Genomic DNA, 55430 nt, shown 5'->3' on the forward strand with positions numbered 1-55430 from the left:
GGAAGGGTGTGGGAGAGTAGGACACCGCCGGACCACACCAGAAGGGTCGAGCCCCCGCACCACACGGTGCGGGGGCTCCCCACCTTAACCACCCACCCCCCGAAGAACACGCCACCACCCCACAGCGGGTCGCCCAGTAGGACCCAGGCCCCGGCCGGCGGATGCGATGATCACGGGTCGGGCTTGCGTTTGAGCAGCACGAAGGCCCGCACGGACACCGCGCAGAGCAGCACGCCGAGAAGGACCATCCCCCAGTCCCCTTCGAGCAGTTTGACGATCACCATCGCCGCCGTGACGACGGCGGCGATGGCCGGCAGGATCCTCACCGCAGCACCCACTTCCTGGCTGTTCCGCTGTCATCGACACGGCCGGGCCGTTCGCGGGTGCCGGCGTCGTCGTCGCCCGCTCGTGCCACCGGTGCCCGGGTCCGTGGCGCCGGCCTGCGCGGCACCACAGGTGCTGCTGAGCACGGTGGCGTCCCGCCTCGGGAAGCCGACAGGGCAGGGTCTGTGCCTCCTGCGGCGACCACGCCCCCTGCCTGGCCCGCCTGCCGATCGCAGGTCTCCATCATGAGGTGTCCACCGGGCCACAGCCGGAGCGGAGCCTCGGCGACCCCGCGGCGAGGGACGTCCAGGCCGTCGCTTCCGTCGTTCGGAGTCCGCATTGCGGCCCCGTCCCCGGCGGGAACCCGACCGGCAGCACGCAAACGGACGACGAGCGCGCCTCGTGCTCGCGCGTCGTGGGGAAGACGGTCATGAGGAGCCCCTTTCCGGTCGGGGTGGCACCCTCGGCTCCTACGGTCGGAGCGCGACGTCGTCAGCAGGAAGCGCCCGCATCGATCCAGCCGTGATCGGACCCACCTCCTCCCGACTCGTCGCGGTGGAGTCATCCTATGCCGCCGGACTCCTCAGCAGGAGAAGAAGCCGGCCTCGGTGCGGAGGGCTGTCCTCAGTGGTCCTCCGGCGTGACGGCGTCGTCGGTGCCATGCAGGTGGGCGCGCTGCCCGTCGTGGTCGTAGATGGTGAGGATCTCCACCGGTCCATGATGGGCCTCCAGGGCGTGCGGGACCATGGTCGAGAACTGGGCCGCGTGGCCCGCCTCGACGAGCACGGTCCGATCCCCCAGGCGCAGGCGCACGGTGCCGGACAGCACGGTGAACCACTCCCGGCCGGGATGCACCGCCAGCTGCTCTGTTGCGGCCGCCCGATCCGGACTGATGCGCATCTTGGCGACCGTCATGCCGTGCAGGGCGTCCTCCCGGGACAGCAGCCAGGTCGTCATGCCCGGCGTGTGGCCGGGCTCGGGCCGGATCACCACGTCTTCGTCACCGGGGGACTCCACCAGTTCGTCCAGCGTGGTGCCCAGGGCCCGGGCGATGGGCACCAGCTGGTCCAGGGCGATCCGACGGTGCCCGGTCTCGATGCGGCTCAAGGTGGAAGGGCTGAGGTAGCAGCGGGCAGCCAAAGCGTCCAAGGACCAGCCGCGGGCCAGTCGCAGGCCCCGGATGCGCTGGCGGATGACCGTGTCGAGCCCGAGTTCTTGCTCCATACGCAAGATCATATGCCTGAACCGCATGACTGGCCTACCGTGGAGGCATGACCCACCGTTCCCGCACCCCCTTCGATCCCGGTCAGCACGACCACCACCGGCACGAGGAGGACCTGGCGCAGCTGCTGGAGCTGGATGCCGAGATGTCCGGCGCCTCCTGGGAGGAGGTGACCACGTGGGCGACCCAGGACGTGGGGGACGGCCCGCGCACGATCGTCGACCTGGGTGCCGGAACGGGCGCCGGCGGCGTGGTCCTGGCCCGGCGTTTTCCGGCGGCGCAGGTGGTGGCGGTCGACCGGTCGGCGGTGATGCTCGAGCGCGTGCAGGCCACGGCCCGCGAGCAGGGGCTGGACGGTCGGGTGCACGTCGTCCACGCGGACCTGGATGTGACGTGGCCCGCCGTCGGGGAGGTGGATCTCGTGTGGGCCTCCTCCTTCCTGCACGAGGTCGCCGACCCCGGCGCGGTCCTGGGGGCGATCCGTGCCGCGCTGCGGCCCGGCGGGCTGCTGGTGGTCGTCGAGATGGATGCTCTGCCCCGCTTCCTGCCCGAGGACCTCGGGATCGGCCGCCCCGGGCTGGAGTCCCGGTGCCACCAGGCCCTGGCCTCCGCGGGGTGGAACGCCCACCCGGACTGGCGGCCCCTCCTGGAGCAGACCGGGTTCGAGGTCCTCGGCCCGCGGACCGTCAGCGCCGAAGCGCACCCGGCGCCGCTGTCCACTGCTCGCTGTGCCCAGGCCTGGCTCTCCCACATGCGCCCCTGCCTCCGGGGCCGGCTGGCCGCCGAGGACCTCGACGTCCTGGACCGACTCCTGGCGGAGGACCGACCCGAAGCCCTGCTGACCCGCCGGGATCTGAGCATCCGTGGCAGCCGCACCGCCTGGGCGGCCCGGCGCCCTTGAGCTGCCCCCGTACTCCCTCACCGGTCCGACACACCAAGGAGCTCCTCCATGAACACCCCTGCCCATGACGTCGTGGTCGTCGGAGGCGGCGCGGCCGGACTGAGCGCAGCCGTCGCGCTGGCCCGCTCGCTCCGGTCGGTGGTCGTCGTCGACGCCGGCGAGCCCCGCAATGCCCCCGCCCACGGCGCCCACAACGTCCTGGCCCGGGAAGGCATCCCGCCGCTGGAACTGCTGGCCGCCGGCCGGCAGGAGGCCCGGCACTACGGCGCGCAGGTGCGTCAGGACCGCGCTCTCGCCGCGCGCCGGATCGACGGCGGGTTCGAGGTCGACCTCGACGCGGGCGGGAACATCCGGGCACGGCGCCTGCTCCTGGCCACGGGACTGGTCGATGAGCTGCCCGAGATCCCCGGCGTCCGCCGGTTCTGGGGAACCAGCGTGCTGCACTGCCCCTACTGCCACGGATGGGAGGTCCGCGGACAGCGCATCGGCGTGCTCGGCGCCGGTCCCATGAGCATCCACCAGGCCCTGCTGTTCCGGCAGCTCAGCGAGTACGTCACGCTCGTGCGCCACACGATGCCCGATCCGGGCGAGGCGGCGTGGGAGCAGCTCGCCGCCCTGGACATCCCCGTCGTGGACTCCGCCGCGGAGAAGCTGCGCAGCATCGACGGGGTCCTGCGGGCGGTCGTCCTCGACGACGGGCGCGAGATCCCCGTCGACGCCGTGGCCGTCGCCCCACGGTTCGCCGCCCGGACCGAGCTGTACGAACAGCTCGGCGGAACGGCCACCGAGCATCCCCTCGGAGCCTTCATCGCCACCGACGCCATGGGCCGCACGGGGATCCCCGGCGTGTCGGCCGCGGGCAACACCAGTGACCTCGCAGCGATGGTCTCCGTCGCCACCGGAGCCGGGGTCGTGGCGGCCGCCGCCCTCAACGCCGACCTCGTCACCGAGGACGCCGACGCCGCGGTCCGGACCAGGTGGTGAGCGCCCCTGGAGTCCTGACCGGTCTCCGTCTCCCGCCCGGGCCGGACGTCCGTCCGGCCCGGATCAGTACGGCGGCGGGGCGGGGACGACGCCGAGGGCCGGCGGTGACCGCCGTGGCGCAGGAAGAGTCGCTCGGTGCTTATCAGCGTGCTTATCGGGCCGTAAAATGATCGCACTTGCAAATACCACGCATCGCCCACTACTCCCGGGAGCGCACCATGAACCGCAACTTCTCCGCCGGCGCCGCGATCACGCTCGTCCTGGGGCTGATCCTGGTCTTCGCCACGAGCGGCAACACCATCACCCTCGGTTCCTTCGCCCTGAGCCTGAGCGCGGTGGGGTGGATCCTCACCGCGGTCGGGGCGATCCTGCTCGTGATCTCCCTGATCCCGCGCCGCACCACCAGCCAGACCCGCCACGTCGATCCCGCCGGCCGGGAGTCGGTGACCGAGCGCGACGCCCAGCTCTGATCCCGGACCGGTCCACCGGTCGAGAGCCTCGCGGGCCCCGGCGTCCCGCCGGGGCCCGCGCCTGTCAGGGCCGATCTGCCGTCACCGGCCGGGTCCCTACACCGGGGTCGTACGATGCAGGGAGAGCTCCCCCACCACCGATGAAGCGAGGTCCCACCATGTCCGTTCCCGCGAAGGACACCGACTCCGGCCAGCGCAGGACCGCTCTGGTCGTGGGTGCCAGCGGCATCGCCGGTTCCGCGATTGTCGAGCAGCTGACGGCCGCGCCCGGGTGGGAGGTCCTGGCGCTGTCGCGCACCCCGGTGCCGGGCAGCCCGGCCCGGCACGTGGCCGCCGACCTGCGCTCGGCCGAGAGCGTGGCCGCCGCGCTGGCCGGGGAACGGCCCACGCACGTGTTCTTCACGGCCTGGTCCCGGCAGGCCACCGAGGCCGAGAACATCGAGGTCAACGCCTCGATGCTCCGCAACCTCCTGGCCGCCCTGGACCACGCCCCGGTGGAGCACGTGGGGCTGATGACGGGGCTGAAGCACTACCTGGGCCCGTTCGAGGCCTACGGGAAGGGGGAGATGCCCGACACTCCCTTCCGGGAGGAGGAGCCGCGGCTGGACGTGGCCAACTTCTACTACGCCCAGGAGGACGAGCTGTGGGCCGCCGCGGGGCGGCAGGGCTTCCGGTGGTCGGTGCACCGGGCGCACACGGTGATCGGCCACGCCGTGGGCAACGCGATGAACATGGGCCTGACCCTGGCGGTGCAGGCGGCGATCTGCCGGGCGACCGGCCGGCCCTTCGTCTTCCCGGGATCGCAGACCCAGTGGAACAGTCTCACGGACATGACCGACGGGGCGCTGCTGGCCGAGCACATGGTCTGGGCCGCCACCACCGCCACGGCCGGGAACGAGGCCTACAACGTGGTCAACGGCGACGTCTTCCGGTGGCGGCGGATGTGGCCGGCGCTGGCGGGCTTCTTCGGTCTGGAGTGGGAGGGCTACCAGGGGGCGCCGCGGCCGCTTCAGGAGCAGATGGCCGGCGCGGAGGAGGTCTGGGCCCGGATCGTGGCCGAGCACGGGCTGGTGGAACCGGACCTGTCCCGGGTGGCCTCCTGGTGGCACACCGACGCCGACCTGGGCCGGCCGATCGAGGTGCTCGCCGACATGAGCAAGAGCCGGCTGGCGGGCTTCACCGGCTACCGGCGCACCGACGACTGCTTCACGGCCCTGTTCGAGCGCTACCGGGCCGAGCGCATCATCCCCTGACCTCCGGCTCGGACGGCCGGCGGTCAGCCCGGATCGGTTCCTGCCCGGGCTGACCGCTCCGCTCAGCGGCCGGAGCGGGGGACGGGGGCCGTGGTCCCCACGGTCTCCTCGGTCGCTGCCCCGGCTCCGGCGTCCTCCGGTGACGTGCCGGGCGGGGTCGTCCTGCCGGGGGCTTCCCCGGGTGCGGCGGGCCGGGAGGTCGCCGTGTTGGTGGGAGCGACGGCGAGCACGACCAGGGCGGCAGAGAGGACGGCGAGACCGGTCCAGCCCACGGCCGTCAACCGTTCTCCCACCACGACGACCGCCAGCAGCGCCGCGACGGCCGGTTCGGTCAGAGTGAGGGTGGTCGCCGTGCTCGGGCGCACCCGGGCGAGGCCGATGCCGAACAGGTAGTAGCCCAGGAACATCGGCACCAGGGCCATGTAGGTGGCCACGGCGAACGACTGTGCCGAGGCCACCAGGGGGGCGCCCGCGGCCACCAGGACGGGGATCAACAGGGCACCGCCTGCGCCGAAGACCGCGCCCATCGACGCCGCCCGCCCCACCGCGTGGGCCATCAGCCGGTGGACGACCCAGGAGTACAGCGCGTAGGTGGCCCCGGCCACCAGGCCCAGCCCGACGCCGACGGCAGTGTCCGCGGCAGAGGTCGTCGCCGCGCCGGTCCTGGACAGGCACAGCAGGGTGCTGCCGGAGATGCCGAGGAACGCGGCCAGCATCCACCACCGACTCAGCGGCTTGCGCTCCAGGAGCAGTTCCAGCACCCCCGAGGCCAGTGGTGCCGAGGCCAGGGAGACGACCGTGCCGATGGCGACACCGGCCAGGTGCATCGAGGAGTAGAAGGCCAGCGGGTAGACCGCCACGGCCACGGCCCCCGCCGCGACCAGCCGTGCGTGGGCCCGCAGCGCGCCGCGTGCTCGGCGCAGGGCGGGCAGGGCGATCGCCGCCTGGAGCAGTCCGCCCACCCCCAGGGCGGCGGCGCCGATCGCCAGGGGGCCGGCCCCGGGGGCGAAGGTCGCCGCCGTGCCGGTGGTGCCCCACAGGAAGGAGGTGATCAGGATCGCGGTGATCCCGCCGGTCGCGCCCCTCACCGGGCGAGGTCCAGGTCGGCCAGCAGGCCGGCGGCGATCGCGCGGGCACGGTGCAGGCGAGTGGGCTCGCCCTCCAGGCCGGCCCGGGACATCGCTCCCTCCAGCAGGAAGCTGAAGTGCTCGGCCAGCCGGCGGGCCGTGGCCGCATCCGTCAGGGCGCTCAGGTGCTCGGCCAGCAGCTCTTCGACCTGCTCCTTGTGCCGGCGCACCGCGGCCCGCCCGGGGTCGCCGGCGGGCAGCTCGGCGGCAGCGTTGAGCAGCCCGCACCCACGGAAGCCGTGGTCGTAGGCGGCCCCGGCGTGATCGAGATAGGCGTCGAACACCGCCAGGACGCGCTCCGGGGCCGTCGTCGCCTCCGCCAGGCGCGCCCGGTACAGGCCCATCCACTCCTCGTGCCGGGCGGCGAGGTAGGCCTCGACCAGCGCGGCCTTGGACGCGAAGTTGTTGTACAGGCTCATCTTCGCCACTCCGGCCGAGGCGGTGATCGCATCGATGCCGGTGGCGGCGATGCCCTCGGCGTAGAAGCGCTGCGCGGCGGCCTCCAGGATGCGGGTGCGCGCCGATCCGTGGCGCTGCTCCGAGCGGTGCAAATGTGTTGTCATGCGGCCCCCTTCTAGGTAGACCAGTCTACCTATCGGGTGTAAGTCGGCAAAGCTTCCGGAGTGCCCCGGAGATGGCGTGGTCGAGCCGCTCACTCCTCGCCGGCTCGCAGCGCCGCCTCGTCCCGCGCCGTGTCCTCCTCCGTCCAGGGTGCGTGCGTCCGGTGCTCCAGGTGCCAGTGGACCGAGTCCGCCACACCGCGATCCGGAGGGCGGGGGTGCCACCCCAGGACGTCCTGCGCCGCGTGCACGTCGGCCAGGAGGTGCTGCGGGTGGGCCGCCGTGAGGAACAGGTCCGGGGGCAGCAGGGCGTCGGGTGCACGGACCAGCTCGAGCTCCGCCGCGGCCGCGGCGGCGATCTGCTCGATCCACCTCCCGATCGTCGGCGTCGTGGGCTCGGCGAGATTGAAGCACCGGCCCCGGGCTCGGGGTTCCCCGAGGGCGCGGACGACGGCCGCGGCGACGTCCGCGACGTGCGCCCTGCTCCACAGCAGGTTGCCGGCCCCGACCGGGATCCGGTGCCGACCGGCGGCCAGCCGGCGCAGGACGAAGCCCTCCCGGCACCGGGGGTCGTGCGGACCGTAGACCATGGGCAGTCTCAGCACGGTCGCGTTCCGGCGCGCCCACACGTCCTCCACGTCCAGCTTCTCGTAGTCGGCCGGCACGCCGGGAGGTGGGTCCTGCCCGTAGACCCTGCGTGTCCTGCGCAGGGGAGCGGACTCGGCGAGGGGGACGTCCGCGACCGCGCGGCCGCTCAGGAGCCCCTCGTAGGCCGCGTAGACGTCCTGGCTGGACAGCACGACGGCGGGCACCCCGGGGAGCACGTCGCAGGCGAGCTCGGCGTCGCGGCGGGTCAGGGCGTAGCTGTCGAGCACCGCATCCGGGCCGAACCGTTCCAGGGCGCGTCGGTGTGCGGGCAGATCCAGCCGGTCACCGTGGAGGTGCGTCGCCGCCTCCAGTCCGGGCGGTTCGGCGCGTCCCCGGTGGAAGAGCGCCACCTGGTCGCCGCGCCGCAGCAGGTGCTCGGCGACGGCCCGGCCGATGAACGACGTACCGCCCAGGACGAGCACCTTCATGTCCGCTCCTTCGGGATCCGTGTCCTCCGGGCCCGCGCTCGCCGCGTCGGTCCCGGCCCTGACGCCGGTGGTTGCCCACGTGCTCGGGCCCACGAGGACATGCTCGGTGCCGGGATCGTCGGGGCACAAGGCCCGGACGGGAGCGGGCGACGGCGCGCACGGCCGCACGGGCGTCCCGCGCCGTCGGCCGTGCGGGTTCACCGCCGTCTGGTGACGAGCAGCCGCTGCAGGATGACGAACGCCAGCAGCAGGGCGCCGATGACGATCCTGGTCCACCAGGAGCTGAGGGTGCCTTCGAAGGTGATGATGGTCTGGATCAGCCCGAGGATGAGCACGCCGAGCACGGAGCCGAGGACGAAGCCGCTGCCCCCGGTGAGGAGAGTCCCGCCGATGACCACGACGGCGATCGCGTCGAGTTCCATCCCGACACCGGTGAGCGAGTAGCCGGACCGGGAGCCCACCGCGAACAGGAAGCCGGCGATCCCGGCGCAGGTGCCGCTGATGACGTAGATGAGCACCTTGGTGCGGGCCACCGGCAGCCCCATGAGGACGGCGGAGTGCTCGCCCCCGCCGATGGCGTAGACCGTGCGGCCGAACCGGGTGTGGTGCAGGACGTAGAACCCGACCGCGACGACCAGCAGCGAGATGATCACGCTGGGGGTCAGCGACCAGTTCTGCCCCAGGGGGATGCGGGTGCTGGAGAGCCAGACGAAGGCCGGGTCGGTGATGGGGATGGACGGGAGGCTGATCACGTACGACAGGCCCCGGGCGAGGAACATCGCCGCCAGCGTCGCGATGAAGGGCTGGACGTCGAAGACGTGGACCATGGTGCCGACGACCAGCCCGATCACGGAGCCCACCACGATGATCAGCGGGATCACGACGCCGGCCGACCAGCCCGACTGCAGCAGCGAGGCGCCCATGACGCCGGTGAGGGCGACCACCGCACCGACGGACAGGTCGATCCCCCCGGCGATGATGACGAACGTCAGGCCGACGGCCAGGACGACGAGGTGCGCGTTGTTGATGAACAGGTTCGAGATCACCCGCCCGGACAGGAAGTTCTCGTAGCGGCTCCCCCCGACGGCGAACATCAGCGCCAGGACGGCGAGGGTGCCGACGACGGGCAGGAACCGGCGGTCGAGCCGGGCCCGGGTCCCGGACAGCGTCGTCGTCAGGTGCTGGACCGGGCGGGAGCCGGCGCCCTTGCCGGGCCTGGTTCCCTTGGCGGGCTTCACGAGCTGGGCTGCGGGCATCACGCCGACACCTCCACGGGGTTCGGGTCCACGGCCGCGCGGCGCAGTGCCCGCGGGCGGCGGGCGGCGAGCTTCCTGCGTGCGATCGGGGACTGCATGAGGACGACGGCGATCACCACGATCGCCTTGAACAGCGGGGTGACGGAGGGCGAGACCCCGAGCGTGGTCACCGTCAGGGTGAGGGTCTGAATGATGAAGACCCCGATGAGCGTCCCGCTCAGGGAGTACTTCCCGCCCGCGAGCGAGGTGCCGCCGATCACGACGGCGAGGATCGCGTCCAGCTCGATGAACAGGCCGGCGTTGTTGGCGTCCGCCGCCATGACGTTGGAGCTGATCATCAGCCCGGCGAGGCCCGCGAACAGTGCCGTCAGCGTGTAGACGGTCCAAGTGATGCTCCGGGACCGCAGGCCGGCGAGGCGGCTGGCCTCCGGGTTGATCCCGACCGACTCGATGAGCATGCCCAGGGCCGTCCGGCGGGTCAGCAGCGCGACCAGGGCGAAGATGCCGCCGGCGATGAGGATCGACACCGGCAGCCCGAGCCAGTAGCCCGCCCCGATCACCTTGTAGGCGGGGCTGGTGATCGTGGTGATCTGACCCTCGGTGATGAGCATCGCGATGCCGCGCCCGGCCGTCATGAGCACCAGGGTCGCGATGATCGGCTGAATCCCGAGCACGGAGACCAGGAAACCGTTCCACACGCCGAGCACCAGGCTCAGGGCGAGCGCGATGCCCACGCCGGCGAGCACGGTGGACAGCGCTCCCGGGTCGGGCGACGAGCCGATGAAGGTCAGGGCGACCGCTCCCGCGATCGCCACCACCGCGCCGACGGACAGGTCGATGCCCCGGGTGGCGATCACCAGGGTCATGCCGAGGGCGACCAGCAGGAGCGGGGCGCCGTTGCGCATGATGTCGATCAGCGCGCCGAAGAGGTGGCCGTCCTGCATCCGGATGCTCAGGAACCCGGGGTCGTTGATCGTGTTGGCCGCCAGGAGCGCCACGAGGGCGATCGCGGGCCAGAAGAGCCGATGCCGCACGAGCTGCATCACGGGGTACCTCCAGTGGCGATGAGCTCGACCACGTCGTCGAGCGAGGTCGATTCTTCGTTGACGATCTCGGCCACCTTCCTGCGGTCGCGCATGACCGCGATCCGGTGGCTGAGCCGCAGCACCTCCTCCAGCTCGGCGGAAATGAAGACGACGGACATGCCCTCCGTGGCGAGCTGGGCCACCAGGCGCTGGATCTCGGCCTTGGCGCCGACGTCGATGCCGCGGGTCGGCTCGTCGAGGATGAGCAGCTTCGGGGCGGTGGCGAGCCACCGGCCGAGCAGCACCTTCTGCTGGTTGCCGCCGGAGAGATTGCGCACCAGCGCGTCCGGGTTCGCCGGCCGGATCCCCAGCGCGGCGATGTACTTGTCCACGATCTCGTCCGCCTTGCGGGCGGGGATGCGGCGGGCCCATCCACGGTCCGCCTGGAGCGCGAGCACCAGGTTCTCCCGCACGGTGAGGTCGCCGATGATGCCCTCGGCCTTGCGGTGCTCGGAGGAGAAGGCGATGCCGCGCTTCATCGCCGCCCGGGGGCCGCGGAGCCGGCCGGGTGTCCCGTCGACCGTCAGCTCGCCCGCGTCGGCGTGGTCGGCGCCGTAGAGCAGGCGCGCCAGCTCCGTGCGGCCCGAGCCCAGCAGGCCGGCGAGGCCGACCACCTCGCCCGGGTGCAGCGTGAGGTCGAACGGCTCGACGGACCCGCGCCGGCCCAGGCCGACGGCCTCGACGACGGGTGCCGCGGTGGAACGGGCGGCCACGGTGCGCTTCGGCGCCTCCTCGAGCTGGTCGAGCACCTCCAGGGACTGCCCGATCATCTTGGACACCAGCTGGCGGCGCGGCAGCTCGCCGACGGGGTGCTCCCCGACCAGCCTGCCGTTGCGCAGCACGGTCAGGCGGTCCGAGATCTCGTAGACCTGGTCGAGGAAGTGCGAGACGAAGAGGATGGCCACGCCCCGGTCCCGCAGCGTCCGCATGACCGAGAACAGCCGCGTCACCTCCCCGGCGTCCAGGCTCGAGGTCGGCTCGTCGAGGATCAGCACCTTGGCGTCGAGGACCATGGCCCGTGAGATGGCGACCAGCTGCTGGACGGCCAGGGAATGGGAGGACAGGGCGGAGCGGGGCTCGACGTCCAGGCCGAGCTGGGCGAGGAACGTCGAGGCCTGGCGGCGCAGGGCCCGCCAGTCGATCCGCCCGCCCCTGCGCGGCTCGTGCCCGAGCATGATGTTCTCGGCGACGGAGAGGTTCTCGCAGAGGTTGACCTCCTGGTAGACGGTGCTGATCCCGGCCGCCTGGGCCTGGGCCGGCCCGCTGAAGGTCTGGGGAGCGCCGAAGACGGTGATGCGGCCCGAGTTGATCCCGTAGACGCCGGTGAGTGCCTTGATCAGGGTCGACTTGCCGGCCCCGTTCTCCCCCATCAGCGAGTGGACCTCACCGGGGAAGAGCCGGAAGTCGACTCCGTCGAGGGCTTTGACGCCGGGGAACTCGATCGAGATCCCGGTCATCTCCACCGCGGGCTGGGGAGTAGTCATCGCTGACCTCTCGTGAAGGGAGTTCGGGCAGTGTGCCCGGTCGGCCGCACGGACTGCGCGCGGCCGGCCGGGCGCAGCGGGTCAGTACTCGCGGGTGGGCAGGGCCTCGGCGGCGGCGGCCTGGTCGAAGGCCTGGTCCTCGACCACGATGCGCTTCTCGACCTCCTCGCCGGCGACGACCTTCTTGGTGATCTCGGCCAGGTCCGGGCCCAGCAGCGGGTTGCACTCGACGATGTAGTTGATCTTGCCGTCGGCCAGCGCCTGCATCCCGTCCTTGACCGCGTCGATGGTGACGATCTTGATGTCCTCACCGGGCGTGAGGCCGGCGGCCTCGATGGCCTCGATGGCGCCCAGGCCCATGTCGTCGTTGTGGGCGAAGAGGAGGTCGATGTCGTCGTGGGCCTGGAGGAAGCCCTCCATCACCTGGCGCCCCTCGGAACGGGTGAAGTTGCCGGTCTGCGAGGCGATGATCTCGATGTTCTCGTTGCCCTCGATGGCCGACTCGAAGCCGGCCTTGCGGTCGATCGCCGGCGCGGCGCCGGTCGTGCCCTGGAGCTCGACGACGTTGAGCTGCTGGTCGCCGAGGTTCTCCACGACCCACTCGCCGGCCCGCTCGCCCTCGGCGACGAAGTCCGAGCCGATGAAGGACTCGTAGAGGGTCTCGTCCTCGGAGTCCACAGCGCGGTCGGTCAGGACCACCGGGATGCCGGCGGTCTTGGCCTCCTCCAGCACGGCGTCCCAGCCGGACTCGACGACGGGGGAGAACGCGATCACGTCCACGCCCTGGGCGATGTAGGAACGGATCGCCTGGATCTGGTTCTCCTGCTTCTGCTGGGCGTCGGAGAAGGACAGGTCGAAGCCGTTCTCCTCCGTCAGCGACTCCTGGATGGACTTGGTGTTCGCCGCGCGCCAGCCGCTCTCGGCGCCCACCTGTGAGAACCCGACGGAGATGACGTCGTCGCCCCCGCCGCTCGCCTCGCCGCCGGAGGCATCGCTGCCCCCGCAGGCGCTCAGCGTCAGGGTCAGCAGGCCCGCCGTCCCGGTGGCCACGGCCCTCTGGGCAAAGGTCCAGTTCTTCATGCTTCTCCTCCTCGAGAGCGTCAGCTGTGCCGGGAACGTCGGTCCGGGCGAGCTGTCCGAGATCGCGGGTCTGTTGCGACCCACCGTAAGTGTTAGCGCTCACATTGGCACGGGTCAATCCCCGGCGCGAAGTGTCGCGGAGGTTTCGGGCAGGTTGCGCGGCGCCATTGACATCGGGATGGGAGGACCCACAAACTCGGGACACTGTGTTATCGCTCACATTCGGCGTGACGGCCCGATCCGTCGATCCGGCCCCCGGGTCCGGCGGCTCCGGAGGCGGTCCGGCGACTGGGATCGCGGCACCCGGGCGGCGGCCCGACGGCCCGCTCGCCCGATCAGGTTCTTCCCCTCCCCCCGAAAAGAACCACCGTCCGAAGGAGGACATGGCATGTCCCTACCCCGCGCCCTCGGAGCGCTGACGCTCAGCATGGCGTTCGCCGCACCGGCCACCCTCGCCGCACCGGTCTTCGCCGCTCCACCGCAGCCCACGGAGCCGGACTACACGATCGAGGTCGAGGCCGGTGCGACCGGCGCCGAGATCGACGAGTCCATGTACGGCGTCTTCTACGAGGACATCAACTTCGCCGCCGACGGCGGGCTGTACGCCGAGCTGGTCCGCAACCGCTCCTTCGAGTTCCTCCCCGTGGACAACGCCGGCTACCACGGCCTGACGGCCTGGACCCCGACCGCCTCGTCCGGCGGGTCCGGGACCGCGACCACGGTCGACGACGAGGCGCGGCTGAACGAGCGCAACCGCACCCACCTGCGGCTCGACCTCGGCAACCCCGAGGGCGGCCGCTACGGCGTGACCAACTCCGGGTACAACGCGGGCGTCACCCTCACGGCCGGCGCCCGGTACGACTTCTCCACCTGGGCCCGGACCGACGCACCGGCCGGCACCCCGTTGACCGTCACGCTGCGCAGCACCGGCGGCGAGCCGCTGGCCGACCCCCTCGAGCTCACCGTGCAGGACGACGGGTGGGTGGAGTACACCGGGACGCTGACCGCGAAGCGGACGACCGACGCCGCCCGGCTCGCCGTGGAGGCCGGCGGCACCGGCACGCTGCGCCTGGACATGGTCTCCCTCTTCCCCGAGGACACCTACCTCGGCCGCGAGAACGGCCTGCGCAAGGACCTCGCGGAGAAGGTCGCGGCCCTGAACCCCGGCTTCCTCCGGTTCCCCGGCGGCTGCCTCGTCAACGTCAACAGCCACCACGGCTACGACGCCGAGAGCAACTACGAGCGCGCGCGATCCTACCAGTGGAAGGACACCGTGGGCCCGGTCGAGGAGCGCGCCACGAACTCCAACTTCTGGGGCTACAACCAGACGTACGGGCTGGGGTACTTCGAGTACTTCCAGTTCGCCGAGGACATCGGGGCCATGCCGCTGCCGGTGGTCCCCGCCCTGGTGACCGGCTGCGGACAGAACCGCGCGACGGAGGACCCGGAGCTGCTGGAGCGCCACATCCAGGACACCCTGGACCTCGTCGAGTTCGCCAACGGGCCGGTGACGTCGACCTGGGGGAAGCTGCGGGCGGACATGGGCCACCCGGAGCCGTTCGGCCTGACCCACATCGGGGTCGGCAACGAGGAGAACCTCCCCGACGAGTACGCCGAGAACTTCGTCCGGTTCCGCGACGCCATCGGGGCCGAGCACCCCGAGATCACCGTCATCAGCAACTCCGGCCCCGACGACCAGGGCCCCGTCTTCGACCGGCACGGGGAGCTCAACCGCGCCAACGGCGTCGAGATGGTCGACGAGCACTACTACAACAGCCCCATCTGGTTCCTGCAGAACAACCACCGCTACGACTCCTACGACCGCAGCGGCCCGCAGGTGTTCCTCGGCGAGTACGCCTCCCTGGACAACACCCTCTTCAACGCCCTGTCCGAGGCGGCGTACATGACCGGCCTGGAGCGCAACGCCGACGTCGTGAAGATGGCGTCCTACGCGCCGCTGCTCGCCAACGTCGACCACGTGCAGTGGAAGCCGGACATGATCTGGTTCGACAACGACGAGTCCTGGGGCTCGACGAGCTACGAGGTCCAGAAGCTGTTCATGAACAACGTCGGCGACCGCGTCGTCCCGACCACGGTCAGCGGCAGGACCGTCCAGGCCGCACCGATCAACGGCGGCATCGGCCTCTCGACGTGGTCCACGGCGGCCCGGTACGACGACGTGAAGGTCACCTCCCCCGACGGGGCCGTGCTCTTCGAGGACGACTTCTCCGACGGCGACGCCGGTGACTGGACCCCCCTGGCGAAGCGCGGCTCCTGGTCCGTCGAGGACGGCGCCTACGTCCAGTCGAGCACGACGGCCGACGACACCCTGGTGGAGGCCCCGGCCGACATCACCGCCACGGACTACGACCTGTCCCTCACGGCCACCAAGACCGCCGGCGCGGAAGGCTTCCTGATCGGCTTCGGGGTGGAGGACTCCGACGACTACTACTGGTGGAACCTCGGCGGCTGGAACAACACGCGCAGCGTGATCGAGAAGGCCACCAACGGCGCCAAGGAGACCGTCTTCGCCAAGGAGGGCCACTCGATCACCACCGGGGAGACCTACGACGTGCGGATCGAGGTCCGCGGCACCACGGTGAAGCTCTACCTCGACGACGAGCTCTTCGGGTCCTTCACCGACGACGACGTGACCGAGCCGTTCGCTCAGGTCGTCACCGAGGACGACGCCACCGGCGACCTCGTCGTCAAGGTCGTCAACGCCCAGGACGCCCCCGCGGTCACCACGATCGACCTCGCGGGACGGCGGGTGTTCGGCAAGGCCGAGATGACCGTCATCACCGGCGACCCGGCAGCCCGGAACACCCGCTCGGCGCAGCCCGTCGGGCCGGTCACCTCGACCATCAAGGGCGTCGCCTCCAGGTTCACGCGCACGTTCGAGCCCAACTCCGTCACCTTCATCCGCATCGCGACCAAGTGAGGACATCGTCATGACCCCCCACCTCAACCGGCGCCTCCTGCTGCTCGGCGGCCTGGGCGTCACGGCCGCCGGCGTCCTGGCGTCGCCCCCGGCGCTCGCCGCCCCCGGGCGACCCGGCAGCACCACGCCCACGGACGCCGAGATCTACGGCGTGCCCACCGCCACCCCCCTCGTCGAGCAGCGGGCGGACCCCTTCATCACCCGTCCGGTGGAGGGCACGTACTACTTCACCGGGTCGGTCCCCGAGTACGACCGGCTGGTCGTGCGCGGGGCGCCCACGATCGCCGGACTGGCCACGGCCGGTGAGTCCGTCGTCTGGCGGCGGCCGGCCACCGGGCGGATGGGCGGGCACATCTGGGCCCCGGAGCTGCACCGCATCGACGGCCGCTGGTACCTCTACTTCGCGGCCGGCGACTCCGACGACGTCTTCGACATCCGGATGTACGTGCTCGAGTCCGGCCGCGCCGACCCGCGGGACCCCGCCGGCTGGGGCGCCCCGCAGGAGGTGACCACGCCGTGGGGCCACTTCAAGTTGGACGCGACGACGTTCGAGCACGACGGGCGCCGGTACTACGTCTGGGCCCAGGGCGAGCCCGAGATCGCGGTGAACACCAGCCTCTACATCGCCGAGATGGCCTCGCCCTTCGCCATCACCGGGAACCCCGTGCGGATCTCCACGCCCACCCTGCCCTGGGAGATCCGCGGGTACCGGGTCAACGAGGGCGCCGCCGTGCTCGTGCGCAACGGGCGGGTCTTCCTGACCTACTCCGCGAGCGCGACGGACGCGAACTACTGCATGGGCCTGCTGACGGCGGACGCGGACGCGGACCTGCTGGACCCGCTGTCGTGGCGGAAGTCCCCGGAGCCGGTGTTCACGACGAACGAGCGGACCGGGCAGTACGGCCCGGGGCACAACTCGTTCACCGTCGCCGAGGACGGCGTCACGGACGTGCTCGTCTACCACGCCCGCGACTACCGCGACATCGTCGGGGACCCGCTGTACGACCCGAACCGGCACGCCCGGGTGCAGAAGGTGTACTGGCACCCGGACGGCACGCCGCTCTTCGGGGTCCCCGTGGGCAGGGGCGGGCCGGTCCTGCGGCTGTCCCCCGCGGACGCCCCCGGGGCCCACGTGCGCCACTTCGAGTTCGTGGCCCGCGTCGACGCCGGTGTGCGCGAGCTGGGCGACAGCCAGTTCCGGTTCGTCCCCGGGCTCGCCGGGGCGGGCACGGAGTCGATCCAGTCGGTCGACTTCCCCGACCGGTACCTGCGGGTCGACGGGGTCACCGTCCGCGTCGACGCCCTCGGGGCGGGCGACGGCTTCGCCGGGCAGGCCAGCTTCACACGCACCCGGAGCGGCAAGGGGATCGCGCTGCAGCTGGCGGACGGCACCGGCCGGTACCTGCTGCACGACCGGGGCGTCCTGACGGCCGGACCGGCTTCGAACAAGCGCACCACCTTCGTCCTGAGCTGAGCCCGGACCCCCGGCAGGGGTGGTGGACGGGCCGGCTACGCCCACCGCTCGGTGGCCTCGGGGTCCCCGGACCGGGCGTTGAGGTACTCGTCCAGGACGGCGGCGCCCAGGTCCCCGGGGTCGGGGGCCACGACGCGTCCGCCGACCCGCTTCGCCATCCGCTCGAGGAACCGCGCCAGGCCGGGGTCGTCGCCGAGCCGGAAGAACGTGGTCTGGACCCCCATGCGCCCCAGGTGGTCGAGCTCCTCGACCGTGGCGCGCACGGTCTCCGGCTCCGGGGGCCACGAGAACCAGCTCCCGCCGTCGGGCAGCAGGTGGGCGGTGGGCTCCCCGTCGGTGACGACGAGGAGCACGGGCTGCATCGAGGAGTGCCTGCGGAAGAACCGGGTGGCGAGCAGCAGCCCGTGGTGCAGGTTGGTGCCCTGCTCCCGCAGCGGGGGCAGCCCGGTCAGCTCGTCGATCGGCAGGGTGCGGGCGTACCGGCCGAACGCGACGAGCTGGAGCTCGTCGCCCCGGAACCGGGTCGAGACGAGGTGGTGCAGGGCCAGGGCGGTGCGCTTCATCGGCACCCAGCGCCCCTCGGTGGCCATGGAGAACGAGGTGTCCACGAGCAGGGCGACGGCGGCCTGCGTCCGCGCCTCCGTCTCGGCCACCTCGATGTCGCGGACGTCGAGCCGCACCCCGTGCCGCGCGTCGCCGCCCTCGGCGACCGTGCGCCGGATCGCGTTGGTCACCGTGCGGGTGACGTCCCAGGGCTCGACGTCCCCGAACTGCCACTCCCGCGTGGCGCCGGACGGCTCGCCGGCGGCCCCGGCCAGACGGGTGTCGCGCTGGCCGGTGCGGGCCGCCAGCTGCTGCGCGGCGTCGCGCAGCAGCGCCTTGCCGAGCCGCCGCACGGCCTGCGGGGAGAGCCGCAGGTCCCCGTCGGCGCCGCGCTGCAGGTAGCCGCTGTCGCGCATCGCCCGTTCCAGCTCGGCGAGGGTGCGGGCGGACACCGCGGCGTCGTCGCCCAGCTGGCGGGCGAGCGCGTCGACGTCCATGTCGTCCAGGTTCGCCCCCTCGTGGTCCTGCGACAGCTGGTCGGCCAGCGCGTCGAGCTCGGCGATGTCCTGGAGCACGCCCGTCCCGTCGCCCAGGCCCAGGCCGTCCCGGCCCTCGAAGTCCTCCGCCCCGGCCCAGTCCTCGCCGGGACGCAGGGCCTGGAGGTTCGCGTCGAGCCGGCCGAGCTGCGCCATGAGCTCCGGGGAGCCGAACGCCTGCGCGGACAGCTGCATCAGTTCCTGGCGCTGCTCGGGCGTCATGGAGTTCATCAGCCGCTGGGCCGCCGCGGCGCGCTGGGCCATCGCGTCGATCAGCTCGTCGACGGACTGCGGGTTCTCCGGGAAGTGCCGGCCGTGCTCGGCCATGAAGTCCTGGAAGTCCTCGTCGGTGTCCTCGCCCCGCTCGTGCTTCTCGAGCAGGTCGTTGAGGTCGCGCAGCATCTCGGCCACGGCCTCCCGGTCGGCGTCCGTGGCGTTCTCGAGGGCCTGCTTCATCCCGGCGAAGCGCTGATCCAGCAGCTCGCGGCCCAGCAGGTCCTTGATCTGCTCGTACGCCTCCCGCGCCTGTTGCGACTGCCAGTCGTAGGAGGAGAGCTCGCTGACGGCGGCGGCCGTCGAGCGGGGGAGGCCGTCGAGCTGCATCTCGCGGAAGGAGCGGTCCGCCGGGTCCATCCGGGCGTCCCGCAGGAACTGCTCGCGCTCCAGGCGCAGGGCCTTGTCGAGCAGCTGCCTGGCCTCGTCGAGCGTGCCGCCCAGGCGGTGGCGCTTCAGCAGGTCGCGCCGCCGCTGGTGCACGCGCCGGGACAGGTCGTCGAGGCCCTCCCGGCCGCGCCCGCCCCGGCGCAGGAACTCGCGCAGCGCCTCCTCGGGCGAGTACCCGGCCATGACCTCCTCGGAGACGGCCTCGAGCGCCTCCGACAGGTCCACGGGCGGGGCCAGCGGGTCCGGCCCCCCGGTGTACTTGCCGTAGCGCGATGAGCGGTGCTGTCCGGGCATGACGCCCTCCCTTGGTCGGCGGGCTCCGTGGTCGGGCCGTCAGCCGTAGACGGTGCCGCCCTCGTCGGAGTCCTTGGAGATGCGCTGGGCGAGGAACAGTCCCTCGAGGGCCAGTTCGATCGCGCTGGCGCGCTGTCCCGAGGTCGTCGCGCCCAGCCGCGCGGCGATCTCGTCGTAGACGGTGGCGTCGCCGTCGGTGCCGGGGCCGGCCAGCTCGGGCAGCCCGTCGAGGAAGTCCTGGGCGGAGACGTCGTCCCCCGTGGACACGGTCGTGCGGCCGTCGAACGCCTCCACGAGGGGGCCGAGGTCGATGCCGCGGAACCGGGCCCGGACGGTCTCGGCCGTCGCCCTGCGGAGCAGGTGGTCGAGGATCGCGCGCTCGCGGCCCTCCTCCCCGGACTCGAACTCGATCTTGCCGGCGAGGACGTCGGTGCCGACCTCGACGTCGACCATCCGCGCGACGGCCTCGTCCTCGCCGCGGATCGCGGCCCGCCGGAGGGCGGCCGCCGCGACCGTCTCCGCGCCGGCGATGGCGAAGCGCGCCGACACCCCGGAGCGCTGGTCGACCGCGGAGGAGTCCCGCAGCAGCCTGGTGTACCGGGCCAGCGTCTCGAGGATGGGGTCCGGGACCTCCGCGACCAGCTCGGCCTCCTGGCGGATCACGGCGATCTCGTCCTCCAGCTCGAGCGGGTAGTGGGTGCGGACCTCGGCGCCGAATCGGTCCTTGAGGGGGGTGATGATCCGGCCCCGGTTCGTGTAGTCCTCGGGGTTGGCCGAGGCCACCACGAGCACGTCCAGGGGCAGCCGCAGGATGTAGCCGCGGATCTGGATGTCCCGCTCCTCCATGACGTTGAGCATGGCGACCTGGATGCGCTCGGCGAGGTCGGGCAGCTCGTTGATGGCGACGATGCCGCGGTGGGAGCGGGGCACGAGCCCGTAGTGGATGGTCTCCGGGTCCCCGAGCCGCCGCCCCTCGGCGACGCGCATCGGGTCGACGTCGCCGATGAGGTCCGCCACGGACGTGTCCGGGGTGGCGAGCTTCTCGACGTAGCGCTCCGAGCGGTGGCGCCAGACGATGGGCAGGGCGTCGCCCTCGGCGAGCACGCGCCGCCTCGACGCCTCCGTCAGGGGCTCCTCGGGGTGCTCGTTGAGCTCCGACCCCTCGATGGCCGGTGACCACTCGTCGAGCAGGCCGACGAGGGTGCGCAGCAGGCGGGTCTTGCCCTGGCCGCGCTCGCCCAGCAGGACGACGTCGTGGCCGGCGAGCAGCGCCCGCTCCATCTGGGGCAGGACGGTGCGCCCGAGCCCGTGCAGGCCCGGCCAGGGGTCACCGCCCGCGGCCAGCGTCTTCAGGAGGTTGTCGCGGATCTCCTGGCGCAGCGACCGGTGGACGTGACCGGCCGCGCGCAGTTCGCCGAGGGTATGGATGTCGGGGGCATCAGTCCGATCAGTCACAGCGCCACGGTAACCCGGGTGTCAAGGGGCGGCGCGGGGGCTCCGGCGTGGTCGACGACGCCGGGCCCTGTGGTCACGGCGGCCCCGCCAGTACGCTGGTACCTGATGGCAACCCGGAGGAGACCACGGAGCACGCTCGTCCTGCTCGTGCGGCACGGCGAGACACCCACCACGGGCAAGGTCCTGCCGGGGCGGGCTCCCGGGCTGCACCTGTCCGACCGGGGCCGCCGCCAGGCGGAGCGGGTGGCGGAGCGGCTCGCGGGGGTCCCCGTCGACGCGGTCCTCACCTCGCCCCTCGAGCGCACGCGGGAGACCGCGGCGCCGACCGTGGCCCGGACCGGCCGGGAGGCCGTCGTCGACCCGGGTCTGCTCGAGTGCGACTTCGGGGAGTGGACGGGCGCGGAGCTGTCCCGGCTCGGCCGGCTCAAGGCCTGGCAGACCGTCCAGCGGGCGCCCTCGACCTTCCGGTTCCCCGGCGGCGAGAGCTTCGTCGAGATGCAGGCCCGGATGGTCGGCGCCGTGGACCGGGCGCGCACCGTCCACGAGGGCGGGGTCGTGGTCTGCTTCTCGCACGCCGACCCGATCAAGGCGGTCCTCGCGCACGCTCTGGGGACGCACCTGGACCTCTTCCAGCGCATCGTCGTCAGCCCGTGCTCGATCTCGGTGATCTCCTACGCGCCGGGCCAGGCGCCGGTCGTGCTCACGGTCAACTCCACCGACGAGCCGCTGAGCGGCCTGCGGGTCTCGTGAGCGGGGACCGATGAGCGACCTCGTGCTCCTCGCGCAGGGCCGGATGGAGCTCCTCGGGCTGATCCGGAAGAGCAGCAACTCGGCGATGCTCGTCGAGGTCCGGCTCGGCGAGGACTCGGCCTGGGCGATCTACAAGCCCCAGGAGGGCGAGCGCCCGCTGATCGACTTCCGCGCGGGCCTGCACCGGCGGGAGCGCGCCGCGTACCTGCTCAGCGAGTGCCTGGGCTGGGGGATCGTGCCGGCGACCGTCGTGCGGGAGGACGGTCCCTTCGGCGTCGGGTCCCTGCAGCTGTTCGTCGAGCACGACCCCGGGGAGCACTACTTCACGCTGTACGAGGGCGCCCCGCAGACCCACGACGCGCTGCGCCGGATCGCGCTGTTCGACTGCGTCGCCAACAACGCCGACCGCAAGGGCGGCCACGTGCTGCGGGGGAGCGACGGGCGGGTGTGGGGCATCGACCACGGGCTGTGCTTCGCGGCGGAGCCCAAGCTGCGGACCGTCGTGTGGGACTTCGGCGGGGAGCCCGTTCCCGAGCAGCTGCTGCACGACATCGCCCCGCTGGCCGACACGGCTCCTCCCGAGCTCGCCGATCTCCTCGGCGCCCGGGAGGTCGCCGCGCTGCAGGAGCGGGTGCGCCGGCTGCTGGAGCACCCGGTCCTGCCGGTGGACCGCACCGGCCGCCGGATCCCGTGGCCCCTCCTCTAGGAGGGCGGGAGCGCCCGGTCGCCGCCGGGAACCGGGCGGTCACTCGCCCGGGACGCCGACCGGCGGGGCGAGCCGGCGGTCGCGGGTCGCCCCGGTCCGGGCGTGGGTGGCGTACAGCGTGAGCCCGACGAAGGTGACGCCGCCGACGATGTTGCCGAGCACGGTGGGGATCTCGTTCCACACGAGGTAGTCCGTGAGGGAGAAGCCGGCGCCGAGCAGCAGGCCCGAGGGGAACAGGTACATGTTGACGACCGAGTGCTCGAAACCCATGTAGAAGAAGAGCAGGATGGGCATCCACATCGCGATCACCTTGCCGGAGACGCTCGTGGACATCATCGCGGCGACCACGCCGGTGGAGACCATCCAGTTGCACAGGACGGCGCGGAGGAAGAGGGTCAGCATGCCGGCGGCGCCGAACTCGGAGTAGCCGACCGTGCGCCCCTCGCCGATGACGCCGATCTGCTGGCCGACCTCGTTCGGGGGCAGGGAGAAGCCGTAGGTGAAGATCACCGCCATCATCACGGCGACGGTGAGGGCGCCGGCGAAGTTGCCGGCGAAGACCAGCCCCCAGTTGCGCAGCATCGAGCGCACGGTGACGCCGGGTCGCTTGTCGATCAGGGCCAGGGGCACCAGGGTGAACACGCCGGTCAGGAGGTCGAAGCCCAGCAGGTACAGCAGGCAGAACCCGATCGGGAAGAGGAGGGCCCCGACCAGCGGCTGGCCCGTCTGCACGGTGACCGTGACCGCGAACGCCGCCGAGAGCGCGAGGATGGCACCGGCCATGAACGCGCGGATCAGGGTGTCGCGGGTGGCCATGAGGACTTTCGCCTCCCCGGCGTCGATCATCTTCGTGACGAAGTCCGAGGGCAACACATAGGACATGGCAGGGCTCCGATGAGGCGGGGACGGGTGGAGGGCTGCACCGGACCGCGCCACCGCAGGGCCCGGCGGCCCGTGTGCACCAGTGTGGGCGGCGGAGGTTTCCCCGCTGTGTCCTCGCCCGCACCGCCGGGTCACATCGGGCTCACCGGCGCGCGGGGCGCCGGTGAGGGACGGCAGCGCCGGCCGGCCGCTGGCGGGCGCCGTCCCCCGGGCCGCCCCGGGGCGGGCAACCGCGGGTCAGAGCTGCTGGGGGATCTCCAGGGCGCCGGTGTGGGCGCTGCGCCGGGCCGCGTCCAGCACGGCCGCGGTGGCCACGGCGTCCCAGGGGTCCACCGGGACGTCCCCGCCCTCGAGCAGCCAGCGGGCCACGGCCCGGTAGAAGTCGGCGTGCTCCCCGGGGGCGGTGGGCACGGGGGTGGCCTCGGGACCGCGGACCAGCCACCCGGCCATGCCCTCCCCGGGGTCCAGGGCGTCGAAGGGGCCGGGGGCGTCGTCGTGGCCGGGAACGAGGAGGGCCCCGGCCGAGCCCAGCACCCGGGTCCGCGGCCCCGGCGCGCCCACCAGGCTGCCGGCCCACAGGTGGCTGATGGTGCCGCCGGCGTGCTCCAGGGCCAGGAACACGTCGTCCTCCGTCGGCGTCGTCAGGGCGCGCAGCTCGGCCCGGACGCCGGTCACGGGGCCGAACAGCTGCATCGCGGCGTCCACCAGGTGCGGCCCGAGGTCGAGGAGCAGCCCGCCGCCCTCGCCGACGGCGTTCTCCCGCCACCGGTTCTTCGGCACCGGGCGCCACCGTTCCCAGCGGCGCTCGAACCGGTGCACGGTTCCGAGGGCGCCCTCGGCCAGCAGCCGGCGCAGCGTCAGCTGCTCGGGATCCCAGCGCCGGTTGTGGAAGACGGTCAGCGGGGTGCCGGTCGCCTCCGCCCGGCGGGCCACGGTGACCGCGCCCTCCAGGTCGAGGGCCAGCGGTTTGTCCACGACCACGGGGATCCCCGCCTCCAGGGCGGCCACCGCGTGCTCGACGTGGCGGCCGGTCGGGGAGGCGACGACGAGCACGTCGGGCCGGGCGCTGCCCAGCAGCCCGGCCAGGTCGCGGTGGATCCGCACCCCCGGCCAGTCGGCCGTGGCCTCGGCCGACCGGGTGGGATCGGTGGTGACGACGTCGGTGACCCGGCAGCCCGCCCGGAGCAGCAGCGGGGCGTGGAAGGTCCGGCCCGCCGAACCGTATCCGACCAGTCCCGCGGTGAGCTCCCGGCCTGCTTCTCGTGGTGCCATGTGGTCACGATATCCGACCCGTGGTTCCCCCTCGGCCCCGGGAACGAGGGCCACCTGCTGCGGACGGTCCTGCTGCCCCGCCGGGATCCTGGACGGGGCCAGAGCCGGGGCGTCCGCGGCGTTCAGGCGCCGTCGGTGAGCAGCTTGGCGTAGCGGATCGGAGGATGGCGCCGGTAGCCGTGCCGGCACCAGAAGCCGTCGAGGTCGTGACGTCCCGAGGCGATGGCGATCTCCAGCAGCTCGGCCCCCAGGCCGCGCGCCAGGCCCTCGCAGTGGGCCAGCAGATGCGTCCCGATGCCGTGCCCGCGGTGGTCCTCATCGACCACCAGGGCGGTCAGCCGTGCCCAGGGCCTCCCGCCCTCCCGTCCGGAGGCCACGGCGTAGAGGTGGGCGGCGGCGATCGGCACGTCCTGCTCGGTGGCGACCACGTGCGCCTCGGCCGCCGGATCGGTGGACAGGCGGGTGCGGATCCATTCCGGGTTCAGGCGGTAGCCCACCTGGTCGGCCAGGTCCATCAGCAGGAACATGTCGGAGATCCGGGCGGGACGCAGGGCCAGCGGGTGCGCGCCGGGGACTTCGACGGAGTGGGTGGCCGACATCGCGACCTCCTTGCCCGGGGTCTTGACCCACCCGCGCCCCACCCGCACTCCCCTGGACATCAGTAGGGGTGGGGCGGGGAACAGGTGCCGCGGCCACGGTCGCTGAGAAGTTCCCCCGTGTGGCGTTCGGGGCGAGGAGCCATCCGCCGCGTGCGTTCCATGCTACGCGCGACCATCCGAAAAACGCACCCCTACTTGACGGAAACGTCCGGGACATGTCAGTCGACGGCGCAGGTGCGGGTCACCGCCGTGCCGCAGCGGGCCCCGTTGCCCTGCGCGACCGTCGGGTCTATGTTCGACGCACAGGTCAAGACGAGCGGCCGTGGTGCTCGCCGTGCCCGCGAAGGACCCCCGATGCCTCAGCCCAACCCCGCCGCCCACCCTCCGGCCGCGCCCTCCCCCCGCTCCACCGACCGCTCCGCCGCGGGGTGGAGGGCTCCGGGGCGCCCGCCCGAGCAGGTGGCCGGGACCCCGGAGGTCGAGCGGCTGCGGTTCACCACCTGCGACAAGGACGAGGGCATCGACGTGCTCGAGCGCGTCTATGCGATCCGGAGGATCCAGGTCGCCCCGGACGGGCCCTTCACCATGACCCAGGGTGCCTGCAGCGTGGAGGGGATGAGCCTGGAGCGGGCCCAGCTCGCGGGGGCGCCGATGGGGGCGCTGGTGGACGCCACCGGCGTCGTGCGGGTCGGTCAGGTGCTGGCCGGGCGGCTGGACTTCACCGACCGGACGCGGGCCACCCCGGGGCCGGTCCCGTTCCTGTTCCCGGTGCGCCCCTACGCCTGCCGGTGGAACGACCTCGACCTGCTGACCGTCTCCCTGGACCTCGCGGCCGTCCAGGCCCACGCCGCGGGGCTGCTGGGCGTCGACGAGCTCGGGCTGCGCTTCACCGGCGCCGAGCCGGTCAGCCCGGCCATGGCCCGCTACCTGGCGGGGGTCGTGAGGGCCGCGGGGCGGGACCAGCTGGGCAACGAGGCGGCCATGGCCAACCGCCTCCTCCGCGCCGAGGCCTTCCGCTCCCTGGCCACGGCGGTGCTGCACGCCTTCCCCGGCACCTTCCTGGACCGGCAGGCGCAGGCCGTCGAGGAGCGCCCGTCCCCGGCGGGGGTGCGCCGGGCCGTCGCCTACATGGAGGAGCACCTGGGGGAGGACATCGGCCTGGCCGAGATCGCCGCCGCGGCGAGGATGAGTCCGCGGGGGCTGCAGGCGGCCTTCCGCCGCGAGGTGGGCGCCACGCCGATGGCCCACCTGCGCGCCCTGCGCCTGGAGGCCGTCCACGCCGATCTGCTGGCCGCCGGCCCCGGGGCCGGCGCCGGTGTCGCCGACATCGCGTCCCGGTGGGGATTCGTCCACCCGGGGCGCTTCGCCGCCGCCTACCGGACCCGTTACGGGCAGAACCCGGCGGCCACCCTGCGCGCCTGAGGTCCCCGGGCCGCCTGCCGGGGCGGGGGGTGCGGTCGGGAACCGTGAGGCGCCCCCGGCACGAGGGGTGCCGGGGGCGCCTCCCGCACCCGAGGGATGGTGCGGTGGTGGGTGAACCGGGAGCATCGCAAGGCGGTGCGGAGTTCCCCGCGCCGGGCGGCGGCCCAACGTGCCCCAAATCTACGCCCTCCCGGCGTCCCTGTCAGCAGGGACATCGGACGGGATCGGCGTTCCGGGGGCGCAGGGCTGTCCAAAAAACGCAATCGCCCCCGCGCCCGCTCCCTCCTGCGGCAGGACGAGGAGCGCCGGCCGGGTGGTCAGTTCCGGCAGCAGCCGGCGGACCGCAGGGGCCGGTGGGCGGGATCCACCTGGAGCGGGCTCAGGAAGTGGCTGAGCATGCGCTTCCCGGGGAGGTCCAGGGCCCCGGCGTCGATCCCGTGCTGGAACTGCGCGGGATCGACCAGCACCGTGGCCGCGCGCACCGCGTCGGGGTCCTCGAGGGAGGAGGGCGCGTCGACGGTCTCGGTGTCGTAGACGGCCAGCGCCTCGGCGTAGCCGGCGGCCAGCTGCGGGGCCCAGGCCTCGTGGCTCGCGTAGCAGGGCGCGTCCGGGTCGGGGCTGTCGGCCTCGAGCCAGGTCGCCGCGCCCTCGAGGGGCCGCGCGGTGGGCAGCGGGTGCTCGTGCAGGACCAGGTTGATGTCCGCCACGCGTCCGGCGGCGGTGTCGGCCACGGGGTAGTACGTCGCGAGCCACTCACCGGGGGAGTGGGGACGGAGCTCGATGGCGAGCATCCCGGACAGTGCTGTGTTCATGCGTCTTCCTTGCCGTTGCGGAGTGGCCCCTCGGGACACGATCAACCACCGTACTCCCCGCTTAGTTGATGCGACAACCAAATATGTCGAAGTTCGCCGCGGAGGACCCGGGACGCGCGCACGGGCCGTGCGGCATCCTGGGGCCGTGTCGCTCGTCGTGCTGGAGGTCGACCCCGCGCTGTGGTTCCTGCTGCCCCCGAGGCGCCGGCGCCCGCGCTTCGCGGTGGACGTGCCCGCCTCGGACACGGTCGGTCACGTCGTGCGGATGGTCGGCATCCCGCCGACCGAGGTCGGGGAGGTGCGGCTCGACGCCCGTCCCGTCGGGCTGGAGGCCCGGCCCGCCGCGGCGGCGCCCGGGGCGGGCGCGGACGTGGCCGGCGCCGCCCCCGTGCTCGTCGTCCGCCCTCGCGCCCGGCCGCAGGGCACCTCCCACCGCCCGCCACGGTTCCTCCTGGACGTCCACCTGCGTCCCCTCGCCCGCCGGCTGCGCCTGCTCGGGCTCGACGCCGCGTGGGAGCCCGACGCCGGCGACGCCCACCTCGTGGCGCGGGCCGCCGCGGAGGAGCGGGTGCTGCTCACCCAGGACCGTGGCCTGCTCCACCGGGGGGCCCTGCCCGAGGGCGCTCTCGTGCGGGGCGTGCGCGTCGACGACCAGCTGGCCGACGTCCTCGACCGGTTCGTCCCGCCGCTGGCGCCCTGGACCCGGTGCCTGCGCTGCGGGGCCGTCCTGGCCCCGGCGGGCGCGGCGGACGTGGCCGGGCAGCTCATGCCCCGCACGCGCGGCGCCTACCAGCACTTCTCCCGCTGCACCGGCTGCGGCCAGGTGTACTGGCGGGGGGCCCACGCCGGGCGCCTGGACGCCATCGTCGCCCGCGCCCAGCAGCTGCTGGCCGGGCGCCCCGGGGCCCCCGGCCCCGACGCCGGGAGCAGCGCCGGGGGGCGCCGCCCGGGGTGATCCCGGGCCGGCCACCGGTCCGGTCCCGGTGCCGTTCCCCTTGCCGGGACAGCGGGCGGGGACTACCTTGGTGGCCATGTTCCTGTCCTGATGCCCCGGTCCGCGTCCGTGGCCGGCACCGGCGATCCGCGCCCGACGAGCGCCGGGCCGGTGCCGCACCGGCCCGGCGGGCCTGCTCCTCCGCACCGACAGGAACCCCGTGGCCTCCCTCCCGCACGACACCACCCACCTGCGCCTCGACGGCGTCAGCGTCGGCTTCCCGGGCCGTCGCGTCCTCACCGACGTCTCGCTGACGGTCTCCGCCGGCGAGCGCATCGGCCTGATCGGCGAGAATGGCGCCGGCAAGTCCACCCTGCTCCGGGTGGCCGCCGGGCTCCTCGTCCCCGGCGCCGGGACCGTCCACCGCCCGGCGCGCACCGGTCTGCTCCACCAGGAGCTCGCCGTGCCCGCCCGCACGAGCGTCGGCGACGTCGTCGAGCACGCCGTCGCCGGCCTCCGCGCCCTGGAGCGCCGCCTGGCCGAGCTCGCGGGGGACATCGCCGCGAGCCCCGGCGACCCCGTGCCGGCCGACGCGTACGCCGCCGCCCTGCAGGACGCCGAGCGGCACGGGCTGTGGTCCCTGGACGCCCGCGTCGAGACGGTCCTGGACGGCCTCGGGCTCGGGCACCTGCCGAGGGACCGGCCCGCCGGGGAGATCTCCGGCGGGCAGCGCCGCCGGCTCGCGCTCGCCGCGCTGCTGCTCTCCCGGCCGGCGGCGCTGCTGCTCGACGAACCGACCAACCACCTCGACGACGCCGCCGTGGACTTCCTCGTGCCCGAGCTGGCCGCCTGGCGGGGGCCGGTGCTCGTGGCCAGCCACGACCGCTGGTTCCTGGACGCCGCCGCCACGGGGCTGGTCGACCTCGACCCCGCCCTGGGCCCCGACGAGTCCGCCGGCGGGCCCGTCCGGCAGGGCGCCGCCTGCACGGGCGGCTACTCCTCCTACCTCGCCCGGCGCGAGGACGCCCGCCGCCGCTGGGCCGAGCGCTTCAGCGCCCAGGAGGCGGAGCGGCAGCGGCTGCGGGAGACCGTCGACGTCTCCGCCCGGCAGATCTTCCACACCACGGCCCCGAAGTCCGAGGGGCGCGTCACCCGCAAGTTCTACAGCGACCGCGCCGCCAGGACCGTCGGCGGGCGGGTGCGCTCGGCCCGCCGCCGGATCGACGAGCTCGAGCGCACCGCCGTGGCCGCCCCGCCCGCACCGCTGCGCTTCACCGGGTTCGCCCCGGGGTCGGGCGCCCCGCCCGGCGGCGACCGCCCCCTGGTCCGGCTGAGCGCGGCGTCCGTCGCGGGCCGCCTGGCGCCCACGGACCTGGTGTTGCACGCGGGCGAGCACCTGCTGGTCGAGGGCCCGAACGGCACCGGCAAGTCGACCCTGCTCGCCGTCCTGGCGGGGGAGCTGCGCCCGGACGGAGGAGCCGTGGAGCGGCAGGGCTCCGTCGTCGTCGGCCGCCTGGCCCAGGAGGACCGCTGGCCGGATTTGGGCGTGCCGGCCGGGACCGCGTACCGGTCCCGGCTGCGGGACCCGGCCAGCGCCCCGACGCTGGCGGCGCTGGGCCTGCTGCGGGACGACGACGCCGGCCGCCCCCTCGGGGAACTGTCCCCGGGGCAGCGGCGGCGCGTCGCGCTCGCGGTGCTGGTGGCCGAGCCCCCGCCGCTGCTGCTGCTGGACGAGCCGACCAACCACCTGTCACCGGCCCTCGCGGAGGAGCTCGAGCGTGCCCTGGAGGACTTCCCGGGCACCGTGGTCCTGGCCACGCACGACCGGTGGGTGCGCCAGCGCTGGCGGGGACGGACCGTGTCCGTGGCGCCCCGGAGCGCGTGAGCGGCCCGGACGGAACTGGCCCTGCCCGGCGGCCGCGACTATGGTCCCAGGTGTCGGCCCGGCCCGCCCCCGCGGACCCGGCAGCCCGCCGCCCCGGCCGTCCTCCCGAAAGGTCCCAGCATGCTCAGCAACGCGTCCGCGCCCGGTCACCTGCGCCTGCGCTCCGGCGTCGGCCTGCTCGGCGTGGTGCTGATCGCCGTGAACCTGCGGGTCGGGTTCGTCACCGTGGGCCCGCTGCTGGACGGGATCAGCGAGGACCTCGGGCTCTCCGCCGGTCAGGCCGGCCTGCTCACCGGGCTGCCGCTGGCCATGTTCGCGCTGTTCTCCCCGGTGGCCCCGGCCCTGGCCGCCCGCACCGGCCTGGACCGGGCCCTGTGGCTGTCCCTGCTGCTGCTCCTGGCCGGGATCGTGGGCCGCTCCGCGCCCGCCGAGGCCGCGGTGTGGCTCGGCACCGCCGTGGTGGGCATCGGCATCGCCTTCCTCAACGTGCTGGTCCCGTCCCTCGTCAAACGGGAGTTCCCGGTGCGCGTCAGCCAGGTGACCGGGGTCTACACCGCGATCCAGGGCGGGACGGCGGCCCTGGGCTCGGCCCTGGTGGTCCCCATCGCGCAGGCCGCCCCGGCCGGGTGGCGGCTCGCCCTCGGCGTGTGGGCCGGGTTCGCCCTGCTGGCGCTGGCGGTGCTGGCACCGTGGCTGCGCACCCGGTCGTCCGGACCCGGAGCACCCGCCGGACAGCCGGCCCGCGGCCGCTCCCCGTGGGGGTCGCGCCTGGGCTGGCAGGTGACGGCGTTCATGGGCCTGCAGTCGGTGGCGTTCTACGTCTTCATGGCCTGGCTGCCGAGCATCGAGCAGAGCCACGGCGTCAGCCCGGCCGCCGCGGGCACCCACATGGCGCTGTTCCTGCTGCTCGGCGTGGCCGCGTCCCTGGCCACCGGGTCCCTGCTGCACCGGTTCCGCGACCAGCGCCCGGTCGCCCTCACCGGCGCCGCGCTCGCCCTGGTGTCCTTCGCCGGGCTCGCCCTCGCACCGCAGCTCATGCTGGCGTGGGTGGTCCTCGGGGCGGTTGCGGGCGGCAGCCTCATCGTGGTGGCGCTGTCCCTGTTCAGCCTGCGCTCCGGGGACCCCGCCCAGGCGGCGGCACTGTCCGGGATGGCGCAGTCCGTCGGCTACGCCCTCGCGGCCCTGGCCCCGGCGCTCTTCGGCGCCCTCTACGACGCCACCGGCACGTGGGAGCTGCCGCTGCTGCTCACCGCCGGCGCGATGGGCCTGCTGTGCGTGGTCGCCCTCTTCGCCGGGCGGGACCGCGTCATCGGCCCGGTTCGCTGAAGCACACGCCGGCGGGCCGAGAAATGTTCCCGTCATGATGGGCACCGGCCTCTGACCTGGCGTTACTTTGGTGATGCCGCACCGCGCCAGGGGTACCGGAAGCCCTGCGAGCCGCTGCGTCGTCCGCCCGGACAGGGGTGCTCCTCGCCCCGGTCCGTTCGCTCACCAATGCCACAGGCCGGTCCTCCGGCGCGCCGAGCCGGTCATCGCCACGGGGGGCGACCGCTCTCGGCGACCCCGGTCCCCGGCCGCAGCTCCGAAGCGCCGCGCGCTTCTCCACCGGATGGGACAGGACCATGAAAACCACGCTCAAAGCCGCCTCTGCGGCCGTGCTCGCCACCGGCCTCGGCCTCGGCGCCGCCGCACCCGCGAACGCCGTCGAGATCGGCGAGATCAGCAACGCCACGCGGATCGCCAACGGCGCGGCCGTCCAGGGCACGTTCACGGTGACCTGCACCGCGGGCACCACCGTGGTCGTGGGCCTCAACCTCAGCCAGGCGGTCGACGACGGTGACATCGCCAGCGGCGGCGACTACGAGCAGTGGGCCTGCGCGGGCGGCGAGGTGGAGATGACCTACGACGTCGTGGCCTTCACCAAGGCGTTCCAGACGGGACCCGCCGTCGTCACCGGGTTCATCCAGGAGTGCCAGGCCAACACCTGCGACACCGGGACGAACCTGCCCCTGATCGTGATCGAGATCGAGGACCAGGCCACCACCGGGTAGCCGCCTCCCCGGACGGCCCCGCCCTCCCCGCACGGGGAGGGCGGGGCCGTCGCGCGTCCGGGGCGCGGTCCCGCCGCCGGCGGCGCCGGGCCTACCGCACGAGGCGCTCCACCGCGTCGGCGGCGACCCCGGGGCCGCCGACGGCGCGGACCTCCTCCTGCAGCTCCAAGGCCCGGTCCGTGCGGGAGAGCGCCTCCCGCACGGCCTGGTGCAACCGGGCGCCGGTGAGCTCGCCCTCGTCCAGCCGCACGCCCGCGCCGATCCGCTCCAGGGTGGCCGCGTTGACGAACTGGTCCACCGCCTGGGGCAGGGCGACGGTGGGCACCCCGTACCAGAGCGACTCCGCGGCGCCGCCCATGCCCGCGTGGGTGACGAAGACGTCCGCGTGCCGGAGGACGTCGAGCTGGGGCTGGGTCCGCGCGGCCTGCGCCCCCGGCGGCAGCGGCTCCAGCCGGGCCGGGTCGACCTTGCCGGTGGAGATCACCAGCCGGTGGTCGGCGGCGAGGTGGTCCAGGCACAGCCGGTAGACGTCCTCCCGGTCGGTGTACGAGGTCCCCAGCGACACGTGGACGAGCGGGCGGCCGTCTCCGGGCGCCGGCGTCCAGCCCGTCAGCCGCGCCGGGTCGATGCAGGGACCGGCGAAGACGCAGTGCCCGGGCACCCGGTCGGCGTGGGGCTGCAGCAGCCGGGGGACGAGCACCACGCAGCGGTCCGGGCGGCCGATGAACGCGTCGGGGTCCACGGCGACGCCGGAGGCGTCCAGCCAGGCGCGCAGCGTGGCGAAGTAGCGGCGCCCGCTCGGGGAGGCCTTCAGCGCCGCGGTCTGCCCGGCCGTCTCCTCCTCCAGGCCCTCCCACGCCACCCAGGTGGGGGAGAGCTGGACCGCGGGGACGTCCCACGCCTGCGCCCTGAGCCGTCCGGCGAACCCGCCGATGTCGTAGAGCACGGCGTCCGGCCGGTCCACGGCGTCCAGCAACGGTGCCACCGCGATCGCCTCGTCGAGGAACACCTGCATCGCCTCGCCGGTGTCCTCGGGCCACGGCTCGTCCGGTCCCGGCAGGATCGTGGGGTGGGTCAGCAGCTCGGCCCCCGTCGGGGCCACGAGCCCGGCGTGGCGCCGCCCGACGACGTAGGTGACCCGGTGGCCCCGGCGGACGAGCTCGGCGATCAGGGCCAGGCCGGGACAGATGTGGCTGGGGGCAGAGACCCCCGCCATGAGCAGGTGCACGGCGTCCTCCCTCGGGGCCGGGACCGGGGCCGGGGCCCCCGCCCCGGGGCGACCGGGGGCGGGGGGCCTCCGCAACGGCTGCGGCGGCTCAGCCCTGCTGCTGGTCCTGGTCCCCGCCGAGCAGGCCGCCGGCCTTCTCCTGGGCCTGGTCGACCTGGGCCTGGTACTTGTCGCCGGTGCGCCGGTCCACGGCGTCGCCGCCGCGGTCGATGCCCTGCTGCACCTGGTCGGGGTGCTGGGCCGCGGCCTCCTTGGCCTTGTCCGCGAACCCTCCGAGATCCACCATGGTCGCTCCCTCCGTCGATCGGTCGCCGGCGGGTGCTCCCGCCGGAGGTCCTACCATCGTGGACCCTCGGGGCGGGCCTGGCCACCCCCGTCCGGAGGGCGCCGTCCCGGCTCGCTAGGGTGGGGGCGGTGAGCACCGACACCGCCCCCACGTCCCCGACCGCCCCCGACGTCCGCGGCCACGGCATGGTCCGCGTCCGCGGCGCCACGGAGAACAACCTGCGCGCCGTGGACGTCGACGTCCCCCGGGACGCGATCGTCGCGTTCACCGGGGTCTCCGGGTCCGGGAAGTCCTCCCTGGCCTTCGGGACCATCTACGCCGAGGCGCAGCGGCGCTACCTCGAGTCCGTGGCCCCGTACGCGCGGCGCCTGATCCAGCAGGGCCACAACCCCGCGGTCGAGCAGATCACCGGCCTGCCCCCGGCCGTGGCGCTGCAGCAGCGGCGCGGCACGCCGAGCTCCCGCTCCACGGTGGGCACGCTCACCACCCTGTCCAACTCCCTGCGGATGCTCTTCTCCCGGGCCGGCACCTACCCCGCCGACGCCGCCGGCAGCCTCGACTCGGACGCCTTCTCGCCCAACACCGCCGCCGGCGCCTGCCGCGAGTGCTCGGGGCTGGGCGCCGTCCACGACGTCACCGAGGACTCCCTGGTCCCGGACCCGTCCCTGAGCATCCGCGACGGTGCCGTCGCCGCCTGGCCCGGGGCCTGGCAGGGCAAGAACCTGCGCGACATCCTGAGCCACCTCGGCCACGACCTCGACACCCCCTGGCGGGAGCTGGCGCGGGAGGAGCGCGACTGGATCCTGTTCACGGAGGAGCAGCCCGTGGTGGAGGTGACCCCCCAGCGGGACCGCGTGGCGAAGCCGTACAAGGGCCGCTTCTGGAGCGCGCGCAGCTACGTGCTGCACACCCTGGCCGACTCGGCCAGCCCGCAGATGCGCGAGCGCGTCCTGCAGTACGTCGTCACCGGGCCGTGCCCCGCGTGCGGCGGCAGCGGCCTGCGCCCCGAGGCGCTCGCCGTGACCTTCGCGGGCCGCAGCATCGCCGAGCTCAACGAGGTGCCCCTGACGGAGCTCGCCGAGGTCGTGCGCCCCACCACGGTCCTGGAGGGCGCCGGCACGGCCTCCCGGGCGGCGTCCTCGGGCGAGCGCACGGAGGTGGCCGTGACCATCACCCGCGACCTGCTGGCGCGCCTGCAGGTGCTCGTGGACCTGGGCCTGGGCTACCTGAGCCTGCACCGCGCCACGCCGAGCCTCTCGCCGGGGGAGGTCCAGCGCCTGCGCATCGCCACCCAGCTGCGCTCCGGGCTGTTCGGGGTCGTCTACGTCCTGGACGAGCCCTCCGCGGGACTGCACCCGGCGGACGCCGAGCCGCTGCTGGCGGTCCTGGAGGAGCTGCGCGAGGCGGGCAACTCGGTGTTCGTCGTCGAGCACGACATGGACGTGGTGCGGCGCGCCGACTGGGTCGTCGACGTCGGGCCGCAGGCCGGGGACCGGGGCGGCGAGGTGCTGTACAGCGGCCCGCCGGCCGGCCTCGCCGGGGTGGCCGACTCCGCCACGCGCCCGTTCCTGTTCCCGGAGCGCGCCCCCGGCGGCGCCCGGGCCGGCGGGGCCCGGCGCCGGAGCGAGCAGCGGCTGCGGCTGCGGGGGATCACCCGGCACAACCTGCGGGAGCTCGACGTCGAGATCCCGCTGGGCGTGCTCACGGCCGTGACCGGGGTCTCGGGATCGGGCAAGTCCACGCTGGTCAGCCAGGTCCTCGCCGAGACGGTCGCCCGCCACGTGGGCGGCGCCGACCCGGCCGGCGGGGATCCCGGCCCGGAGGGGGCGGCCGCCCCGGCGGTCGCCACCCGGCTGCGGGAGGCCGAGGGGCTGGCGCACCTGGACCGGCTCATCCGCGTGGACCAGCGGCCCATCGGCCGCACCCCCCGCTCCAACCTCGCGACCTACACCGGGCTGTTCGACGCCGTGCGCAGGCTCTACGCGGGCACGGACGAGGCCCGGGCCCGCGGCTGGGGGCCCGGGCGGTTCTCCTTCAACGTGGCCGGCGGCCGGTGCGAGACCTGCCAGGGCGAGGGCTTCGTCGCCGTCGAGCTGCTGTTCCTGCCGGGCACCTACGGGCCCTGCCCGGAGTGCCGCGGCGCCCGCTACAACCCCGGGACGCTGGAGGTCACCCACCGGGGCCTGAGCATCGCCGAGGTCCTGGGCCTGCGGGTGGAGGAGGCCGTGGACGTCCTCGCCGACGTCCCGGCCGCCGTGCGCAGCCTCCGGGCGCTGCTCGACGTGGGCCTCGGCTACCTCCGGCTCGGGCAGCCCGCCACGGAGCTCTCCGGCGGGGAGGCCCAGCGGATCAAGCTGGCCACCGAGCTGCAGCGGGCCCGCCGCGGCCACACCCTCTACCTGCTGGACGAGCCGACCACGGGGCTGCACCCGCAGGACGTCCGGCTGCTGCTGCACCAGCTGGACCGGCTCGTGGACGCCGGCAACACCGTGGTCGTGGTGGAGCACGCCATGGACGTCGTGGCGGCCGCCGACCACGTGATCGACATGGGGCCCTCCGGGGGCGAGGGCGGCGGGCGGGTCGTGTGCACGGGCACCCCGCAGGAGGTCGCCCGGTGCGGGGCGAGCCGGACGGCCCCCTACCTCGCCGCGGCGCTCGGCTGAGCGCTCACCCCCGCCGGGGCCGGCTCACAGGAACACGCGGGCGCCCCGCCGCCGCGCGACGTCACGGGCCACGGGGCGGAAGGCCAGGACCAGGAGCAGCACCGCGATGGGCACCAGGAACGCGAAGCCCACCGCCAGGTAGCCCAGCGTCCCGGCCACACCGCCGAGGAAGAACAGGCCCACCAGGGTGGCCAGCACCCGCAGCTTCTCGGGGTCGCCCCGGACCGGGTCGGGCCCGGGCGTGCGGTTGGGGTAGGCCATCTTGCCGAGCTCGATCGCGATGTCGGTGATCATCCCGGTCACGTGCGTGGTGCGCACGGGGAAGTCCCCGACCTTGGTGATCAGGGCGTTCTGCAGCCCCATGGTGAAGCACAGCACCCCCACGGAGACGAGGTCCCGGTGGTCGTCCCGGAACGTCTCGGCGCTCAGGCTGAAGCCCAGGATGAGCAGCCCCTCGAACGCGAGCACGTTCGCGAACCGGCCCCCGAGGCCCCGCCGCCGGCCCCAGTTGAACAGCAGCGCGCACCAGATCCCGCCCAGCACGAAGGCCCCGAGCCCCACCGCGCTGATCGACAGCAGCTCCACGTCCCGGTCCACGAGGTGGTCGGCCATCGTGGCCGTGAGCCCGGTCATGTGGGAGGTGTACAGGGCTACGGCCACGAACCCGGCGGAGTTCAGCATCCCGGCGACGAGGATCAGCAGGAAGGCGAGGTGACGGTCGTAGCGGGGGATCCGGCGGGCCCCCGAGACAAGAGCGAGGTAGCCGGCGACAGGGGTGGCCATGCCCCCAGCCTAGGAACGGGCCCGGCGCCGGGGCTGGGGACTTTCGGCCAGATCAGTCCGTGTCCCTGCTCACACCCGCGGCCGCGTCCCCGGCCGCGTCCCCGGTCGCGTCGACGACCTCGTCGAGCACCTCCGAGACCACGGCCCGCGCCCGCTCCTCGGCGACGGCGGCGCGGCCGGCGTCGATCGCCGCGGCCGTCGCCTCGTGGTCGGCCAGGGCCCCGGGAGCCGGGTGCCGCGGCATGAGCCCGAGCGTGGTGCGGCCGGAGAGCACCTCCGTCACGACGTCGCGCAGGGCCGCGAGCATGGGGTTGCCGCTGGCCTCGAGCAGCAGCGCGTGGTACGCGACGTCCACCGCCAGGTACTCCGGGTCCGTGCCGCGGCCGGCCTGGCCGAGCTCCCGGAGCCGGGCGGCCAGCTCGACCAGGCGCCGCCGGGTCTGCGCGTCCGCGCGCCCGGCGGCCAGCCGGGCGGCCACGGGCTCGATCGCCGAGCGCAGCTCCGTGAGGGCCAGCAGCTGGGCGCCCCGGCCGGGCCCGCCCAGCCGCCACCGGATCAGCCGGGGGTCGAAGGGGTTCCACTCCCGCGGGGCACGGACGGTGACCCCGACGCGCCGCCGGGACTCCACCATCCCCATCGACTCGAGCACGCGCACCACCTCCCGCACGAGCGTGCGCGAGACCCCGAACTCCGCCTCGAGGCCCGCCAGCGTCAGGACGGTGCCGGGCGGGCGCGCCCCGGAGGCGATGCTCTCGCCGAGCCGATCCAGCACCCCGCTGTGCTGCTCCACCCCGTGCATGCCGCTCCGTTCCCGCTCCGCCGGCGCCCCCCGGAAGTCCCCGCGGGGCGCCGGCGGGCGTGCCGGGGGCGGGCCGAGCACCCCCGGTTGCCAAAAGTATGATCTTTCTGTCAGCCTAGCGCGTGTCGTACGTCACGGCGGCACGCCACAGGCCTGTTCCGGGCCGGAGATCAACGGAGATGCTCAGTGGAAGACTGGACACAGACCCTCGGCACGGCGCCCCTGCTCGCCATCGCCGCCGGAGCCATCGCGCTCATCCTCATCCTCGTCATCAGGTTCAAGGTCCACGCGTTCCTCACGCTGGTCCTGGTGGCCCTGCTGACCGCCTTCGCGACCGGCATCCCGCGGGACGTGCTCGTGGACACCGCGGTGGAGGCGTTCGGGGCCACGCTCGGCCCGGTCGCCCTGCTCATCGCCCTGGGCGCGATGCTGGGCAAGATGGTCGAGCACAGCGGCGGCGCCATGGCGCTGGCCGACAAGCTCGTGTCCGTCTTCGGGGAGAAGCGCGCCCCCTTCGCCCTCGGCATCGCCTCGCTCATCATGGGCTTCCCGATCTTCTTCGACGCCGGTCTGGTCGTCATGCTGCCGATCATCTTCGCCGTCGCCCGGCGCCTGGGCGGCAACAACGTCCTGCTCTACGGCTTCCCCGCCGCCACGGCGTTCTCCGTGATGCACGTCTTCGTGCCCCCGCACCCGGGGCCCGTGGCCGCGACGGAGCTCTACGGCGCCGACCTCGGCCTGGTCCTGCTCATCGGCCTGCTCATCGCGTTCCCGATCTGGTACGTCTCCGGCTACCTCTGGGGCAAGCGCGTGGGCACCAAGTACGTCCTCCCGGTGCCCGGGTTCTTCGGGGAGCTCGATCCCGACCAGCCGAAGAACCCGCCGAAGGTCGGCACCATCATCGCGATGCTGCTGCTGCCGCTCGTGCTGATCTTCCTGAACACCGGCCTGAACTTCCTGCGCGCGGCCGGCGCGGTCTCCGCCGACGCCGAGTGGGTGCAGGTCCTCTCCGCGCTCGGCGAGTCCCCGGTGGCCCTGCTGATCTCCGTGCTCGTGGCCACGTTCGTGCTCGGCACCCGCCGCGGGGAGCACGGCACCGCCCTGGAGAAGGTCCTCGACTCCTCCCTCGGCCCGGTGTGCTCGGTCATCCTCATCACCGGTGCCGGCGGCATGTTCGGCGGCATCCTGCGCGCCTCCGGCATCGGCGACGCCCTGTCCTCGTCGCTGGGGGACCTGGGCCTGCCGGTCATCGTCGCGGCCTACCTCATCGCCGTGATCCTGCGCCTGGCCCAGGGCTCCGCCACGGTGGCCCTCGTGACCGCGGCGGGGCTGATGGCCCCGGCCGTGGCCGCGGGCGGCTTCAGCGCGGTGCAGATCGCCGCGATCACCCTGGCCACCGCGGCGGGCTCCGTGTTCGCCAGCCACGTCAACGACTCCGGGTTCTGGCTGGTCGGGCGCCTCATGGGCATGGACGTCAAGACCACCCTGAAGACCTGGACGGTCCAGCAGGCCCTGGAGTCGGTGCTCGGCTTCGCCATCGTCCTGGCCATCTTCTCCGTCGCCTGAGGAACCCCGTGAACAGCATCTTCGACATCACCGGCCGGCTCGCCCTGGTCACCGGCTCCTCCCGCGGACTGGGCCGGGCCCTGGCCCAGGGCCTCGCGGAGGCCGGCGCGCGCGTGGTCCTCCACGGCCGCGACGGCGCCGCCCTCGCCCGGGCCCGCGACGAGATCGCCGAGGCCGTCGGCGCCGCCCCCGCCGTGGTGGCCTTCGACGTCACCGACGCCGAGGCGGTCCGCGAGGGCGTCGGCGCGCTCGTCGCCGAGCACGGCGTGCCGGACATCCTGGTCAACAACGCCGGGATCCAGCGCCGCGCGCCCTTCACGGAGTTCGCCGCGCAGGACTGGGACGACATCGTCGCGGCCAACCTCTCCAGCGCCTTCCACGTCTCCCGGGCCGTCGCGCCCGGGATGCAGGAGCGGGGCTCCGGGAAGATCGTCAACATCGGCTCCGTGCAGTCGGTGCTCGCCCGGCAGACCATCGCCCCGTACTCGGCCACCAAGGGCGGGCTGGTCATGCTCACCAAGGGCATGGCCGCCGACCTCGCCCGGTACGGCATCCAGGTCAACGCCATCTCCCCGGGCTACTTCGCCACGGAGATGAACCAGGCCCTCGTGGCGGACGAGGCGTTCAGCGCCTGGGTCGTCCAGCGCACCCCCGCCCAGCGCTGGGGCCGGGTCGAGGAGCTCGTCGGGACGCTGCTCTACCTCTGCTCCGACGCCTCGAGCTTCGTCTCGGGCCAGAACATTCTCGTCGACGGCGGCATGACCTCCGTCGTCTGAGCCGCACCGGCCCACCCCGCACCGCCCGTCCCCGAGGAGAGCACATGAAGGCCATCGTCATCCACGGCAGGCTCGACCTGCGGGTCGAGGACGTCCCCACCCCCGAGCCCGGAGCGGGCGAACTGAGGCTGCGAATGGCCTACGGCGGGGTGTGCGGGTCCGACCTGCACTACTGGGCGCACGGCGCCAACGGCGAGTACGTGGTCCGGGAACCGCTCGTGCCCGGCCACGAGGTCTCCGGGACGGTCGAGCTCGACCCCTCCGGCGAGCTCGCCCCCGGCACCCCCGTGACGGTCCACCCCGCGACCTTCGGCACGCCCGAGCCCGGGATCGAGGACCGCCCCCACCTGTGGCCCGGCGGCGCCTACCTCGGCAGCGCCTCCACCTGGCCCCACACCCAGGGCGGGATGAGCGAGCACCTGGTCGTGCGCCGCGACATGGTCCGCGTGCTGCCCGAGGGCGTGTCCCTGCGCCGGGCGGCGCTCGCGGAGCCGCTGGCCGTGGCCCTGCACGGGCTGAACGTGGCCGGCGACGTCGCCGGCCGGCGCGTGCTCGTCTCCGGCTCCGGGCCCATCGGCCTGCTCGCCGCGGCAGCGGCCCTGGCGCGCGGGGCCGCGGAGGTCGTGAGCACCGACGTCCTGGAGGGCCCCCTCGAGCGGGCCCGCCGGCTCGGCGTGCACGGCACGGTCCGGGTCGGCGCCGAGCAGGTCCCGCCGCTGGCGTTCGACGTGGTCCTGGAGTGCTCCGGCGTGCCCGCGGCGACCAGCGCCGCGCTGGTGGGCGCCCGCCGCGGCGCCGTCGTGGTCCAGGTGGGCATGGTGCCGAACGAGGCCCGGCCCGTGAACCTCGCGCCGCTGGTCTCGAAGGAGCTCCAGCTGCGCGGGTCCTTCCGCTTCGCCGACGAGCTCGACGAGGCGCTCGAGCTGCTCGCCGCCCGCCCCGGCATCGAGGACGTGGTCACCCACGTCCTGCCCGCCGAGCGCGCGGCCGAGGCGTTCGCGGCGGCCCAGGACTCGGCCGCCTCCGGCAAGGTCCTCGTGTCCCTGTGGCACGACGACCCCCGATGAGCCCGGCGGGTCCGCAGGCCGGCCCGGCCGAGGACCCCGCCCCCGCCCCCGTCGTCGTCGGCGTCGACATCGGCACGACCGCCACGAAGGCGGTCGCCTTCACCGCGGCGGGGGAGCTGGTCGCCGGGGCCTCCGCCGAGTACCCGCTCGAGGAGCCGCGGCCCGGCCACGCGGAGCAGGACCCGGAGCTGATCCTCGGGGCGGTGCTGGAGTGCCTGCGCTCGGTCGTCCGGGAGGTCGGGGCCCCGCGCGTGGCCGGGCTGTCCTTCAGCGCCGCGATGCACAGCCTCCTGGGGCTCTCCGCCGACGGGCGGCCGCTGACGCCACTCGTCACCTGGGCCGACGCCCGTGCCGGCGAGCAGGCCGAGCGGCTGCGCGCCGGGGCCGGCGGCCTCGCGCTGCACCGGCGCACCGGGACCCCCGTGCACCCGATGTCCCCGCTGACCAAGCTCGTGTGGTTCCGCGAGGAGCGGACGCAGCTGTGCGCGCGCGTGGCCTGCTGGGCGGGGATCAAGGAGTTCGTGCTGCTGCGGCTGTGCGGGGAGCTCGTGACCGACCACTCGGTGGCCTCGGCCACCGGGCTGATGAACCTGCAGGAGCTGGACTGGGACGCCGAGGCGCTGGAGCTCGCCGGGGTGACGCCCGCGCGGCTGCCCCGGCTCGTGCCCACCACGGAGGTCCTCCCCGGCCTGACCGCCGGGGCGGCGCACGCGACCGGGCTGCCCGCGGCGACCCCCGTGGTGGTCGGCGCCGGCGACGGCCCCCTCGCCAACCTGGGGCTGGGCGCGGTGCGCCCCGGGGTCGTGGCCTGCTCGATCGGCACGAGCGGGGCGCTGCGCGTCGTCGTCGACCGGCCCGTCGTGGACCCCCGGGGACAGGTGTTCTGCTACGCGCTCACCCCCGGCCGCTGGGTCGTGGGCGGGGCCGTGAACAACGGCGGGGTGGTGCTGGGCTGGGCCGGGGACGCCCTCGCCCCGGAGCTGGGGGACGAGCCCGAGGAGGAGCTGCTCACCCTCGCCGAGCGGGTCCCGGCCGGGGCCGGCGGGCTCGTCATGCTGCCCTACCTGCTGGGGGAGAGGGCGCCCCGCTGGACGTCCGTTCCGCGCGGGGCATATGTCGGGCTCACGCGCGCCCACCGGCGGGAGCACCTGGTGCGCGCCGCCCTGGAGGGCGTGTGCCAGCAGCTGGCCCTCGTCCTGGACTCGATGCGCGCCACGGGCCTGGCCGTGGAGCAGGTCCGCGCGACCGGCGGGTTCGCCCGCAGCCCGCTGTGGCGGCAGCTGCTCGCGGACGTGCTGGGCCTCGACGTCCGGTTCGCCGAGGGGCACGACGGCTCCGGCTTCGGCGCAGCCCTGCTCGGCATGCAGGCCCTCGGGCTCGTCGCCTCCGTCGACGTCGCGGCGGAGCTCGTCCAGGTGGACGCGACCGTGCGCCCGCGGCCGGCGGACGCCGCCGTCCACGCGGCCCTGCGTCCGGTCTTCGAAGGCCTCCACGACGCGCTCGTGCCCGCGTTCACCGCGCTGCGGCAGCTGGCGCCGTCGCTGCCCCTCGAACCCGGCCCGGGCCTGCGGTAAACATCGGACACGGGGCGCACGGGCCCCTGCTCCGCTCCTAGGCTGGTAGCCCCGGACCGGGTGCTCGACGGTCCGCCCCAGCGACGACAGGAGGACCCGCGATGACCACGGCACGCGAGATCATGAGCCCGGGCGCGGAGTGCATCGGCGAGAACCAGACGCTCGAGGAGGCCGCGCGGAAGATGAAGGACCTGGACGTCGGGGCCCTGCCGATCTGCGGCGAGGACAACCGGCTCAAGGGCGTCGTCACCGACCGCGACATCGTCGTGAAGTGCTTGGCCGGCGGCGGGGACCCCCGCACGGTCCGGGCCGGCGAGCTCGCCGAGGGCAAGCCGGTGACGATCGGCGCCGACGACAGCGTCGAGGAGGCCATCCGGACCATGACCGACCACCAGGTGCGGCGCCTGCCGGTGATCGACGGGCACGACCTCGTCGGGATGGTCAGCCAGGCCGACATCGCCCGGTCCATGCCCGAGGACCGCGTCGGGGAGCTCGTCGAGCTGATCTCCTTCGACTGAGGACCACCGGGGCGACCGGGGCCCCGCCCCTCCCGCGGCGCCCGCCCGGACCGCCCGTGCGGACCGGCCGGGCGCCGCCGTCCGGGCCGCGGAGTACGCTGGACACAGCATCCCCGAGACATCAGTGATCGGATCGACGGCGCCGAGGGGGCCCGCAATGATCTCGAGAACCGACGTGGAGGACCTCGTCCCGCAGGTCTGCGGCCCCGTCCTCCTCCCGGACGACGACGGCTTCGCGGAGGAGATCGCCGGCTTCAACCTGGCCGCCGTCCACCACCCCGACGTCGTGGTGGGGGCCGACGACGCCGGGGACGTGATGACGGCGGTGCAGTGGGCGGCCGCCCACCACGAGCCCGTCGGCGTCCAGGCCACCGGGCACGGGGCCGACCAGCCCATGGAGGGCGGGCTGCTCATCACCACGCACCGCATGCAGGAGCTCACCGTGGACCCCGTCCGGCGCACCGCCCGGATCGGCGCCGGCGTGCGCTGGCGCTCGGTGATCGACGCGATCGCCCCCCACGGGCTGGGCGTGCTCAACGGCTCCTCCAGCCACGCGGGGGCCGTGGGCTACACCCTCGGCGGGGGGCTGCCCGTGCTGGGGCGGGCCTTCGGCTTCGCGGCCGACTGGGTGCGCGGCCTCGACGTCGTCACCCCCGACGGGCGGCTGCGCAGCGTGGACGCCGCGCACGAGCCCGAGCTGTTCGCCCTGCTGCTCGGGGGCAAGGGCAACCTGGGCGTCGTCACGGCGATGACCCTGGAGCTCGTCCCGCTGAGCGGGCTCTACGGCGGCGGCGTCTTCTACCCCGGCGCCGACGCGCAGGAGGTGCTCTCGGCGTTCAGCCGGTGGGCCCCCGGCCTGCCGGACAACGCCTGCACCTCCGTGGCGCTGCGCTGGATGCCGCGCCACCCCCTCGTCGAGGAACGCCTGCGCCACCGGCTGCTCGTGCACCTGCGCTACTGCTGGGTGGGCGACCCCGAGGAGGGGGCGCGGGCCCTCGAGCCCATGCGCGAGGTCTCCTGCAGCGTGCTCGACACCGTCGCCCCCATGGACTACCGGGACATCGACCTCGTCCACCTCGACGCCACGCAGCCCGGTCTCTACGTGCTGACCGGGGAGTTCCTCCGGGACTTCGACGCCGCGGCGATCGCGGCGCTGCTGCAGCAGGCCGGCCCCGGGTCGGACTGCCCGCTGCCCGAGGTCGGGATCCGGCTGATGGGCGGGTCCCTGTCCCGCCCCAGCGCCCGCGACGACGCGGTCACGGGACGCGACGCGGCGTTCTTCCTCGAGCTCATCGGCCGGCTCTCGCCCAAGGTCGCCGACCGGACCCCGCCCGCGCTCGCGGCCATCCTCCAGGCGATGTCCCCGTGGAGCACGGGCCGGGCGTTCGTGAACCTGCACGGGGTCCCCGGCGGGGAGAGCGAGCGGGCCCGGGCGTGGTCCGAGGAGGTCTACGCCCGGCTGGTGCGCGCCAAGGCGGTCTACGACCCGGACAACCTGCTGCGCTTCCAGCACGTCGTGGGACAGTCGCGCTGACGCCCGGCCCGCCCCCTGTCCAGCGTCCCGACAGCACTGCATGATGGACTCGGTACGCCGGACGCCCGCGACGAGCGCGGGCGTCACCCGATCGGAAGGAGACGCCGTGGTGGACTTCAGCAGACTCGCGGCCAAGGCCAAGCAGTTCGCGCAGCGCAACCCGGACAAGGTCGGCAAGATCATTGACCAGGCCGGGAACCTCGTCGACAAGAGGACGGGGCGCAAGTACGAGCGCCACGTGGACACCGTGCAGCAGCGGGCCCGCGACTACCTCGGCGGAGGCCGTGCACCGGGTCCGCGACCGGAGGAGCGGCCCACGGGCGGGACGGGGCGCAATCCCGTCGACCAGCCCCCCACGGACCGCCCCGGCGGGGACGTGCCGGGGCGGGACCCGCTGCGCTGACCGCCTCCGGCCGGCCGGCGCAGGGCCCCGGGACCGATCCGGGGGCGGGCGGCGGTCCGGCGGGGGCCAGGACGACGACGGACACGGCGGCTCCCTCGGGGGGAGGTGCCCGCCACGGACCGCCGGATGAAGGTGCACGGAAGCGGCGGGCGGCCGCGCGGCGCTCCGCCGCGGTGCCGGAGCAGGTGCTCGCGGGGCTCGGCGGGGCCCTCGCGGCCGCCACCCCGGCACTCCGCGCCGGCCTCCCGCCGGATCCGCCCGCGCGCTGTCACAATGACCCCATGACATTCGCCTCCGCGAACGGCGGGCGCGCCGCGGCGTGGACCACGCTCGGCGGGCCCCCCACCGCCCTGCGGGCGCACGCCCTCTCCTGGATCGCCGTCAGCGCCGACGCCGGCGTCCTCCGCCGGGGAGGCGAGGCGGCCCGGGCCGCCCCGGCCCCTCCGTCCTGCGCCTGACCCGCGAGGCCCCCGCCTCCGTCCCCCGCCCGCCGACCCCTGCGAAACCCCCGTCTCGCTCCTGTCCCCCCGAGGAGTCGCCATGCCGCACGTCCCCCACATCCCCCCGCCTCACGACCCGGTCGGCTGCTCCGGCATGCACTCCGCGCCGGGCGCCCCGGCCGGCGCCCCGGTCTTCCGGTCCCCGGACGAGCTCGCCGCCGCCACCCGCCACGCCCGGCTGGGCCGCACCGGGCCCCTGCTGGTGGCCTCCCGGGCGGGTTTCCACCCCGACGGGCCCTGGCCGGGCTCCGCGCTCGAGTCGGCCGAGAACGTCCGTGCCGCGCTGCCGGCCACGATCGTCGAGATCGACCTGCGGGCCACCGTCGACGGTGTGTGCGTCGTGCTGCACGACGCCGTCATGGGCCGGGCGAGCACCGGTGCGGGGCCGATCAGCGATCAGTCCGCCGACTACGTGCTGAGCCAGCGCCTCGTGGACAACCACGGCGAGGTCAGCGAGCACCGGCTCCGCGCGGCGGGGGACTTCCTCGCCTGGGCCGTGCGGACCGGCGCCGTCCTGTGGCTCGACGTCCACGACGTGGCACCGGAGACCGTCGTCGGGCTCGTGCGCGAGCACGGGGCCGAGAGCCAGGTGATCGTCGGCGCCTACGGGCTGCGCAACCTCTCGGCCTACCGGCGGCTCGCCCCGGACCTGGTCTACTTCGTCCCCACCCACGCGGACGGGCTGCCCACGGTCGAGGACGTCCGGCGCGAGGTCCCGGACCCGGAGCGCCTGGTCGGCTTCGCCGGCGAGTACATGCCCGACCCCGAGGACAGCGTGCGGCTGCGCACCTGGGACGTCCCCGCGATGCTGGACCTCACGCGCTACGACGAGAACCTGCACGACGACGAGCTGGACCTGCGCTGCTACCGCCGCGCGGTGGAGGTCGGATGCCGCATCCTGCGCACCACCCACGTCCGGGAGGTGGCGGAGCTGCTCCAGCTCACGGCCGCCGCGCCGCAGTCCCTGAGGGAGCACTACCGGGTGTCCCGCCGCTGATCCCGCCCGTGTGTGGCGCATCACGGCCGAGTCCCCTACGGTCGTAGCAGGACCACGGCGGCTCCAGGAGGCACGGCATGGCACACGTCCAGCTGCTCGGCACCGGCGGCACCATCGCGTCGCGGGGCGGGGGCGAGAGCGGCTCGGTGGCCACCGACACCGCCGCCGGGCTCGCCACCACCCGGTACGGCGACGTCACCGTCGCCGCCCGCGACGTCCTGACCACCGGCAGCTACCGGCTGGGCCTGGCCGACCTGCGGCGGATCGCGGAGGCCGTGCAGGAGGCGCTGGTCGACCGCGGCAACGACGGCGTGGTCGTCACCCACGGCACCGACACCCTGGAGGAGACGGCGTTCCTGCTGGACCTCGTGCACGCCTCGCCGAAGTCCGTGGTGGTCACCGGGGCCCAGCAGCCCGCGGACAGCCCCGCCCCCGACGGTCCCCGCAACGTGGCCGAGGCGGTGCTCGCCGCGCACTCGACGGCCCTGCACCACAGTGGCGTGCTCGTCTCGTTCGGGGGGACCCTGCGCACCGCCCGCGGCGCCCGCAAGGCCCACACCGTGGCCCCCGACCCGTTCCAGGGCGGCACCGAGGTGGCGCACGTGACCGGCGGCGAACTCGTCGTGCTGGCGAAGCCCGTGCGCCGCCCGCCCCTGCCCCTGCCCCCGGCGGACTTCGACGACGTGCGGGTCGAGGTCGTCACCGCCTACCCCGGGGCCACGCCCGAGCTGTTCGAGTTCGCGGTGGCCTCCGGTGCCCGGGCCGTGGTGCTCGCCGGCACCGGGGTCGGCAACGCGGGCCCGGGCTTCGCCGAGGCGGTGGGCCGGGCCGTGGCGGCGGGGTGCGCCGTGGTCCTGAGCACCCGCGCGCCGTGGGGTCCCGTGGTCCCGACCTACGGCAACGGCGGGGGCGTGGACCTCGTGCGCGCCGGTGCCGTCCCCTCCGGGCACCTGAACCCCTTCCAGGCGCGGATCCTCGCCGCCCTGCTGCTCTCCCTCGGCACCTCGGCGCCCGACCTGCCCCAGGCGTTCCGCGCCCACCTGTAGGGCCTCCGCGTCCGCGAGCCCCCTCGTGCCCGTCCCGCCGGGCCACGCCCCGACCCAGGAGGAAGCATGGCGGAGAAGATCCCCGGGCCGCTGGCCGCCATGGCCGGCGTCGCCCGCGACGTCGCCGCCCGCCACCCCCGGGCGCGGGGCTGAGCCGTGTGCGCGGGGTGCTCCGGCGGCCGGCCGGTCTCGTCCACCACGGCCCGCCTCAACGCGGACCGGCTCAAGCCGGCCGTGCAGCAGGCGCTGCAGCGGCGGGTGGGGCGGCGGGCGCGGATCTCCGTGTTCGGGGACCGGTGGGTGCTGCGGCTGCCGACCGGGCGCCAGGAGGTCTTCGAGGACGTCGAGGCGCTCGCGGCCGCCCTCACGGCGCAGGGCCTCGCCGGTCCCGCGGATCCGCCCGGGGAGGTGCCGGCGGACCCGTCCGGGGAAGCGCACGGGAACGCGGCGGACGAGCTCGTGAGCGCCCTGCTCGCGGGGCCGCCCTAGACTCGCCGCATGGCGTGGAACGCGGTGGCCCTCTCGACCCTCCTGGGCGTCGGCGTCCTCGTCGCGGTCACGGCCGCGGCGCTCGCGGTCCGCGGGGTGCCCCGGTGGTCCGCGCCCGGGCTCGCGGTGCTGCGCGCCGCCGCCCAGCTCGCCGCCCTCAGCCTCGTGCTCTCGGCGGTCATCGAGGACATCCGGTGGGTCTGGCTGGCCCTGGGGGCCATGCTCGTGGCGGCCGTCCTCACGGCCGGCGGCCGGATCGCCGCGGGGGCGCGGCTGCTGCCGTGGCTGGCCCTCGCCATGGTCCTCGCCGCGGGGACCGCCCTGGCGGTGGTGTTCCTGACGGGCGCCGTGACCGTGACCCCGCAGAACGTGCTCGCCGTCGGCGGCATCGTCATCGGCAACACCATGAGCATCGCCACGCTGACCGGCCGCCGCTACCGGGGCTCGCTGGTGGAGCGGCGCGACGAGGTGGAGGGCTGGCTGGCCCTCGGGGCGACCCCCCGGCAGTCCACGCTGGAGATCGCCCGCCACGCCGTCGTCGAGGCGATCGTCCCGTCGGTGGACCAGACCCGCACCACCGGGATGGTCGTGCTGCCCGGCGCGTTCGTGGGCGCGGTCTTCGCCGGGGCGTCGCCGCTGGAGGCGGGCCGGTTCCAGCTCGTCGTGCTCGCGAGCATCCTCGCCGCGGGGGCCCTCGTGGCGGTCGGCCTGGTGGAGGTGCTCGGCCGGGCGCGGACGGTGCCCACCGGGTGATCCGCTCCTGCCGCGGGCTCAGCGCCCCGGCGCGGGCGGGGTGCGCCGCAGGGCGATGTCGAGGAGGTCCGCGGCGGCCCCCCGCACGGGCCGGTCCGGGCGGCGGATGACCTGCAGCGAGCGGGTCAGCTCCAGCCCGTCGACGCGCACGGCGACCAGGCGGCCGTCGTCGAGCTCGTGGCGCACCGCGAGGCGGGACAGCACCGTGGGCCGGCAGCCCGCGAGGGCGGCGGCCTTGACCGCGGCGGTGGTGCCGAGCTCGACGAGCGGCGGCGCGAGCCCGGGCAGGGCCGCCTCGAGGGTCTGCCGGGTGCCGGAGCCGGCCTCGCGCAGCACGAGCCGGGTGGTCCGCAGCTCGTCCTGGGCGATGCCGTCCCGCTGCGCCCAGGGGTGGCCGGGCGGGACGACGAGCACCAGCTCGTCCTGGGCGAAGGGCAGCGTCTCGACCGTGCGCGGGGCGGCGGGGCCCTCGACGAAGCCCAGCTGCACCTCGTCGGCGAGCACGGCGGCGATCACCTCGTCCGTGTTGCCCGTGGTGACCGAGACCTCCAGGCCGGGGTGCCGTCCGCGCAGCGCCATGATCCACGCCGGCAGGACGTGCTCGGCGATGGTCATGGACGTGGCCACGGTGGCGTGCCCGCGCCCGGCGACGCTCGCCACGCCCTCGGCCAGGTTCTCCGCGGCCCGCAGCAGGTCCCCGATCCACTCCATGACCGGTGCGGCGCGGGCGGTGACCACGACCCCGCGCGGGGACCGGGTGAACAGGGCCAGGCCCAGGCGCTGCTCCACGGCCCGGATCCGGGCGCTGGCCGCCTGCTGGCTGATGCCCAGCTCGCGGGCGGCGGCGCCCACGCTGCCCAGCCGCGCGGCCAGGTGGGCGGTCTCGAACTCCTCGAGGGCGGGCAGGCGGGCGGCGACGGGCATGCTGCCCATCGTCCCATCCGGCCGCTCCGCTCACAACCGGGGATTGTGGCCCCACAGGGGAGCGCCGTCTACCGGGTCCCGCCGCGCGGGAGGAAGGTGGGACCATGAGCCTGCCCGTGACCCGTGCCGTCGTCGTCCCCACCGTCCCCGCGCGCACGGCCGGGCGGCGGCCGGGGCTCGCGGTCGAGCACGTGGGGCCCCAGTGGTTCCCCGCGGTCATGGGCACCGGGATCCTCGCCGTGTGCACCGAGCGGCTCGCGGCCGCCGCCCCCGCCCTGCACGGGGCGGCCCTCGCCGCCCTGGCCGTCGCGTGGCTCGTGCTCCTGGTCGTCGGCGGCACCTTCCTCCGGCACGCGCGGCGCCGTCCCGACCGGTTCCGCGCCACCGTCGCGGATCCCGCCGTCGTGCCCTTCTACGGGGCGGTCGCCATGGGGCTGCTCTCCGTGGGGGCGGCCACCTCCGCCGTCCTGGGCCCGCACCTGCCGTCGACGGCGAGCGCCGCCGCCTGGCTGCTGTGGGTCCTCGGCACGCTCCTGGGCGTGGTCACGGCCCTGGGCTGCCCGGTGCGGCTGCTCACCGCCGGGCCTGCGGAGCGCGGCGCCCCGACCCCGGTGTGGGCGCTGCCGGTGGTCCCGCCGATGGTCTCGGCCGCCTCCGGGACCGCGCTGACGGCCACCCTGGCGCCCGGGCCGGCCGCGACCGCGCTGCTCGCGGCCTGCGGGGCGCTGTTCGTGCTGTCGCTGTGCCTGGGGACCGTGGTCTTCGTCCTCGCCTACGGCCACCTGGCGCGCGGGAACGCCCTGCCGCTGCAGGGCACGCCGGCGATCTGGATCCCGCTGGGGATGGCCGGGCAGTCCACCGCGGCCGTGAACCTGGCCCTCGTCCCGGCGGGGGCGGCCCTCCCGCCCGCCGCGCTCGGGGGCCTGCACGCGGCGGCCGTCGGCTACAGCGCCGTCGCGCTGCTCCTCGGGGCGGTGGCGGCGGCGGTCGCCCTGCGCGTGACGGTGCGGGCGCTGCGCCGGGGCCTGCGCTTCTCGCCGGCCTGGTGGAGCTTCACGTTCCCGGCCGGGGCCATGGGCCTGGGCGTCTCCGCGCTCGGGACCACCCTGGGCGCGTCCTGGCTGATCGCCGTCTCGGCGGGGATCTGCGCCGGCCTGGCCGGGACCGTGGGCCTGTGCCTGGTGTGCTCGGCCCGGTGCTGGCTCACCGGCCGGGCCTGACGCGCCCGGCCGGCTAGAGCGCGGCCGCCCCGGCCAGCACCAGGCCGATGCCGGCGGCCAGCAGCCCCGCAGTGAGACTGGCAGCGCCCAGCCACAGCAGGACGATGAGCCTGCCCGGCTGCTGCGGGTCCTTGCCCAGCACCGACAGGAAGAAGCCGGCCGGCATGAGGACGGCGGCCACCGGCACCCCGCTGCGGGCCACGACCTCCAGCGGCGCCGGGAGGCTCACCTGGTCGACGACGAGCAGGATCACGATGCTCAGGACCAGCAGCACGGCCGCATGGGCGTGCCCGGCGCGGAAGAAGCCCTTCTGCAGGTCGTTCGTCTCCACATGCCGGCGCACGACCTTGGTGAGGAAGTACCCGCCGGACTCCACGGTCACCAGGAACAGGAGCAGCACGCCGATCGTGAGGAGCGTCTGCGGTTGGACCGTCATGGCGTCCAGTGTTGGACCGGGGAGCCCGCCCGTTCAAGGACGGGCGGCGTGCCCGCGTCACAACCGGTCGCACGCCCGCCCCGCGGCCGGTCAGGACGCGCGGCCGGCGACGATCGCGTCGTAGAGCGCCGTCGGGAGCAGGCCGCCGCGGTGGGCGCGCTCGACGGCGGCGAAGCCCTCGTCCGTCTCCTCGTAGGGGAAGTGGATCAGGTCGGCGACGAGCTCCCAGTGGTCGATCACCCCGCCGGCGTAGAGCCGGCAGATCTCCTCCGGGGTGTCGGCCGAGAAGGTGGGGGACGCGGGCAGGACGTACTCGCCGGCGGGCACCCGCCAGGCCTCGAGGACGTCGAGGTCCGCCGCCAGGTCCTCGAGCGTGTCGTAGTGGCCCGTGCGGTCGGGGTCCACGGTCCCGTCGGGATTGGCCAGCTCGACGTCGTAGCCGCCCTCCGCCGCCGCGAAGACGGAGGTGGGCCCGGGCTCCCCGCCCACGCCGGCGTCCAGGGGCAGCTGGGACGGCAGCCACTCCCAGCCGTCGCCGAGCTGGTCCATCTCGAGGTCGCGGTAGGCGACCCAGCCGCGGGAGGTGAGCAGCTCGTGGGCGTCGTCGTCCCAGGTGCCCTGCGGGGAGCCCTCGACGTCGACGTTCCGGGCGCCGGCCGCGGCGTGGAAGTCGCGGCGCTGCTGCTTCTTCTTGGCGGCGGCCTTCTTGCGGGGCTTGCTCTTGGGCACGGGATTCTCCTGGCAGGCGGGAGGGCCGCGCGGCGGCCCCTCGGGACTTCCATGATGGCGCACCGGGGCGGGCCCGCGGGCCGCTGCCCGCCGTCGGTGCCCGCTCTTGTCCCGGGCGCCGTCCCGCCGTAGCGTGCGGGCATGGCCCCGGACCCGCTCCCGGACGGCACGGACGTCGTGCGCCGGCTCTTCGCCGCCTACCTCGCCCAGGACGAGGCGGCGGCGCGAGAGCTCCTCGACGACGCCCTGCGGTTCACCTCGCCGCAGGACGACCACATCGACAAGGCCGCATGGCTCGCCCGCTGCCTCCCCACGGCCCGGCGGGTGGCGTGGCAGGAGCTGCGCGAGGTCGTCGAGGCGCGGCCCGGTCTCGTGCTCGTGCGCTACGAGTACGGGCTGAGGACCGGCGGGACGTTCCAGAACATGGAGGCGATCACGGTGCGCGACGGCCGGGTCGTCGACGTCCAGGTCTACTTCGGCGGCGCGCCGGCCGCCGCCGACCCCCAGCACCCGACGCTCCAGGAAGGCCCGCCCGCCATGAAGCACTACCTGCTCAGCATCGAACAGCCCGACGGCGGCCCGGCCGGGCCCGAGGTCCTCGGACCCGTGATGCGCGACGTCGCGGCCTTCAACGAGGAGCTCAGGGCCGCCGGGGCGTGGGTCTTCGCCGGCGGCCTCGACCGGGCGGAGGCGTCCGTCGTCGTGCGCTTCCACGGCGGCGACGTGGTCACGACCGACGGCCCGTACGAGCGCGAGGACGAGCACGCGGGCGGGATCTGCATCGTGGCGGCCCCCGACTACGACGCCGCCATCGAGTGGGGCCGCAAGCTGGCGAAGGCCACGACCCTGCCCGTGGAGGTGCGCGAGTTCCAGGGCGAGCCCGCCGAGCACCTGCCGTAGACCTCGACGCCCTCCCTCCCGGCGCGCTGATCCGGCCGGGTCACCGGTCGATCTGCCGGGCCTGGGCCTCCCAGTCGGCGTGCAGGTCCCGGGCCTCGGTGGGCCGGTGGGTCTCCCGCATGGCCCTGAGCGCCGCGTTGCGCTGGTCGGCCAGGGAGTCCGCGGCCGCCCTCGCGGCGGCGTCCAGGCGCACCTGGGCGCGGGCGTCGGAGATGCTGCGCATGATGGCCTCCACGCCCTCGGACCCGCCCTGCAGGTAGGCGGCCCGGACGGCGGGGTCCGGGTGGCAGACGTAGCGGTCGTCGGACTGGCCCAGCCGGGCGTCGAACTCCTCGTCGGTGCGGTCGGCGAGCATGGCGGCCACCCGGTCCAGGCGGGCCTCGACGTCCCGCTGGAAGGGGGTCCGCCCGGCCACGTCGCGCAGGGACCACAGCGCCTGGCCGTGCCGGCGCAGCCTCGTCGCGTCCCAGTCGGCCCGGGGGATCTCGGCCAGCCGGCCGGCGACGAACGACGCGTCCCCCGTCCGGTGCTGGTGCGGCAGGACCCCCAGCCGGCACCGCAACCAGGCGGTGCGCATGTCCTGCCCACCGGCCCGCCGGGCCTGCTCCACGAGCCCGGCGGCGCTCCGCTGCGCGGTCCGGTGCCCGGTCGGGTGCGCGGCCGTCCGCCTGCCGGCCGGGGTCTTCCGCGGCGTGCGCACGGAGGTCCGCACGAGCAGGACGGCCAGGTAGAGAGCGGCGACGACCACGCCGGTGACGACGATGGTGCGCAGGTGGGTGAGGACGAACGAGACGACGCAGAGCACGACGATCCCGGCGATCAGCAGCAGGCAACCGGAGCCGTCCCTGCTCCCGGTGCTCTTCATGGCGGATCCCCCTGAACCCTGTGACCACCCGAGCGGCCATTTTATCCGGGTTCCGCACCGGCGAACAGTGCGCCCGCCGTCGCTACGCTGGGCCCGTGAGGTCCTCGGTGCTGTTCCCGTCCGCCGCCGCCCTGCTCCGCGGGCACGGCCTGCAGGGCGCGAGCGCGCAGGAGTCCGTCGAGCGGCTCGAGCGCACGCAGGGAGGCCGGGCGTCGGCGGAGTCCAGCACCTCCGCGGACGGCCCGACCTGCCTCACGACGATGCGGCTGGGGCGAGCCCGGCCGATGACGCCCCTCGACCGGGAGGAACCGGAATGAGCATCACCATGGCCGTGACCGCGCGGGCGGTCGCCCTGCGGGCCCGCCTGACCCCGCGCCGGGAGGTGGAGCGGCTGCGGGGGCGCCCGTACCCGGAGCCGGCGGCGATCCCGGCGGACCTCGAGCGCAGCCACGCCGTGGAGCGCACCGAGGTCGCCGGGCGGCCGGTGATCCGCCTGGCCCCCCGCGCCGGGGCCGACGGCACCCACCTGGTGTACCTGCACGGCGGGGCGTTCGTGATGCCGCTGCTCACCGCGCACTGGTGGATCGTCCGCGAGCTGGTGAGGGGCACCGGCGCCACCGTCACCGTCCCGCTGTACCGGCTGGCCCCGGAGGGCACCGCCGAGGAGGGCTACGACTTCCTCGCCGCCGCCTGGGCGGACCTGGTCCGGCGCCCGGGCGTGGAGCGGATCGTGGTGGCCGGGGACTCCGCCGGCGGCAACCTCGCGATCGGCCTCGCCATGGCCCTGCGCGACGCCGGGTCCCGGCCGCCCGACGAGGTCGTGGCCTTCTCCCCGGCCCTGGACGTCACCGCCAGCCACCCGGCGGTGCGCGAGCTGGACCCCCACGACCCGATGCTGTCCGTGGACGAGGTCCAGCCGCTGTGCGCGGCCTGGGCCGGGGCCCGGGAGCTGACGGATCCGCTGGTGAGCCCCCTGTACGGGTCCGCGGAGGGCCTGCCGCCCGTGCACGTCGTCCAGGGCGGGCGCGACATCCTCGCCGCCGACGCACTGGCCTTCGCGCGCAGCCTCCAGCGGGCCGGCAACCCCGGGCGGCTGATCTACGAGCCCGGCGCCTTCCACGTCTACGTCAGCGCGTACTGGACGCCGGAGGCCCGGCGGGCGCTGGGACACGTGCGCGGCCTGCTCTGAGCCGCCCGCCGCATCGCGCGCCGGGTCGCGCGCCGGATCGCGCACCGCGCGGGCCCGGACCTTGCCGACGGACCCGAAGTGCGGTTGCCTGGGAGGAGCGGAGCCGTCCGAAGGAGGCACCAGCCATGACCGGACCGATCGTCC

Annotated in this window: 54 protein-coding genes (1 of these 54 running past the window's edge); 31 read left to right on the forward strand and 23 right to left on the reverse strand. The window is 74.6% G+C overall.

Annotated elements, in window-relative coordinates:
* Positions 1–170: 170 nt before the first annotated feature.
* Both M3185_RS11420 and M3185_RS11425 read right to left on the reverse strand, forming a co-directional pair.
* Complete coding sequence (locus tag M3185_RS11420) at positions 171–326, reverse strand: hypothetical protein (RefSeq protein ID WP_251333804.1); 156 nt, start codon at positions 324–326, stop codon at positions 171–173.
* A 622-nt stretch (positions 327–948) separates the two neighbouring features.
* Complete coding sequence (locus M3185_RS11425) at positions 949–1548, reverse strand: helix-turn-helix domain-containing protein (RefSeq protein ID WP_251333805.1); 600 nt, start codon at positions 1546–1548, stop codon at positions 949–951.
* A gap of 47 nt (positions 1549–1595) precedes the next feature.
* Between M3185_RS11425 and M3185_RS11430 the strand changes: the two genes are divergently transcribed.
* The 4 genes from M3185_RS11430 to M3185_RS11445 all read left to right on the forward strand — a co-directional run bounded on the left by M3185_RS11430 (position 1596) and on the right by M3185_RS11445 (position 5154).
* Positions 1596–2447: a class I SAM-dependent methyltransferase gene (locus M3185_RS11430; protein ID WP_251333806.1), complete on the forward strand. Its 852-nt coding sequence runs from the start codon at positions 1596–1598 to the stop codon at positions 2445–2447.
* A gap of 48 nt (positions 2448–2495) precedes the next feature.
* Positions 2496–3431 (forward strand): NAD(P)/FAD-dependent oxidoreductase, encoded by a 936-nt coding sequence (locus M3185_RS11435; protein WP_251333807.1) that lies wholly within the window; start codon positions 2496–2498, stop codon positions 3429–3431.
* Between the two features lie 176 nt (positions 3432–3607).
* Positions 3608–3901: a hypothetical protein gene (locus M3185_RS11440; protein WP_251333808.1), complete on the forward strand. Its 294-nt coding sequence runs from the start codon at positions 3608–3610 to the stop codon at positions 3899–3901.
* A 158-nt stretch (positions 3902–4059) separates the two neighbouring features.
* A complete protein-coding gene (locus M3185_RS11445) occupies positions 4060–5154 on the forward strand; it encodes an SDR family oxidoreductase (RefSeq protein WP_251333809.1) in 1095 nt (364 codons plus the stop codon).
* 62 nt (positions 5155–5216) lie between these two features.
* Here M3185_RS11445 and M3185_RS11450 read toward each other — a convergent pair whose 3' ends face one another.
* The 7 genes from M3185_RS11450 to M3185_RS11480 all read right to left on the reverse strand — a co-directional run bounded on the left by M3185_RS11450 (position 5217) and on the right by M3185_RS11480 (position 12822).
* Complete coding sequence (locus tag M3185_RS11450; protein WP_251333810.1) at positions 5217–6242, reverse strand: DMT family transporter; 1026 nt, start codon at positions 6240–6242, stop codon at positions 5217–5219.
* On the reverse strand, positions 6239–6844 hold the full coding sequence (locus tag M3185_RS11455) for a TetR/AcrR family transcriptional regulator (RefSeq protein ID WP_251333811.1): 606 nt from the start codon (positions 6842–6844) through the stop codon (positions 6239–6241). Before M3185_RS11455 ends, M3185_RS11450 begins: the two co-directional genes overlap by 4 nt.
* Positions 6845–6933: 89 nt before the next feature.
* Positions 6934–7917 carry an NAD-dependent epimerase/dehydratase family protein gene (locus tag M3185_RS11460; protein WP_251333812.1) on the reverse strand — a complete coding sequence of 328 codons (984 nt, stop codon included), beginning with the start codon at positions 7915–7917 and terminating at the stop codon, positions 6934–6936.
* Between the two features lie 197 nt (positions 7918–8114).
* Positions 8115–9173, reverse strand: coding sequence for a galactofuranose ABC transporter, permease protein YjfF (yjfF, locus tag M3185_RS11465; RefSeq protein WP_251333813.1), 1059 nt, complete (start codon positions 9171–9173; stop codon positions 8115–8117).
* Positions 9173–10219 (reverse strand): ABC transporter permease, encoded by a 1047-nt coding sequence (locus M3185_RS11470; RefSeq protein ID WP_251333814.1) that lies wholly within the window; start codon positions 10217–10219, stop codon positions 9173–9175. The genes yjfF and M3185_RS11470 overlap by 1 nt, the downstream gene beginning before the upstream one ends.
* The gene (locus M3185_RS11475) at positions 10216–11742 is read right to left on the reverse strand and encodes a sugar ABC transporter ATP-binding protein (protein WP_251333815.1); all 1527 of its coding nucleotides are present in this window, start codon (positions 11740–11742) and stop codon (positions 10216–10218) included. Before M3185_RS11475 ends, M3185_RS11470 begins: the two co-directional genes overlap by 4 nt.
* An 81-nt stretch (positions 11743–11823) precedes the next feature.
* Entirely contained in the window at positions 11824–12822 is a 999-nt protein-coding gene (locus M3185_RS11480) for an ABC transporter substrate-binding protein (protein WP_251333816.1), read from the reverse strand.
* Positions 12823–13210: 388 nt separating this feature from the next.
* On the opposite strand from M3185_RS11480, the gene M3185_RS11485 reads away from it, so the two are divergent.
* On the forward strand, positions 13211–15763 hold the full coding sequence (locus M3185_RS11485) for an alpha-L-arabinofuranosidase C-terminal domain-containing protein (protein ID WP_251333817.1): 2553 nt from the start codon (positions 13211–13213) through the stop codon (positions 15761–15763).
* Between the two features lie 10 nt (positions 15764–15773).
* Positions 15774–17237 (forward strand): family 43 glycosylhydrolase, encoded by a 1464-nt coding sequence (locus M3185_RS11490; protein WP_251333818.1) that lies wholly within the window; start codon positions 15774–15776, stop codon positions 17235–17237.
* A 35-nt stretch (positions 17238–17272) separates the two neighbouring features.
* Here the strand turns inward: M3185_RS11490 and M3185_RS11495 are convergent, their stop codons facing one another.
* Both M3185_RS11495 and M3185_RS11500 read right to left on the reverse strand, forming a co-directional pair.
* The gene (locus M3185_RS11495; RefSeq protein WP_251333819.1) at positions 17273–19273 is read right to left on the reverse strand and encodes a vWA domain-containing protein; all 2001 of its coding nucleotides are present in this window, start codon (positions 19271–19273) and stop codon (positions 17273–17275) included.
* 39 nt (positions 19274–19312) lie between these two features.
* Complete coding sequence (locus tag M3185_RS11500; RefSeq protein WP_251333820.1) at positions 19313–20728, reverse strand: magnesium chelatase; 1416 nt, start codon at positions 20726–20728, stop codon at positions 19313–19315.
* Positions 20729–20833: 105 nt separating this feature from the next.
* On the opposite strand from M3185_RS11500, the gene M3185_RS11505 reads away from it, so the two are divergent.
* Both M3185_RS11505 and M3185_RS11510 read left to right on the forward strand, forming a co-directional pair.
* Complete coding sequence (locus M3185_RS11505) at positions 20834–21478, forward strand: MSMEG_4193 family putative phosphomutase (protein ID WP_251333821.1); 645 nt, start codon at positions 20834–20836, stop codon at positions 21476–21478.
* A gap of 10 nt (positions 21479–21488) precedes the next feature.
* Positions 21489–22184, forward strand: coding sequence for an SCO1664 family protein (locus M3185_RS11510; RefSeq protein WP_251333822.1), 696 nt, complete (start codon positions 21489–21491; stop codon positions 22182–22184).
* Between the two features lie 39 nt (positions 22185–22223).
* On the opposite strand, the gene M3185_RS11515 is transcribed toward M3185_RS11510, so the two are convergent.
* The 3 genes from M3185_RS11515 to M3185_RS11525 form a co-directional block, all read right to left on the reverse strand.
* Positions 22224–23066, reverse strand: coding sequence for a formate/nitrite transporter family protein (locus tag M3185_RS11515; RefSeq protein ID WP_251333823.1), 843 nt, complete (start codon positions 23064–23066; stop codon positions 22224–22226).
* Positions 23067–23303: 237 nt separating this feature from the next.
* Complete coding sequence (locus M3185_RS11520; RefSeq protein WP_251333824.1) at positions 23304–24338, reverse strand: Gfo/Idh/MocA family protein; 1035 nt, start codon at positions 24336–24338, stop codon at positions 23304–23306.
* Positions 24339–24460: 122 nt separating this feature from the next.
* On the reverse strand, positions 24461–24937 hold the full coding sequence (locus M3185_RS11525; RefSeq protein WP_251333825.1) for a GNAT family N-acetyltransferase: 477 nt from the start codon (positions 24935–24937) through the stop codon (positions 24461–24463).
* A 354-nt stretch (positions 24938–25291) separates the two neighbouring features.
* Between M3185_RS11525 and M3185_RS11530 the strand changes: the two genes are divergently transcribed.
* Positions 25292–26359 (forward strand): helix-turn-helix transcriptional regulator, encoded by a 1068-nt coding sequence (locus M3185_RS11530; protein ID WP_251333826.1) that lies wholly within the window; start codon positions 25292–25294, stop codon positions 26357–26359.
* A 317-nt stretch (positions 26360–26676) separates the two neighbouring features.
* On the opposite strand, the gene M3185_RS11535 is transcribed toward M3185_RS11530, so the two are convergent.
* A complete protein-coding gene (locus tag M3185_RS11535) occupies positions 26677–27171 on the reverse strand; it encodes a hypothetical protein (protein ID WP_251333827.1) in 495 nt (164 codons plus the stop codon).
* Positions 27172–27316: 145 nt separating this feature from the next.
* Between M3185_RS11535 and M3185_RS11540 the strand changes: the two genes are divergently transcribed.
* From M3185_RS11540 to M3185_RS11555, 4 genes are all read left to right on the forward strand, one after another.
* Positions 27317–28126: a Mut7-C ubiquitin/RNAse domain-containing protein gene (locus M3185_RS11540; RefSeq protein WP_251333828.1), complete on the forward strand. Its 810-nt coding sequence runs from the start codon at positions 27317–27319 to the stop codon at positions 28124–28126.
* Between the two features lie 199 nt (positions 28127–28325).
* Positions 28326–29990 (forward strand): ATP-binding cassette domain-containing protein, encoded by a 1665-nt coding sequence (locus M3185_RS11545; RefSeq protein ID WP_251333829.1) that lies wholly within the window; start codon positions 28326–28328, stop codon positions 29988–29990.
* Positions 29991–30110: 120 nt separating this feature from the next.
* Positions 30111–31316 carry an MFS transporter gene (locus M3185_RS11550; RefSeq protein ID WP_251333830.1) on the forward strand — a complete coding sequence of 402 codons (1206 nt, stop codon included), beginning with the start codon at positions 30111–30113 and terminating at the stop codon, positions 31314–31316.
* A 296-nt stretch (positions 31317–31612) separates the two neighbouring features.
* Positions 31613–32041 (forward strand): hypothetical protein, encoded by a 429-nt coding sequence (locus M3185_RS11555; RefSeq protein WP_251333831.1) that lies wholly within the window; start codon positions 31613–31615, stop codon positions 32039–32041.
* 91 nt (positions 32042–32132) lie between these two features.
* Here M3185_RS11555 and M3185_RS11560 read toward each other — a convergent pair whose 3' ends face one another.
* Together M3185_RS11560 and M3185_RS11565 are read right to left on the reverse strand one after the other, a co-directional pair.
* A complete protein-coding gene (locus tag M3185_RS11560; RefSeq protein ID WP_251333832.1) occupies positions 32133–33269 on the reverse strand; it encodes a macrolide family glycosyltransferase in 1137 nt (378 codons plus the stop codon).
* Between the two features lie 88 nt (positions 33270–33357).
* On the reverse strand, positions 33358–33555 hold the full coding sequence (locus tag M3185_RS11565; RefSeq protein ID WP_251333833.1) for an antitoxin: 198 nt from the start codon (positions 33553–33555) through the stop codon (positions 33358–33360).
* Between the two features lie 185 nt (positions 33556–33740).
* On the opposite strand from M3185_RS11565, the gene uvrA reads away from it, so the two are divergent.
* A complete protein-coding gene (gene uvrA, locus M3185_RS11570; RefSeq protein ID WP_251333888.1) occupies positions 33741–36218 on the forward strand; it encodes an excinuclease ABC subunit UvrA in 2478 nt (825 codons plus the stop codon).
* Between the two features lie 24 nt (positions 36219–36242).
* On the opposite strand, the gene M3185_RS11575 is transcribed toward uvrA, so the two are convergent.
* Both M3185_RS11575 and M3185_RS11580 read right to left on the reverse strand, forming a co-directional pair.
* A complete protein-coding gene (locus M3185_RS11575) occupies positions 36243–37001 on the reverse strand; it encodes a YoaK family protein (protein ID WP_251333834.1) in 759 nt (252 codons plus the stop codon).
* A gap of 52 nt (positions 37002–37053) precedes the next feature.
* Positions 37054–37800, reverse strand: a complete 747-nt coding sequence (locus M3185_RS11580; protein ID WP_251333835.1) for a FadR/GntR family transcriptional regulator — start codon at positions 37798–37800, stop codon at positions 37054–37056.
* Positions 37801–37986: 186 nt separating this feature from the next.
* Between M3185_RS11580 and M3185_RS11585 the strand changes: the two genes are divergently transcribed.
* From M3185_RS11585 to M3185_RS11640, 12 genes are all read left to right on the forward strand, one after another.
* Complete coding sequence (locus tag M3185_RS11585) at positions 37987–39366, forward strand: GntP family permease (protein ID WP_251333836.1); 1380 nt, start codon at positions 37987–37989, stop codon at positions 39364–39366.
* Between the two features lie 8 nt (positions 39367–39374).
* Entirely contained in the window at positions 39375–40142 is a 768-nt protein-coding gene (locus M3185_RS11590) for an SDR family oxidoreductase (RefSeq protein WP_251333837.1), read from the forward strand.
* Between the two features lie 44 nt (positions 40143–40186).
* The gene (locus M3185_RS11595; protein ID WP_251333838.1) at positions 40187–41209 is read left to right on the forward strand and encodes a zinc-binding dehydrogenase; all 1023 of its coding nucleotides are present in this window, start codon (positions 40187–40189) and stop codon (positions 41207–41209) included.
* Entirely contained in the window at positions 41188–42783 is a 1596-nt protein-coding gene (locus tag M3185_RS11600; RefSeq protein WP_251333839.1) for a gluconokinase, read from the forward strand. The genes M3185_RS11595 and M3185_RS11600 overlap by 22 nt, the downstream gene beginning before the upstream one ends.
* Before the next feature lie 101 nt (positions 42784–42884).
* Positions 42885–43301, forward strand: coding sequence for a CBS domain-containing protein (locus tag M3185_RS11605; protein WP_251333840.1), 417 nt, complete (start codon positions 42885–42887; stop codon positions 43299–43301).
* Between the two features lie 157 nt (positions 43302–43458).
* A complete protein-coding gene (locus tag M3185_RS11610) occupies positions 43459–44835 on the forward strand; it encodes an FAD-binding oxidoreductase (protein ID WP_251333841.1) in 1377 nt (458 codons plus the stop codon).
* A 109-nt stretch (positions 44836–44944) separates the two neighbouring features.
* Positions 44945–45238 (forward strand): antitoxin, encoded by a 294-nt coding sequence (locus tag M3185_RS11615; protein WP_251333842.1) that lies wholly within the window; start codon positions 44945–44947, stop codon positions 45236–45238.
* A gap of 281 nt (positions 45239–45519) precedes the next feature.
* Entirely contained in the window at positions 45520–45696 is a 177-nt protein-coding gene (locus M3185_RS11620) for a hypothetical protein (RefSeq protein WP_251333843.1), read from the forward strand.
* An 82-nt stretch (positions 45697–45778) separates the two neighbouring features.
* On the forward strand, positions 45779–46735 hold the full coding sequence (locus M3185_RS11625; protein ID WP_251333844.1) for a glycerophosphodiester phosphodiesterase family protein: 957 nt from the start codon (positions 45779–45781) through the stop codon (positions 46733–46735).
* Positions 46736–46812: 77 nt separating this feature from the next.
* Positions 46813–47781, forward strand: coding sequence for an asparaginase (locus M3185_RS11630; RefSeq protein ID WP_251333845.1), 969 nt, complete (start codon positions 46813–46815; stop codon positions 47779–47781).
* 156 nt (positions 47782–47937) lie between these two features.
* Positions 47938–48270, forward strand: coding sequence for a hypothetical protein (locus M3185_RS11635; protein WP_251333846.1), 333 nt, complete (start codon positions 47938–47940; stop codon positions 48268–48270).
* Positions 48271–48279: 9 nt separating this feature from the next.
* Positions 48280–49023: an ABC transporter permease gene (locus tag M3185_RS11640; protein ID WP_251333847.1), complete on the forward strand. Its 744-nt coding sequence runs from the start codon at positions 48280–48282 to the stop codon at positions 49021–49023.
* An 18-nt stretch (positions 49024–49041) separates the two neighbouring features.
* On the opposite strand, the gene M3185_RS11645 is transcribed toward M3185_RS11640, so the two are convergent.
* Positions 49042–49947, reverse strand: a complete 906-nt coding sequence (locus tag M3185_RS11645) for a LysR family transcriptional regulator (protein ID WP_251333848.1) — start codon at positions 49945–49947, stop codon at positions 49042–49044.
* 104 nt (positions 49948–50051) lie between these two features.
* Here M3185_RS11645 and M3185_RS11650 point away from each other — a divergent pair, with 104 nt between their 5' ends.
* Positions 50052–51167: an SLAC1 family transporter gene (locus M3185_RS11650; RefSeq protein WP_251333849.1), complete on the forward strand. Its 1116-nt coding sequence runs from the start codon at positions 50052–50054 to the stop codon at positions 51165–51167.
* Positions 51168–51180: 13 nt separating this feature from the next.
* On the opposite strand, the gene M3185_RS11655 is transcribed toward M3185_RS11650, so the two are convergent.
* Together M3185_RS11655 and M3185_RS11660 are read right to left on the reverse strand one after the other, a co-directional pair.
* Positions 51181–51603 carry a hypothetical protein gene (locus tag M3185_RS11655; RefSeq protein WP_251333850.1) on the reverse strand — a complete coding sequence of 141 codons (423 nt, stop codon included), beginning with the start codon at positions 51601–51603 and terminating at the stop codon, positions 51181–51183.
* Positions 51604–51693: 90 nt separating this feature from the next.
* The gene (locus tag M3185_RS11660; protein WP_251333851.1) at positions 51694–52332 is read right to left on the reverse strand and encodes a hypothetical protein; all 639 of its coding nucleotides are present in this window, start codon (positions 52330–52332) and stop codon (positions 51694–51696) included.
* A 141-nt stretch (positions 52333–52473) separates the two neighbouring features.
* Between M3185_RS11660 and M3185_RS17405 the strand changes: the two genes are divergently transcribed.
* Positions 52474–53232 (forward strand): YciI family protein, encoded by a 759-nt coding sequence (locus M3185_RS17405; protein ID WP_308222199.1) that lies wholly within the window; start codon positions 52474–52476, stop codon positions 53230–53232.
* Between the two features lie 40 nt (positions 53233–53272).
* On the opposite strand, the gene M3185_RS11670 is transcribed toward M3185_RS17405, so the two are convergent.
* Positions 53273–54097 carry a hypothetical protein gene (locus M3185_RS11670; RefSeq protein ID WP_251333852.1) on the reverse strand — a complete coding sequence of 275 codons (825 nt, stop codon included), beginning with the start codon at positions 54095–54097 and terminating at the stop codon, positions 53273–53275.
* A 95-nt stretch (positions 54098–54192) separates the two neighbouring features.
* Between M3185_RS11670 and M3185_RS11675 the strand changes: the two genes are divergently transcribed.
* From M3185_RS11675 to M3185_RS11685, 3 genes are all read left to right on the forward strand, one after another.
* A complete protein-coding gene (locus tag M3185_RS11675; RefSeq protein ID WP_251333853.1) occupies positions 54193–54414 on the forward strand; it encodes a hypothetical protein in 222 nt (73 codons plus the stop codon).
* Complete coding sequence (locus M3185_RS11680; protein ID WP_251333854.1) at positions 54411–55286, forward strand: alpha/beta hydrolase fold domain-containing protein; 876 nt, start codon at positions 54411–54413, stop codon at positions 55284–55286. Before M3185_RS11675 ends, M3185_RS11680 begins: the two co-directional genes overlap by 4 nt.
* Before the next feature lie 125 nt (positions 55287–55411).
* Positions 55412–55430, forward strand: partial view of an amidohydrolase gene (locus M3185_RS11685; RefSeq protein ID WP_251333855.1) — the beginning only. 1580 nt of this gene lie beyond the right edge of the window; 19 of the gene's 1599 nt are visible here — the first part of the coding sequence; the start codon lies at positions 55412–55414; the stop codon falls past the right edge of the window.

Source organism: Kocuria rosea (genome assembly GCF_023715525.1).
Classification (GTDB): Bacteria; Actinomycetota; Actinomycetes; order Actinomycetales; family Micrococcaceae; genus Kocuria; species Kocuria rosea_A.

Bases quoted from the DNA above. Each gene is read 5' to 3' on its own strand.
- M3185_RS11425 (WP_251333805.1), bottom strand. From the start codon at position 1,548: ATGGAGCAAGAACTCGGGCTCGACACGGTCATCCGCCAGCGCATCCGG.
- M3185_RS11430 (WP_251333806.1), top strand. From the start codon at position 1,596: ATGACCCACCGTTCCCGCACCCCCTTCGATCCCGGTCAGCACGACCAC.
- M3185_RS11435 (WP_251333807.1), top strand. From the start codon at position 2,496: ATGAACACCCCTGCCCATGACGTCGTGGTCGTCGGAGGCGGCGCGGCC.
- M3185_RS11445 (WP_251333809.1), top strand. From the start codon at position 4,060: ATGTCCGTTCCCGCGAAGGACACCGACTCCGGCCAGCGCAGGACCGCT.
- M3185_RS11455 (WP_251333811.1), bottom strand. From the start codon at position 6,844: ATGACAACACATTTGCACCGCTCGGAGCAGCGCCACGGATCGGCGCGC.
- M3185_RS11460 (WP_251333812.1), bottom strand. From the start codon at position 7,917: ATGAAGGTGCTCGTCCTGGGCGGTACGTCGTTCATCGGCCGGGCCGTC.
- yjfF (WP_251333813.1), bottom strand. From the start codon at position 9,173: ATGCCCGCAGCCCAGCTCGTGAAGCCCGCCAAGGGAACCAGGCCCGGC.
- M3185_RS11475 (WP_251333815.1), bottom strand. From the start codon at position 11,742: ATGACTACTCCCCAGCCCGCGGTGGAGATGACCGGGATCTCGATCGAG.
- M3185_RS11480 (WP_251333816.1), bottom strand. From the start codon at position 12,822: ATGAAGAACTGGACCTTTGCCCAGAGGGCCGTGGCCACCGGGACGGCG.
- M3185_RS11485 (WP_251333817.1), top strand. From the start codon at position 13,211: ATGTCCCTACCCCGCGCCCTCGGAGCGCTGACGCTCAGCATGGCGTTC.
- M3185_RS11490 (WP_251333818.1), top strand. From the start codon at position 15,774: ATGACCCCCCACCTCAACCGGCGCCTCCTGCTGCTCGGCGGCCTGGGC.
- M3185_RS11495 (WP_251333819.1), bottom strand. From the start codon at position 19,273: ATGCCCGGACAGCACCGCTCATCGCGCTACGGCAAGTACACCGGGGGG.
- M3185_RS11505 (WP_251333821.1), top strand. From the start codon at position 20,834: ATGGCAACCCGGAGGAGACCACGGAGCACGCTCGTCCTGCTCGTGCGG.
- M3185_RS11510 (WP_251333822.1), top strand. From the start codon at position 21,489: ATGAGCGACCTCGTGCTCCTCGCGCAGGGCCGGATGGAGCTCCTCGGG.
- M3185_RS11515 (WP_251333823.1), bottom strand. From the start codon at position 23,066: ATGTCCTATGTGTTGCCCTCGGACTTCGTCACGAAGATGATCGACGCC.
- M3185_RS11520 (WP_251333824.1), bottom strand. From the start codon at position 24,338: ATGGCACCACGAGAAGCAGGCCGGGAGCTCACCGCGGGACTGGTCGGA.
- M3185_RS11525 (WP_251333825.1), bottom strand. From the start codon at position 24,937: ATGTCGGCCACCCACTCCGTCGAAGTCCCCGGCGCGCACCCGCTGGCC.
- M3185_RS11530 (WP_251333826.1), top strand. From the start codon at position 25,292: ATGCCTCAGCCCAACCCCGCCGCCCACCCTCCGGCCGCGCCCTCCCCC.
- M3185_RS11535 (WP_251333827.1), bottom strand. From the start codon at position 27,171: ATGAACACAGCACTGTCCGGGATGCTCGCCATCGAGCTCCGTCCCCAC.
- M3185_RS11550 (WP_251333830.1), top strand. From the start codon at position 30,111: ATGCTCAGCAACGCGTCCGCGCCCGGTCACCTGCGCCTGCGCTCCGGC.
- M3185_RS11555 (WP_251333831.1), top strand. From the start codon at position 31,613: ATGAAAACCACGCTCAAAGCCGCCTCTGCGGCCGTGCTCGCCACCGGC.
- M3185_RS11565 (WP_251333833.1), bottom strand. From the start codon at position 33,555: ATGGTGGATCTCGGAGGGTTCGCGGACAAGGCCAAGGAGGCCGCGGCC.
- uvrA (WP_251333888.1), top strand. From the start codon at position 33,741: ATGGTCCGCGTCCGCGGCGCCACGGAGAACAACCTGCGCGCCGTGGAC.
- M3185_RS11575 (WP_251333834.1), bottom strand. From the start codon at position 37,001: ATGGCCACCCCTGTCGCCGGCTACCTCGCTCTTGTCTCGGGGGCCCGC.
- M3185_RS11580 (WP_251333835.1), bottom strand. From the start codon at position 37,800: ATGCACGGGGTGGAGCAGCACAGCGGGGTGCTGGATCGGCTCGGCGAG.
- M3185_RS11595 (WP_251333838.1), top strand. From the start codon at position 40,187: ATGAAGGCCATCGTCATCCACGGCAGGCTCGACCTGCGGGTCGAGGAC.
- M3185_RS11605 (WP_251333840.1), top strand. From the start codon at position 42,885: ATGACCACGGCACGCGAGATCATGAGCCCGGGCGCGGAGTGCATCGGC.
- M3185_RS11610 (WP_251333841.1), top strand. From the start codon at position 43,459: ATGATCTCGAGAACCGACGTGGAGGACCTCGTCCCGCAGGTCTGCGGC.
- M3185_RS11620 (WP_251333843.1), top strand. From the start codon at position 45,520: ATGACATTCGCCTCCGCGAACGGCGGGCGCGCCGCGGCGTGGACCACG.
- M3185_RS11625 (WP_251333844.1), top strand. From the start codon at position 45,779: ATGCCGCACGTCCCCCACATCCCCCCGCCTCACGACCCGGTCGGCTGC.
- M3185_RS11630 (WP_251333845.1), top strand. From the start codon at position 46,813: ATGGCACACGTCCAGCTGCTCGGCACCGGCGGCACCATCGCGTCGCGG.
- M3185_RS11640 (WP_251333847.1), top strand. From the start codon at position 48,280: ATGGCGTGGAACGCGGTGGCCCTCTCGACCCTCCTGGGCGTCGGCGTC.
- M3185_RS11645 (WP_251333848.1), bottom strand. From the start codon at position 49,947: ATGCCCGTCGCCGCCCGCCTGCCCGCCCTCGAGGAGTTCGAGACCGCC.
- M3185_RS11650 (WP_251333849.1), top strand. From the start codon at position 50,052: ATGAGCCTGCCCGTGACCCGTGCCGTCGTCGTCCCCACCGTCCCCGCG.
- M3185_RS11655 (WP_251333850.1), bottom strand. From the start codon at position 51,603: ATGACGGTCCAACCGCAGACGCTCCTCACGATCGGCGTGCTGCTCCTG.
- M3185_RS17405 (WP_308222199.1), top strand. From the start codon at position 52,474: ATGGCCCCGGACCCGCTCCCGGACGGCACGGACGTCGTGCGCCGGCTC.
- M3185_RS11670 (WP_251333852.1), bottom strand. From the start codon at position 54,097: ATGAAGAGCACCGGGAGCAGGGACGGCTCCGGTTGCCTGCTGCTGATC.
- M3185_RS11680 (WP_251333854.1), top strand. From the start codon at position 54,411: ATGAGCATCACCATGGCCGTGACCGCGCGGGCGGTCGCCCTGCGGGCC.